General features: G+C 68.0%; 60 protein-coding genes, 1 tRNA gene and 3 pseudogenes (2 of these 64 cut by a window edge). 42 read left to right on the top strand and 22 right to left on the bottom strand.

Features of this window, described 5'->3' with window-relative positions; genetic code table 11:
• On the top strand, positions 1–1,154 hold the 3' portion of the coding sequence (locus DFJ65_RS11625; protein WP_115923160.1) for a RelA/SpoT family protein. Its footprint begins 1,135 nt before the window's first position; 1,154 of the gene's 2,289 nt are visible here — the last part of the coding sequence; its start codon lies beyond the left edge, outside the window; its stop codon occupies positions 1,152–1,154.
• Between the two features lie 58 nt (positions 1,155–1,212).
• Here DFJ65_RS11625 and DFJ65_RS11620 read toward each other — a convergent pair whose 3' ends face one another.
• From DFJ65_RS11620 to DFJ65_RS11610, 3 genes are read right to left on the bottom strand one after another with little or no spacing between them, the layout of a single operon-like run.
• Positions 1,213–2,520 (bottom strand): M18 family aminopeptidase, encoded by a 1,308-nt coding sequence (locus DFJ65_RS11620; protein WP_115923159.1) that lies wholly within the window; start codon positions 2,518–2,520, stop codon positions 1,213–1,215.
• A complete protein-coding gene (locus DFJ65_RS11615) occupies positions 2,520–3,887 on the bottom strand; it encodes a DUF349 domain-containing protein (protein WP_245950190.1) in 1,368 nt (455 codons plus the stop codon). Before DFJ65_RS11615 ends, DFJ65_RS11620 begins: the two co-directional genes overlap by 1 nt.
• A gap of 20 nt (positions 3,888–3,907) precedes the next feature.
• Entirely contained in the window at positions 3,908–4,639 is a 732-nt protein-coding gene (locus DFJ65_RS11610) for a peptidylprolyl isomerase (RefSeq protein WP_115923158.1), read from the bottom strand.
• A gap of 148 nt (positions 4,640–4,787) precedes the next feature.
• On the opposite strand from DFJ65_RS11610, the gene DFJ65_RS11605 reads away from it, so the two are divergent.
• Both DFJ65_RS11605 and hisS read left to right on the top strand, forming a co-directional pair.
• A complete protein-coding gene (locus DFJ65_RS11605) occupies positions 4,788–5,483 on the top strand; it encodes an MBL fold metallo-hydrolase (protein ID WP_115923157.1) in 696 nt (231 codons plus the stop codon).
• 73 nt (positions 5,484–5,556) lie between these two features.
• Positions 5,557–6,912 (top strand): histidine--tRNA ligase, encoded by a 1,356-nt coding sequence (gene hisS, locus DFJ65_RS11600; RefSeq protein ID WP_115923156.1) that lies wholly within the window; start codon positions 5,557–5,559, stop codon positions 6,910–6,912.
• A 5-nt stretch (positions 6,913–6,917) separates the two neighbouring features.
• Here hisS and DFJ65_RS11595 read toward each other — a convergent pair whose 3' ends face one another.
• Positions 6,918–7,586, bottom strand: coding sequence for a hypothetical protein (locus DFJ65_RS11595; protein WP_115923155.1), 669 nt, complete (start codon positions 7,584–7,586; stop codon positions 6,918–6,920).
• A gap of 82 nt (positions 7,587–7,668) precedes the next feature.
• Here DFJ65_RS11595 and xerD point away from each other — a divergent pair, with 82 nt between their 5' ends.
• From xerD to der, 9 genes are all read left to right on the top strand, one after another.
• Entirely contained in the window at positions 7,669–8,595 is a 927-nt protein-coding gene (gene xerD, locus DFJ65_RS11590; protein ID WP_115923154.1) for a site-specific tyrosine recombinase XerD, read from the top strand.
• Between the two features lie 99 nt (positions 8,596–8,694).
• A complete protein-coding gene (locus DFJ65_RS11585) occupies positions 8,695–9,549 on the top strand; it encodes a ParA family protein (protein ID WP_281269871.1) in 855 nt (284 codons plus the stop codon).
• Entirely contained in the window at positions 9,518–10,501 is a 984-nt protein-coding gene (locus DFJ65_RS11580) for a segregation and condensation protein A (protein WP_115923152.1), read from the top strand. The genes DFJ65_RS11585 and DFJ65_RS11580 overlap by 32 nt, the downstream gene beginning before the upstream one ends.
• Positions 10,494–11,162 carry an SMC-Scp complex subunit ScpB gene (scpB, locus tag DFJ65_RS11575; protein ID WP_115924267.1) on the top strand — a complete coding sequence of 223 codons (669 nt, stop codon included), beginning with the start codon at positions 10,494–10,496 and terminating at the stop codon, positions 11,160–11,162. The genes DFJ65_RS11580 and scpB overlap by 8 nt, the downstream gene beginning before the upstream one ends.
• Positions 11,159–12,058 (top strand): pseudouridine synthase, encoded by a 900-nt coding sequence (locus DFJ65_RS11570; RefSeq protein WP_115923151.1) that lies wholly within the window; start codon positions 11,159–11,161, stop codon positions 12,056–12,058. Before scpB ends, DFJ65_RS11570 begins: the two co-directional genes overlap by 4 nt.
• 73 nt (positions 12,059–12,131) lie before the next feature.
• On the top strand, positions 12,132–13,229 hold the full coding sequence (locus tag DFJ65_RS11565) for a prephenate dehydrogenase (RefSeq protein ID WP_115923150.1): 1,098 nt from the start codon (positions 12,132–12,134) through the stop codon (positions 13,227–13,229).
• Positions 13,230–13,267: 38 nt separating this feature from the next.
• Complete coding sequence (gene cmk / locus DFJ65_RS11560; protein WP_170144073.1) at positions 13,268–13,951, top strand: (d)CMP kinase; 684 nt, start codon at positions 13,268–13,270, stop codon at positions 13,949–13,951.
• Positions 13,948–14,628, top strand: a complete 681-nt coding sequence (locus DFJ65_RS11555) for a lysophospholipid acyltransferase family protein (RefSeq protein ID WP_115923148.1) — start codon at positions 13,948–13,950, stop codon at positions 14,626–14,628. The genes cmk and DFJ65_RS11555 overlap by 4 nt, the downstream gene beginning before the upstream one ends.
• Positions 14,629–14,666: 38 nt before the next feature.
• On the top strand, positions 14,667–16,145 hold the full coding sequence (der, locus tag DFJ65_RS11550) for a ribosome biogenesis GTPase Der (protein ID WP_115923147.1): 1,479 nt from the start codon (positions 14,667–14,669) through the stop codon (positions 16,143–16,145).
• A 33-nt stretch (positions 16,146–16,178) separates the two neighbouring features.
• Here the strand turns inward: der and DFJ65_RS11545 are convergent, their stop codons facing one another.
• Positions 16,179–16,397, bottom strand: a complete 219-nt coding sequence (locus tag DFJ65_RS11545) for a helix-turn-helix domain-containing protein (RefSeq protein ID WP_115923146.1) — start codon at positions 16,395–16,397, stop codon at positions 16,179–16,181.
• 1 nt (position 16,398) lies between these two features.
• Complete coding sequence (locus tag DFJ65_RS11540) at positions 16,399–17,010, bottom strand: DUF2975 domain-containing protein (protein ID WP_115923145.1); 612 nt, start codon at positions 17,008–17,010, stop codon at positions 16,399–16,401.
• Between the two features lie 423 nt (positions 17,011–17,433).
• Here DFJ65_RS11540 and DFJ65_RS11535 point away from each other — a divergent pair, with 423 nt between their 5' ends.
• The 12 genes from DFJ65_RS11535 to DFJ65_RS18095 all read left to right on the top strand — a co-directional run bounded on the left by DFJ65_RS11535 (position 17,434) and on the right by DFJ65_RS18095 (position 28,962).
• Positions 17,434–18,507: an SGNH/GDSL hydrolase family protein gene (locus DFJ65_RS11535; protein ID WP_245950188.1), complete on the top strand. Its 1,074-nt coding sequence runs from the start codon at positions 17,434–17,436 to the stop codon at positions 18,505–18,507.
• Positions 18,508–18,658: 151 nt separating this feature from the next.
• Positions 18,659–19,246, top strand: coding sequence for a nucleotidyltransferase family protein (locus tag DFJ65_RS11530; RefSeq protein ID WP_115923144.1), 588 nt, complete (start codon positions 18,659–18,661; stop codon positions 19,244–19,246).
• Positions 19,247–19,278: 32 nt separating this feature from the next.
• Complete coding sequence (locus DFJ65_RS11525; RefSeq protein ID WP_115923143.1) at positions 19,279–20,172, top strand: AAA family ATPase; 894 nt, start codon at positions 19,279–19,281, stop codon at positions 20,170–20,172.
• A gap of 8 nt (positions 20,173–20,180) precedes the next feature.
• Positions 20,181–21,299 carry a vWA domain-containing protein gene (locus DFJ65_RS11520; protein ID WP_115923142.1) on the top strand — a complete coding sequence of 373 codons (1,119 nt, stop codon included), beginning with the start codon at positions 20,181–20,183 and terminating at the stop codon, positions 21,297–21,299.
• Positions 21,292–22,575, top strand: a complete 1,284-nt coding sequence (locus tag DFJ65_RS11515) for an XdhC family protein (RefSeq protein ID WP_115923141.1) — start codon at positions 21,292–21,294, stop codon at positions 22,573–22,575. Before DFJ65_RS11520 ends, DFJ65_RS11515 begins: the two co-directional genes overlap by 8 nt.
• Positions 22,576–22,584: 9 nt before the next feature.
• Positions 22,585–23,088, top strand: a complete 504-nt coding sequence (locus tag DFJ65_RS11510; RefSeq protein WP_115923140.1) for a (2Fe-2S)-binding protein — start codon at positions 22,585–22,587, stop codon at positions 23,086–23,088.
• The gene (locus DFJ65_RS11505) at positions 23,085–25,475 is read left to right on the top strand and encodes a xanthine dehydrogenase family protein molybdopterin-binding subunit (protein ID WP_115923139.1); all 2,391 of its coding nucleotides are present in this window, start codon (positions 23,085–23,087) and stop codon (positions 25,473–25,475) included. Before DFJ65_RS11510 ends, DFJ65_RS11505 begins: the two co-directional genes overlap by 4 nt.
• Positions 25,472–26,335, top strand: coding sequence for an FAD binding domain-containing protein (locus tag DFJ65_RS11500; protein WP_115923138.1), 864 nt, complete (start codon positions 25,472–25,474; stop codon positions 26,333–26,335). Before DFJ65_RS11505 ends, DFJ65_RS11500 begins: the two co-directional genes overlap by 4 nt.
• Positions 26,335–27,069 carry an SRPBCC family protein gene (locus tag DFJ65_RS11495; protein WP_115923137.1) on the top strand — a complete coding sequence of 245 codons (735 nt, stop codon included), beginning with the start codon at positions 26,335–26,337 and terminating at the stop codon, positions 27,067–27,069. The genes DFJ65_RS11500 and DFJ65_RS11495 overlap by 1 nt, the downstream gene beginning before the upstream one ends.
• A 37-nt stretch (positions 27,070–27,106) precedes the next feature.
• A complete protein-coding gene (locus DFJ65_RS11490; RefSeq protein WP_115923136.1) occupies positions 27,107–27,664 on the top strand; it encodes a HutD/Ves family protein in 558 nt (185 codons plus the stop codon).
• A gap of 342 nt (positions 27,665–28,006) precedes the next feature.
• Positions 28,007–28,753 carry an APC family permease gene (locus tag DFJ65_RS18100; RefSeq protein WP_245950186.1) on the top strand — a complete coding sequence of 249 codons (747 nt, stop codon included), beginning with the start codon at positions 28,007–28,009 and terminating at the stop codon, positions 28,751–28,753.
• A complete protein-coding gene (locus DFJ65_RS18095; protein WP_245950184.1) occupies positions 28,750–28,962 on the top strand; it encodes an amino acid permease C-terminal domain-containing protein in 213 nt (70 codons plus the stop codon). The genes DFJ65_RS18100 and DFJ65_RS18095 overlap by 4 nt, the downstream gene beginning before the upstream one ends.
• Here the strand turns inward: DFJ65_RS18095 and DFJ65_RS11480 are convergent.
• A pseudogene (locus DFJ65_RS11480) lies at positions 28,932–29,402 on the bottom strand (IS3 family transposase); the annotation flags it as partial. The gene DFJ65_RS18095 and the pseudogene DFJ65_RS11480 sit on opposite strands and share 31 nt — an antisense overlap.
• Before the next feature lie 209 nt (positions 29,403–29,611).
• On the opposite strand from DFJ65_RS11480, the gene DFJ65_RS11475 reads away from it, so the two are divergent.
• Positions 29,612–29,965, top strand: coding sequence for a hypothetical protein (locus tag DFJ65_RS11475; protein WP_115923135.1), 354 nt, complete (start codon positions 29,612–29,614; stop codon positions 29,963–29,965).
• A 7-nt stretch (positions 29,966–29,972) separates the two neighbouring features.
• Here DFJ65_RS11475 and DFJ65_RS11470 read toward each other — a convergent pair whose 3' ends face one another.
• Positions 29,973–30,458, bottom strand: coding sequence for a VOC family protein (locus DFJ65_RS11470; RefSeq protein WP_115923134.1), 486 nt, complete (start codon positions 30,456–30,458; stop codon positions 29,973–29,975).
• A gap of 333 nt (positions 30,459–30,791) precedes the next feature.
• On the opposite strand from DFJ65_RS11470, the gene DFJ65_RS11465 reads away from it, so the two are divergent.
• Both DFJ65_RS11465 and DFJ65_RS11460 read left to right on the top strand, forming a co-directional pair.
• A protein-coding gene (locus tag DFJ65_RS11465) for an IS3 family transposase (protein ID WP_425452986.1) occupies positions 30,792–32,074 on the top strand; the annotation gives its coding sequence in 2 pieces (ribosomal slippage) (positions 30,792–31,113 and positions 31,113–32,074; 1,284 coding nt in all).
• Between the two features lie 30 nt (positions 32,075–32,104).
• Positions 32,105–32,530, top strand: a pseudogene (locus DFJ65_RS11460) (FGGY-family carbohydrate kinase); the annotation flags it as partial.
• A 1-nt stretch (position 32,531) separates the two neighbouring features.
• Here the strand turns inward: DFJ65_RS11460 and DFJ65_RS11455 are convergent.
• The 3 genes from DFJ65_RS11455 to DFJ65_RS11445 all read right to left on the bottom strand — a co-directional run bounded on the left by DFJ65_RS11455 (position 32,532) and on the right by DFJ65_RS11445 (position 35,348).
• Positions 32,532–33,554 (bottom strand): serine hydrolase, encoded by a 1,023-nt coding sequence (locus DFJ65_RS11455; RefSeq protein ID WP_147301382.1) that lies wholly within the window; start codon positions 33,552–33,554, stop codon positions 32,532–32,534.
• On the bottom strand, positions 33,551–34,024 hold the full coding sequence (locus tag DFJ65_RS11450) for a DUF2332 family protein (RefSeq protein WP_170144072.1): 474 nt from the start codon (positions 34,022–34,024) through the stop codon (positions 33,551–33,553). The genes DFJ65_RS11455 and DFJ65_RS11450 overlap by 4 nt, the downstream gene beginning before the upstream one ends.
• Before the next feature lie 56 nt (positions 34,025–34,080).
• Positions 34,081–35,348 (bottom strand): IS3 family transposase gene (locus DFJ65_RS11445; protein WP_115923131.1). Its coding sequence is split into 2 segments (ribosomal slippage): positions 34,081–35,006 and positions 35,006–35,348, totalling 1,269 coding nucleotides; the frame shifts between segments, so codons are not numbered across the junction.
• 30 nt (positions 35,349–35,378) lie between these two features.
• On the opposite strand from DFJ65_RS11445, the pseudogene DFJ65_RS11440 reads away from it, so the two are divergent.
• From DFJ65_RS11440 to DFJ65_RS11415, 6 genes and pseudogenes are all read left to right on the top strand, one after another.
• Positions 35,379–37,879, top strand: a pseudogene (locus DFJ65_RS11440) (excinuclease ABC subunit UvrA).
• 81 nt (positions 37,880–37,960) lie between these two features.
• On the top strand, positions 37,961–38,401 hold the full coding sequence (locus DFJ65_RS11435) for an XRE family transcriptional regulator (RefSeq protein ID WP_115923130.1): 441 nt from the start codon (positions 37,961–37,963) through the stop codon (positions 38,399–38,401).
• The gene (locus tag DFJ65_RS17200; protein WP_147301381.1) at positions 38,398–38,763 is read left to right on the top strand and encodes a HepT-like ribonuclease domain-containing protein; all 366 of its coding nucleotides are present in this window, start codon (positions 38,398–38,400) and stop codon (positions 38,761–38,763) included. The genes DFJ65_RS11435 and DFJ65_RS17200 overlap by 4 nt, the downstream gene beginning before the upstream one ends.
• A 98-nt stretch (positions 38,764–38,861) precedes the next feature.
• A complete protein-coding gene (locus DFJ65_RS11425) occupies positions 38,862–39,029 on the top strand; it encodes a hypothetical protein (RefSeq protein ID WP_211308428.1) in 168 nt (55 codons plus the stop codon).
• An 18-nt stretch (positions 39,030–39,047) separates the two neighbouring features.
• Positions 39,048–39,203 carry a hypothetical protein gene (locus DFJ65_RS11420; protein ID WP_211308427.1) on the top strand — a complete coding sequence of 52 codons (156 nt, stop codon included), beginning with the start codon at positions 39,048–39,050 and terminating at the stop codon, positions 39,201–39,203.
• A 149-nt stretch (positions 39,204–39,352) separates the two neighbouring features.
• The gene (locus DFJ65_RS11415) at positions 39,353–39,778 is read left to right on the top strand and encodes a GrpB family protein (protein ID WP_342767536.1); all 426 of its coding nucleotides are present in this window, start codon (positions 39,353–39,355) and stop codon (positions 39,776–39,778) included.
• 195 nt (positions 39,779–39,973) lie between these two features.
• On the opposite strand, the gene DFJ65_RS11405 is transcribed toward DFJ65_RS11415, so the two are convergent.
• On the bottom strand, positions 39,974–40,384 hold the full coding sequence (locus DFJ65_RS11405) for a DoxX family protein (protein ID WP_115923128.1): 411 nt from the start codon (positions 40,382–40,384) through the stop codon (positions 39,974–39,976).
• Positions 40,385–40,563: 179 nt separating this feature from the next.
• Here DFJ65_RS11405 and DFJ65_RS11400 point away from each other — a divergent pair, with 179 nt between their 5' ends.
• From DFJ65_RS11400 to DFJ65_RS11390, 4 genes are read left to right on the top strand one after another with little or no spacing between them, the layout of a single operon-like run.
• On the top strand, positions 40,564–40,743 hold the full coding sequence (locus tag DFJ65_RS11400) for an SDR family NAD(P)-dependent oxidoreductase (protein WP_115923127.1): 180 nt from the start codon (positions 40,564–40,566) through the stop codon (positions 40,741–40,743).
• A gap of 52 nt (positions 40,744–40,795) precedes the next feature.
• Entirely contained in the window at positions 40,796–40,924 is a 129-nt protein-coding gene (locus DFJ65_RS18280; protein ID WP_255407434.1) for a hypothetical protein, read from the top strand.
• 13 nt (positions 40,925–40,937) lie between these two features.
• A complete protein-coding gene (locus DFJ65_RS11395; protein WP_245950182.1) occupies positions 40,938–41,501 on the top strand; it encodes a 4a-hydroxytetrahydrobiopterin dehydratase in 564 nt (187 codons plus the stop codon).
• A 58-nt stretch (positions 41,502–41,559) separates the two neighbouring features.
• Positions 41,560–41,844 (top strand): HepT-like ribonuclease domain-containing protein, encoded by a 285-nt coding sequence (locus DFJ65_RS11390; protein ID WP_115923126.1) that lies wholly within the window; start codon positions 41,560–41,562, stop codon positions 41,842–41,844.
• Here DFJ65_RS11390 and DFJ65_RS11385 read toward each other — a convergent pair.
• The 4 genes from DFJ65_RS11385 to DFJ65_RS11370 form a co-directional block, all read right to left on the bottom strand.
• Entirely contained in the window at positions 41,805–43,136 is a 1,332-nt protein-coding gene (locus DFJ65_RS11385) for a DUF2786 domain-containing protein (protein WP_115923125.1), read from the bottom strand. The genes DFJ65_RS11390 and DFJ65_RS11385 overlap by 40 nt on opposite strands.
• Before the next feature lie 266 nt (positions 43,137–43,402).
• Complete coding sequence (locus DFJ65_RS11380) at positions 43,403–44,644, bottom strand: RNA polymerase sigma factor (RefSeq protein WP_115923124.1); 1,242 nt, start codon at positions 44,642–44,644, stop codon at positions 43,403–43,405.
• Positions 44,641–45,027, bottom strand: coding sequence for a YciI family protein (locus DFJ65_RS11375; RefSeq protein WP_115923123.1), 387 nt, complete (start codon positions 45,025–45,027; stop codon positions 44,641–44,643). Before DFJ65_RS11375 ends, DFJ65_RS11380 begins: the two co-directional genes overlap by 4 nt.
• Positions 45,028–45,032: 5 nt before the next feature.
• On the bottom strand, positions 45,033–45,413 hold the full coding sequence (locus DFJ65_RS11370; RefSeq protein WP_115923122.1) for a YciI family protein: 381 nt from the start codon (positions 45,411–45,413) through the stop codon (positions 45,033–45,035).
• Positions 45,414–45,631: 218 nt separating this feature from the next.
• On the opposite strand from DFJ65_RS11370, the gene DFJ65_RS11365 reads away from it, so the two are divergent.
• Both DFJ65_RS11365 and DFJ65_RS17515 read left to right on the top strand, forming a co-directional pair.
• A complete protein-coding gene (locus tag DFJ65_RS11365; protein ID WP_115923121.1) occupies positions 45,632–46,693 on the top strand; it encodes a glycosyltransferase in 1,062 nt (353 codons plus the stop codon).
• 102 nt (positions 46,694–46,795) lie between these two features.
• A complete protein-coding gene (locus DFJ65_RS17515; RefSeq protein WP_170143936.1) occupies positions 46,796–46,951 on the top strand; it encodes a hypothetical protein in 156 nt (51 codons plus the stop codon).
• A 97-nt stretch (positions 46,952–47,048) separates the two neighbouring features.
• Here DFJ65_RS17515 and DFJ65_RS11355 read toward each other — a convergent pair whose 3' ends face one another.
• Entirely contained in the window at positions 47,049–48,113 is a 1,065-nt protein-coding gene (locus DFJ65_RS11355) for an NAD(P)H-binding protein (protein ID WP_115923120.1), read from the bottom strand.
• A complete protein-coding gene (locus DFJ65_RS11350) occupies positions 48,074–48,841 on the bottom strand; it encodes a CPBP family intramembrane glutamic endopeptidase (RefSeq protein ID WP_115923119.1) in 768 nt (255 codons plus the stop codon). Before DFJ65_RS11350 ends, DFJ65_RS11355 begins: the two co-directional genes overlap by 40 nt.
• A 71-nt stretch (positions 48,842–48,912) precedes the next feature.
• Here DFJ65_RS11350 and DFJ65_RS17510 point away from each other — a divergent pair, with 71 nt between their 5' ends.
• Positions 48,913–49,371, top strand: a complete 459-nt coding sequence (locus DFJ65_RS17510) for an SRPBCC family protein (protein ID WP_170144071.1) — start codon at positions 48,913–48,915, stop codon at positions 49,369–49,371.
• A gap of 200 nt (positions 49,372–49,571) precedes the next feature.
• Positions 49,572–50,594: an NAD(P)H-binding protein gene (locus DFJ65_RS11340; RefSeq protein ID WP_245950180.1), complete on the top strand. Its 1,023-nt coding sequence runs from the start codon at positions 49,572–49,574 to the stop codon at positions 50,592–50,594.
• Between the two features lie 170 nt (positions 50,595–50,764).
• On the opposite strand, the gene DFJ65_RS11335 is transcribed toward DFJ65_RS11340, so the two are convergent.
• Together DFJ65_RS11335 and DFJ65_RS11330 are read right to left on the bottom strand one after the other, a co-directional pair.
• Positions 50,765–51,466, bottom strand: coding sequence for a type 1 glutamine amidotransferase domain-containing protein (locus tag DFJ65_RS11335; protein ID WP_115924264.1), 702 nt, complete (start codon positions 51,464–51,466; stop codon positions 50,765–50,767).
• A 645-nt stretch (positions 51,467–52,111) separates the two neighbouring features.
• Positions 52,112–52,185, bottom strand: a tRNA-Pro gene (locus tag DFJ65_RS11330).
• Between the two features lie 134 nt (positions 52,186–52,319).
• On the opposite strand from DFJ65_RS11330, the gene DFJ65_RS17820 reads away from it, so the two are divergent.
• Positions 52,320–53,975, top strand: coding sequence for an HNH endonuclease signature motif containing protein (locus DFJ65_RS17820; RefSeq protein WP_245950179.1), 1,656 nt, complete (start codon positions 52,320–52,322; stop codon positions 53,973–53,975).
• On the opposite strand, the gene DFJ65_RS11320 is transcribed toward DFJ65_RS17820, so the two are convergent.
• Together DFJ65_RS11320 and DFJ65_RS11315 are read right to left on the bottom strand one after the other, a co-directional pair.
• Positions 53,967–55,115: a MalY/PatB family protein gene (locus DFJ65_RS11320; RefSeq protein WP_115923117.1), complete on the bottom strand. Its 1,149-nt coding sequence runs from the start codon at positions 55,113–55,115 to the stop codon at positions 53,967–53,969. The genes DFJ65_RS17820 and DFJ65_RS11320 overlap by 9 nt on opposite strands.
• Positions 55,116–55,124: 9 nt before the next feature.
• Positions 55,125–55,382 carry the end of a transaminase gene (locus DFJ65_RS11315; protein WP_115923116.1) on the bottom strand. It continues 1,107 nt past the right edge of the window, so only the last 258 of its 1,365 coding nucleotides appear in the window; its start codon lies off the right edge, out of view; the stop codon is at positions 55,125–55,127.

Below are 55,382 nucleotides of genomic sequence, written 5' to 3'. Positions count from 1 at the left end.
CCGACGGTGGCCAGGTCGACGAGATGGCGTGGTTCCGGCAGCTGCTCGAATGGCAGCGCGAGACCTCCGACCCCGACGAGTTCCTCGACAACCTGCGCTTCGACGTCGGCAGCCAGGAGGTCTACGTCTTCACCCCGAAGGGCGAGGTCGTCGGGCTCCCGGTCGGGTCGACCCCGGTCGACTTCGCCTACGCGGTGCACACCGAGGTCGGTCACCACACCATCGGTGCGCGCATCAACGGACGGCTCGCGCCGCTGGAGTCGCCGGTCGAGAACGGCGACGTCATCGAGATCCTGACCAGCAAGGCCGACGGTGCCGGCCCGAGCCGCGACTGGCTGAACTTCGTCAAGAGCCCCCGGGCCCGCAGCAAGATCAGGCAGTGGTTCTCCCGCGAGCGTCGCGAAGAAGCCATCGAGTCGGGCAAAGACCTGCTCGCCAAGGCGCTGCGCAAGCAGGGCCAGGGCATCCAGCGGCTGATGAACGCCGACCTGCTCGCGCAGGTGGCCCGCGACCTGCACTACCAAGACATCGACGCGCTCTACGCCGCGGTCGGCGACAACCACGTGTCGGCCGAACACGTCTCCAAGCTGCTGCGCGATGCTGTCGGCGGGGCCGACGAGACGGCCGCCGAGACCGAAGACCCGGAGCCGATCACCACCCGCGCCCAGACGCGGCGACGGGCCGGCGACCCGGGTGTCACCGTCGTCGGCACCGACGACGTGTGGGTGAAGCTGGCCCGCTGCTGCACTCCGATGCCGGGTGACGACATCATCGGGTTCGTCACCACCGGCCACGGGGTGTCGGTGCACCGCGACGACTGCACCAACGCCGACCAGTTGCGCGCACAACCCGACCGGCTCATCGAGGTCGCGTGGGCGCCGTCCGCCGCGAGCGTGTTCATGGTGCAGTTGCAGGTCGAGGCCCTCGACCGCAAGGGGCTGCTGTCGGACGTGACCCGCGTGCTCACCGAGCAGCACGTCAACATCCTGTCGGCGAACCTCTCGACCGCCCAGAACCGCGTCGCGATCTCCCGGTTCACCTTCGAGATGGGCGATGCCGGACACCTCGACCACGTGATCCGCGCCGTCCGCAAGGTCGACGGGGTGTTCGACGTCTACCGGCTCACCGGCTCCGGCCACCGGGTCGGCGCCTGAAACCACCCCCGCACCACCCGCAAAGGCTGCAGGCAACTGCAGCGTTTGCGTAGTCGCGTCAGGCGGGGGACAGGAACGCCGCGAGGGCGGCGGCGTACATGCCCTGGTCGGCGGCGCCGACGAGTTCGCGCACCGAGTGCATCGACAGCGTCGGTGCACCGAAGTCGACGGTCGTCGCACCGGTCAGCGCGGAGGTCATCGGGCCGACGGTCGAACCACACGGGAGGTCGGAGCGCATCACGAACGACTGCATCGGCACCCCGGCCTGCTCGCAGGCCAGCTTGAACGACGCCGCCCCGACGCTGTCGGTGGCGTAGCGACCGTTGGTGTTGACCTTGAGCACGGGCCCGCCGTTCAGGGCGATTTGGTGGTCGGGTTCGTGCCGGTCGGCGTAGTTGGGGTGGGTCGCGTGCGCCATGTCCCCGGACGCGATGACCGTGCCGGCCAGGGCCCGGTGGAACTCCTCGCGTCCGCCGCCGAGGCCGGTGACGATGCGCTCGAGCACCGTCGGCAGCAGCACCGAGAACGCGCCGCGTTCGGTCATGCTGCCGATCTCCTCGTGGTCGAACAGCACCAACACCTGGGTGGTGGGGGCGGACGGCGCGGCGTCGACCGCCGCGATCAGCGCGCGGGTGCCGGCGTACGACGTCGCCAGGTTGTCCATCCGGGCGCCGGCGACGAACTCGCCGTTCAACCCGGTGCGGGCCGCGGGCTGCACGTCGTGGGTCATGACGTCCCAGCCGAGCACGTCCTGCGGCTCGACCGCCAACCGTTCGGCGAGGAAGTGCGCGAACGACGGCACTTCGCCGAGGCCCCAGTGCGGTGCCAACTGGAACTGTCGGTTGAGCGACTCACCCTCGGCGGCGCTGCGGTCGAGGTGGATCGCGAGGCGGGAGATGCGCAGGAGCGGCTCGTCGATCTGCAGCAAACGGGTTGTCGCAGAGCCGTTCTCGCGCACGGCGACGCGTCCGGAGAGTCCCAGGTCGCGGTCGAGCCAGCTGTTGACGATCAGGCCGCCGTAGGGCTCGACCCCCAACTGAGCGAAGCCGAGCCGGCCGTGGTCGGGGTTCGGTTTGATGCGGAAGTTGGGGGAGTCGGTGTGGGCCCCGACGATCCGGAACGGCGTGGTGGCGTCCGCGGAATGCTCGGTCGACCAGGCGACCAGCGTGCCACCACGCACCAGGTAGTAGCGGCCGGACTCGGTCGGCCAGGCGTCGGTCTCGGCGACCTTCCGGAACCCGGCGGCCTCGAGCAGACCACCGGAGGTCGCGCAGGCGTGAAACGGCGACGGGCTGGCGTTGAGGTAGTCGACGAGCCCGTCGGCCGCGTCGTGACCCGAATCGATGGAGGACTGACCGGACGTCATCAGCCGCCGAACTCCTTCACGCCGCCCATCGCCTGGTCGAGCCAGGCCTGCTTCGCCTTGAGCTCCTCGCCGATCTTCGCGGCCTTCTTGGAATCGCCGGCGGCCTCGGCGGCGCTCAGGTCGGCCTGCAGGTCGTCGACGGCCTTCTGCAACTGGGCCGCGAACGACCCTGCGCGAGCAGCGAGCTCGGGATCGGACTTCTTCCACTGCGCGCCCTCGGCGTCGCGGATCGCCTGCTCGACCTTGCGCATGCCGCGCTCCATCCGGTCGATGTCCTTGCGTGGCACCTTGCCGGCGGCGTCCCACTTGTCCTGGATCGCGTGGAGGTCCTTCTTGGTCTGCTCGAGGTTCTTGATCGGCAGCAACGCCTGGGCCTGGGCGAGGAGTTCTTCCTTCACCTTCAGGTTGGCCTCGAACTCGACGTTCTCGGCGGCGACGACCTCGTCCTTGGCGTTGAAGAACGCGTCCTGTGCGGCCTTGAACTTCGCCCACAGCGCGTCGTCGTCGGAGCGCGACGCCCGGCCGGCGCGCTTCCAATCGGACATCAGACGCTTGAACGCTGACGCCGTCGGGCCCCACGCGGTGCTGGTCGACAGCTTCTCGGCCTCGGCGACGAGCTTCTGCTTGGCGGCCTTCGCCGACGCGTGCTCCTCGTCGAGCTTGGCGAAGTGGGAGCGGCGGGTCTTGTCGAAGCCGTTGCGGGCTGCGCTGAAGCGGGCCCAGAGCGCGTTCTCGGTCTCCTTGTCGAGGCGAACCTGGCTGCGCTGCAACGCCTTCCACTCATCCAGCAGCTCACGCATGCGGGAGGTCGACTGCTTCCACTGCACCTTCTCGACCGGCTGCCCGGCGATCTTCTCGGCCTCGGCCACGAGCGCCTCGCGCTGGCCGGCGGCTTCCTTCTTTGCCTCGGCGCGGGCCTGCGACTCGACCTCGGCCTTCGCAGACAGCGCGGTCGCGATCTGCTCGACGGTGTTGTCGAGCGCGGGCAGGTCGCCGACGACATTCGCCTCGGCCACCTGCTGGCGCAGGGTCTTCAGCGACGCCTGCCCGTCCTGGGTCGACAGATCGGTCTGCACGACGCGCTGCAGCAGCAGGTTGGCCGACGCGGCCAGTTCGTCGTACTTGCGCGCGAAGTAGGCGAGCGCCTCCTCGTGGGTGGCATCCGGGTAGGAGCCCACCTCCTTCTCGCCGTCGGGGGTGCGCACGAACACGGTGCCGTCTTCGGCGACCCGGCCGAAGGAGGTGGAGTTGCTCGCCGGTGCGGCGGGGGTGGCCGACGGCGCATCCGCGGCCGGCGGATGCGGCTTCATCGCGGCGGGCGTGGGCACTCCCGGGCGGGGGGTCGGCTTCGGTGCGTCGGTCGACATCGGTCAGGCCTTCTTCTCGGTCACTTCTTGCTGATGCTGATCTTCAGGACGGAGATCGGCTGGTTGGGTGCGGTGTTGCCATTGGCGTCCTCGGCCGCGGCGCCGGCCGCGGCGACATGGTCGACCACGTCCATTCCACCCACTACCTTGCCAAAGATCGTGTACCCACCGGCGGAGTCGGCGGGAATGGAGGTGTCGGCGACGGTGATGAAGAACTGTCCACCGTTGCTGTCGGCGTTGTTGGCCTGGCGGGCCATCGCCAGGGTGCCCTTGGGGTACTGGTTGTCGGACGGCGCGTTCTCGATGCCGAAGGTGTAGCCCGGACCGCCCTGACCGGTGCCGGTCGGGTCGCCGCACTGCAGCACGAACTCGGGCACGAACCGGTGGCACGGGGTGTCGTCGTAGTAGCCCTTGGCCAACTGCAGAAACGACGCCACGGTCTGCGGCGCCTTGTCGCCGTCCAGTTCCAGGGTGATCGTGCCGCAGTTGGTCTCGACCTTGGCGATGAACACCTGGCCCTGCGCGGTCTTCTTGTCCGGCAGCGTCAGCGCCTGATCCTTGGCACGCGGCGTCGGCGCGGTCGTGCAGGTGACCGGCGTCGACTTCTGCGACGAGGTGACGTTCTGCGGGCTGTCCGCGCCGTCGGCGCACGCCGACAGGCCGGCGGTAAGGCAGGCCGTCGCCAACACGGCGATCAGCGGACGCCGCAGCGACACCAAAAGGTGCTGACGGTGGTGCAGGGTGTGACGCACGGGTCTCCTCGTAGAAACGACCGGCCGGGGTGTTGCGCACGGCCGCCGGTCAGTCTAGGGACAGGGCCCGACGCCGTGGTGTGCGGCAGGTCACGAGCCGGATACACCTCGCGACCGACCCCCGCGTTGCGTGGATACGCTTGACCGTGTGTTGACCGTCTACTTCCCGGCCCAGGCCTTCGCCACCAACTGCTACGTGCTCGCCACCGGACGCGGCCAGGAATGCGTGGTGGTCGACCCGGGCATCGGTGTCGTCGACCAGTTGCGTGAGGTGCTCACCGAGTACGACCTCAAACCGACCGCGGTGCTGCTCACCCACGGTCACGTCGACCACGTCTACTCGGTCACCCCGGTCTGCGGCGGCGAACTGGGCGCCTACATCCACGGCGACGACCGCTACCGGCTGGAAGACCCGCTGAAGCTGCTTCAGCCCGGCATGCTCGCGATGTTCGAGCAGCAGTTCGGCGCGTCGGCCACCTGGAAGGAGCCGGAGAAGATCGTCGAGGTGAACGACCAGCAGCGCCTGAGCCTGGCCGGGCTCGACCTCACCGTGCATCACGCCCCGGGTCACACCGAGGGCTCGGTGATGTTCTCGCTCGACACCGTGCCCGACGGTCTGCCCGACGAGGTCGGCGTGACCTCGACGCTGCTGTCCGGAGACGTGCTGTTCTCCGGGTCGATCGGCCGCACCGACCTGCCGGGCGGCTCGCACGACGCGATGCAGCGCTCGCTGAAGAACGTGGTGCTGCCGATGCCCGACGACCGTCTGGTGCTGCCCGGGCACGGTCCGGGCACCACGGTGGCGGCCGAGCGCGCGGCAAACCCCTTCCTGCAGGGCCTGTGAGCCACTGCCCGTCCGACACCACCTCTTGTCTGAACAACCTTTTCTCAGAACAACCAAGGACTGAACCGAACACATGGCTTCCAAGGTCACCCCGATCAGTGGCTTCCAGGAATGGCTGCCGACCGACCGCATCGTCGAGCAGCACTTCCTCGACACCATCCGCGAGGTCTTCGAACTGCACGGGTTCGCCTCGATCAACACCCGCTCGGTCGAGCCGGTCGAGCGGCTGTCCAGCCAGGGTGAGGACGCCGACAAGGAGATCTACGCCGTCCGCCGGTTGGCCGCGCCGGCCGGTGACGACTCCGAGCCGTCGCTCGGCCTGCACTTCGACATGACGGTGCCCTTCGCGCGTTACGTTCTGGAGAACGCCGGCAAGCTCACCTTCCCGTTCCGTCGCTACCAGATCCAGCAGGCGTGGCGCGGGGAGCGGCCCCAGCGTGGCCGCTACCGCGAGTTCATCCAGGCAGACATCGACATCGTCGACGCCGACCAGTTGCCCTCGCACTACGAGGCCGAACTGCTGCTGGTGATCGCCGACGTCTTCTCCCGTCTCCCGGTCGGCGACTACACGATCCACGTCAACAACCGCAAGATCTGCGAAGGCTTCTACCGCGGGCTCGGCATCGACGACGTCATCGGCACCCTGCGCATCGTCGACAAGCTTGACAAGATCGGTGCCGAGAAGGTCGCCGAGTTGCTCGTCGCGAACGGCCTCACCGACGACCAGGCCAAGCAGTGCCTGGCGCTCGCCGAGATCAGTTCGCCCGACGGTTCGTTCGTCGAGCGGGTGCGTGCACTGGGTGTGGAGCACCCGACCCTGGACGAGGGCCTCGAACACCTGGCGTCGGTGATCGCCACCGCGTCCGAGCACGCGCCGGGTGTCGCCGTCGCCGACCTGCGCATCGCCCGCGGCCTCGACTACTACACCGGCACGGTCTACGAGACGATGCTCGAGCGCGACCCCGGCTACGGCTCGATCTGCTCCGGTGGGCGCTACGACTCGCTCGCCTCCGACGGCAAGCGCACCTTCCCCGGTGTCGGCATCTCGATCGGTGTATCCCGCCTGCTCGGGCTGCTCATCGGCGAGGAGGGTCTGACCGCGTCGCGCCAGACGCCGGTGGCGGTGCTCGTGGCCGTCAACGACGAGGACAGCCGGGCCGAGTCGACCCGCATCGCAACGGCGTTGCGCGCCAGGGGCATTCGCACCCTTGTCGCGCCGAAGGCGGCGAAGTTCGGCAAGCAGATCCAGTTCGCCGACCGGCGCGGCATCCCGTTCGTGTGGTTCCCGGGTGCGGGCGACGACGGTAGCGACCAGGTGAAGGACATCCGCTCGGGTGAGCAGGTGGGCGCCGATGCGGCCACCTGGGCACCGCCGTCCGCCGATCTGTTGCCGTCGTTGGTGTTGCCGCAGCAGCCGGCGAACTCCTAGGAGGCTCAGGCCTCGTCGGGCTGCGCGGCCGCGCCGCGTGCCGTCGCGGCACGGGAGACGATGGCCTCCGCCTTGCCCGGCTTGAGGCCGAGGCGCCGCAGGTGGAGCTCACCGAGGGCCTTGGTGGTGTCGGCGTCGCCGACCCGCCAGCCCGCGGCCGGGCCGGTGCTGATCGCGAACAGGTCTGCGGCACTGCGGTGTTGCAGCGCGCGCAGAGCCAGCACGTCCATGCCGGCCTCGGTGGCGCGCAGCTTCGCCGCCTGCGTGGCCCGCCTGACGTAGGGCAGTCGCACCGCGGCCCAGAGCGCCACCCCGAACAGGAACGGCGCGAGCATGGTCAGCAGGCCGAGCAGGTTGCCCAGGTTGTCGAGGCCGACACCGAGGTCGTGGCCGGCGACCGAGATCTGGTTGGCCGCACCGGCCGACTTGTCGAAGGGTTCCTGCAGCGTGTCGCCGACCAGCGGCACCTTGCGCAGCCGTTGACCGGCGTCGGTGAGGTTGCCACTCAGCGAGGAGGCGCTGGTCTGCAGCTTCTGCGCGCCGGTCATGCCTTTGTCGGCCTCGTCGTTGACTGCGTGCCCCAGGCGCCACCACAGGATCAACCAGCCGACCACGACGGCGTCGAAGACGATCTGTCGAACCAACCGGGCCGGTCGTTCGGCGTAAATCTTCATCGGGGTCCCCTCCTGCGATGCATGCGGCGAACCTACCCGTAGGCCCACCTGTGTCGGTGACAAGCAGGCACAATGCTCCTCCATGAGCTCCACACCGTTGGATCGAGCAGCAAGGGGCTGGCTCGATCACCTAAGGGTCGAACGCGGCTTGTCACCGCACACCCTCAAGGCGTACGGGCGTGACATCTCCCGCTACACCGCCTATCTCGCCGCGGCCGGCGTGCGTGAACCGAAGGACATCACCGAGACGATGGTGAGCGGTTTCCTCGCCCATCTGCGGCAGGGCGACGACGAGCACCGTCCGCTCGCCGCCTCGTCGGCGGCACGGTCGCTGGTGGCGGTGCGGATGTTCCACCGGTTCCTGGCGTTGGAGGGGGAGACCGCCGTCGATGCCGCCGAGGGTGTCGCGCCGCCCACGCCGGGACGACGGCTGCCGAAGGCGATCGGTCAGGACGAGATGGCCCGCCTGCTCGACGCGGCCGCTGTCGGCGACACCCCGAACTCGTTGCGGGACAGAGCTGTTCTGGAGTTGATGTACGGCATCGGCGCGCGGGTCAGCGAGGTGACCGGCCTCGACGTCGACGACGTCGATTTGCAGACCGACACCGTGCGGGTGTTCGGCAAGGGCGACAAGGAACGGCTGCTGCCGCTCGGCCGGTTCGCGAAGGAAGCGATCGAGGCGTATCTGGTGCGCGCCCGCCCGGTGTTCGCGGGGCAGGGCAGCGGCACCCCCGCGCTCTTCCTCAACCAGCGCGGCGGACGCCTGACCAGGCAGTCGGTCTGGAACCTCGTCCAGGCCTGTGGCGAGCGCGCGAACCTCGGCATGCACCTGTCGCCGCACACCCTGCGGCACTCGTTCGCGACCCATCTGCTCGACGGCGGCGCCGACGTGCGGGTCGTGCAGGAACTGCTCGGCCACGCCTCGGTGACCACCACGCAGATCTACACGATGGTCACCGTCCAGCAGTTGCGTGAGGTGTTCGCCGGCGCTCACCCGCGCGCGACCTGAGCGCAGGTGACGATCGGCACGCCCCGCACGGACGCGCCGACCCCGGCGACGTAATACCCTTGCGGTTGATCGGCGAGAGCCAGAGCACAAGGAGAGATGTTGAGCCAGCAGGACACGTTGGGTCCGACCGGACGACCGCTGCCGAACTTCCCGTCCCCACCCCGCCTCACCGCGCACGGCCCGGCGCGCATCATCGCGATGTGCAACCAGAAGGGCGGCGTCGGCAAGACGACCACGACGATCAACCTCGGTGCGGCGCTCGCGGAGTACGGCCGCAAGGTGCTCGTCGTCGACTTCGATCCGCAGGGTGCCCTGTCGGCGGGGCTCGGCGTGCGCAGCAACGAACTCGACGAGACGGTCTACAACCTGCTGGTCGAGCGCGGCCACGACATCCACAAGGTGATTCAGCCGTCGGGCGTCGACAATCTCGACGTGCTGCCGGCCAACATCGACCTGTCGGCGGCCGAGGTGCAACTGGTCGGTGAGGTCGCCCGCGAGATGATCCTGGCCCGGGTGCTGCGCCCGGTCGAGGACGAATACGACGTCATTCTCATCGACTGCCAGCCGAGCCTCGGCCTGCTCACCGTCAACGCGCTCACCGCGTCGCACGGCGTGATCATTCCGCTGGAGTGCGAGTTCTTCGCGATGCGCGGCGTCGCGTTGCTGGTCGAGACGATCGACAAGGTGACCGACCGGCTCAACCCGCGCCTGGAGATCGACGGCATCCTCGCCACGATGTACGACGGCCGCACCCTGCACAGCCGCGACGTCGTGCGCTCGGTGGTCGACCACTTCGGCGACAAGGTGTTCCACACCACCATCAACCGCACGGTGAAGTTCCCCGACGCCACGCTCGCCGCGGAGCCGATCACCAAGTACGCCTCGAGCCACGGCGCTGCCGAGGCCTACCGACAGTTGGCTCGTGAACTCATCGCTCGCGGCGACGCAGCCTGAGCCGGTAGGCGAGCCGAGCACCGACCCCGAGGTCGAGGCAGGCGCCGACCTCGACCCGTCGGTTCCCGGCGGTGTCATCACCAAACGCGCGTCGTCGGCGCCGTTCGAGGTGCACCTCGACGTCTTCTCCGGCCCGTTCGAACTGCTGCTCGGGCTGATCTCCAAGCACAAGCTCGACGTCACCGAGATCGCGCTGCACAAGGTCACCGACGAGTTCATCGCCCACATCCGTGCGGCGCAGAAGTCGCAGGCCGACTGGGACCTCGGGCAGGCCTCGGAGTTCCTGCTCATCGCGGCAACCCTGTTGGACCTCAAGGCTGCCCGGCTGCTGCCCAACTCCGGCCCGGAGGACGAGGAGGATCTCGCGCTCATCGAGGCACGCGACCTGCTGTTCGCCCGGCTGCTGCAGTACCGCGCGTTCAAACAGGTGGCGAGTGCCTTCGAGCAGCGGATGGCGACGGCCGGGCGCATCACCGCGCGCCAGGCCGGGCTGGAGGAACGGTTCGCCGGCCTGCTGCCCGAACTGGTGATGAACGTGACCCCGGAGCAGCTGGCGATGATCGCGGCGAACGCGATGATCCCCAAACCGCCGCCGCAGGTGGGGTTGGAGCACCTGCACCAGGCCGCGGTGAGCGTGCGCGAACAGGCCGGCATCGTCGCCGACAAGTTGCGCAGCGCGAAGGTTTCGTCGTTCCGCGACCTCGTCGAGGACGCCGACTCCACCCTGGTGATCGTCGCTCGCTTCCTGGCGGTGCTGGAGCTGTTCAAGGAGGCGGTGATCGTGTTCGAGCAGCCGGAGGCGCTGGGCGAACTCACCGTCCGGTGGACGGCGGACGAGGACGCGCAGGTGCAGGTGAGCGCGGAGTTCGACGAGGCCGATCAGACGACCGAAGAGACGACCGAAGAGACGACCGCAGATCGTGACGAAGCTGAAGGAGGCGCCGATGACTGACGCCGAGGACCGGCCCGGCGAGGCCCTGCCGATCGAGGTGCCCGACGCGCCGGTGGAGGCTCCGGTGGAAACGCCGGTCGAACCCGAGGGGTTCGACCTCGACGACTTCCCGGGCGGTGCGCGCAGCACGATCGAGGCGATCCTCATGGTGGTCGACCAGCCGCTCAGCGAACTCGAACTCGCCGACGCCCTCGAACTCGAGGAGTCGGAGGTGCACGATCACCTCGTCGCGCTCGAAGACGAATACGCCTCGCAGCAGCGCGGATTCACGCTGCGCCAGATCAACGGCGGGTGGCGCGTCTACAGCCGCGCCAATTACGCCCCGGCGGTCGAGAAGTTCCTCATGGGCGGTCAGCAGGCCAAACTGACCCAGGCATCGCTGGAGACCCTTGCGGTGATCGCCTACCGGCAGCCGATCTCGCGCGCCCGGGTCAGCGCCGTCCGCGGGGTGAACGTCGACGGTGTGATCCGCACGCTCACCACCCGTGGGCTCATCGCCGAGACCGGCACCGACGGTGACGGCGGTGCGATGCTTTACGGCACCACCCCCTACTTCCTGCAGCGCATGGGCCTGTCGTCGCTCGACGAACTGCCCGCGCTCGCCCCTTATCTGCCCGACACCGACGTCATCGACGAACTCATCGAACAGGGACACGCATGAGCACCCCCCGTAACAACCCGCGCAACTCCGGCAACTCCGGTGGTCGACCGGCCAAGAAGGCGACCCACCGCAAGGGCAAGGGCCCGGTCGCCCAGGGCCGACACGGCGCACCGGCCGGCACCCAGCGTCCGCCGAGCCGTCCGGCCCCGGAGCCGGTCGACGTGCACGACCCCGACGGCGTGCGCCTGCAGAAGCTGCTCGCGGCGGCCGGCGTCGGCAGCCGACGGGTATGCGAACAACTGATCGCCGACGGACGGGTCACCGTCGACGACCAGGTCGTCACCGAACTCGGCGTGCGCATCGACCCGCTCAAGCAGGTGGTGCACGTCGACGGCGAGCGCGTCGTGCTCGACGAGAACCGCGTCTACTTCGCGTTCAACAAGCCGCTCAACGTCGTTTCCACCATGGAGGACGATCTCGGCCGGGAGTCGGTCGGCGACTTCGTCGGCGACCGTAAGGAGCGGCTCTTCCACGTCGGCCGGCTCGATGCCGACACCGCCGGCCTGCTGTTGCTCACCAATGACGGCGAGCTCGCCAACCGCCTGCAGCACCCGCGGTACGGGGTGCAGAAGACGTACGTCGCGGTGGTGCGCGGTCCGCTCGAGCATGGCGTCGGCAGGGCGTTGCGCGAGGGCATCGAACTCGAGGACGGCCCGGTGAAGGTCGACTCGTTCAAGGTCATCGACTCCCAGCCGGGTTGGGTGATGCTCGAGGTCGTGCTCCACGAGGGGCGCAACCGCATCGTGCGGCGCATGCTCGAAGCCGTCGGCCACCCGGTCGAGTCGCTGGTGCGCACCGACGTCGGGCCGGTGCAGCTGGGCGACCTGCGCCCGGGCAAGATGCGTCCGTTGTCGTCGAGCGAGGTCAAGGCCCTCTACAAGGCCGCCGGCCTCTGAAACCCCACGAAGTTCTCCGCTCGTTCCTCGCTCCGATACTTCGCGGGGACCCCGAAAAGGCAGAAGGGAGCACGTGCACCACGTGAAGCACATACGCATCGTCGGCTGCGGCCTCATCGGCACCTCTGCCGGACTCTCGTTGTCCCGCAGTGGTTTCCGGGTGTCGCTGCACGACCCGTCGCCGACCGCGCAGGCCATCGCCCGTGACATGGGCGCGGGACAGACCGGCGTGACCGACGCGCCCGACCTGGTGCTGGTCGCGGCACCGCCCGACGTCGCCGCCCACGTGGTCGCCGACGAGTTGCGGCGGTGGCCGCAGGCGGTCGTCACCGACGTCGCGTCGGTGAAGGAACAGGTGCTGAACGGGGTGCGGGCGGCGGGCGGCGACCTGTCGCGCTACGTCGGGTCTCACCCGATGGCCGGACGCGAGCGGTCCGGGGCCGTCGCGGCACGCGCCGACCTGTTCGACGGCCGCACCTGGGTGATCTGTCCCGGCGACGACTCCGCCGCCGAGGCCGTCGCCGCGGTGAAAGCGGTCGCCGAGGCGACCGGTGCGGCGACCGTCACGATGGACCCGGTCGAGCACGACCACGCCGTGGCGGCCGTGTCGCACGTGCCGCAGCTGGCGTCGAGCCTGGTTGCAGCCCGGCTCCGTGAGCTCTCCGATGCGGCGATCCGGTTGTCGGGCCAGGGAATTCGTGACGTCACCCGCATCGCCGAGAGCGACCCGATGCTCTGGACGCAGATCCTGTCGGGCAACGCGGCCGCGGTCGCCCCGGTGCTCGACGCGCTGCTCGACGACCTCACGGCGGTGCGCACCGCGATCACCGACCTCGCGGGAACGGGCGCAGACACGGACACCGCGCCGGGCGCGCGCCAGGTGCTCGCGCGCACGATCGCCGAGGGCCAACTCGGGCACGCGCGCATCCCCGGCAAGCACGGCAGCGCGCCGACCGCGTACGCCACGGTCGTCGTCGTGGTGCCCGACGAACCCGGTCAGCTCGGCCGACTGTTCAACGACATGGGTGAGGCCGGCATCAACCTCGAAGACCTCCACCTGGAGCACGGCGAGGGCATCCCGGTCGGTCTGGCCGAGGTGTCGGTGTTGCCCTCGGTGGTCGACCGGTTGATCGACGAACTCGGGGCGAAGGGCTGGACGGTGCACCGGTGAGTGCGGGGCAAGCAATGACGGCAGTGAAGGGAAGCAGGATGAATCAGGTGCAGGTCGCGATCGACGGGCCGTCGGGCACGGGCAAGTCGTCGGTGTCGAAGCTGGCCGCGAAGGAGCACGGCTGGGGCTACCTCGACACCGGTGCGATGTACCGCGCGCTCACCTGGTGGTGCCTCGATCAGGGCATCGACCTCACCGACCAGCAGGCGGTGGCCGAGGCGGGCCGCACGTTCGATCTGCGGATGGGCACCGACCCGTCCGCGCCGTCCGTCGCGGTGGGAGAACGGCGCATCGACGCCGAGATCCGTGAGCCCGCGCTCACCGAGCAGGTTGCCGCAGTGGCCACCAATCTCGAGGTGCGCGCGAACATGCGCGACCGTCAACGGGCCCTGATGGAGCAACTTGCCCAGGAAACCGGGGGAGTCGTGGCCGAGGGCCGGGACATCACGACCGTCGTCGCCCCCGACGCGCAGGTGCGCATCCTGATGACGGCCAGCGAGCAGGCGCGGCTGGCCCGCCGCTCCAAGGAGCTGAGCTCGACGGTGGAGGCGACCCGGGCGCAGATCGTCGACCGCGACAAGGCCGATTCCACCGTGTCGCAGTTCATGACGGCGGCCGACGGTGTGCGCCTGGTCGACACCTCCGATCTCACCTTCGAGCAGTCGCTGGCGGCGGTGCTGCAGATCGTGCAGGAGGCCATCGACGCAGGGGAGCGAGAATGACCGAGCAGGTGCAGTTCGACCGGCACTGGGCCGATCGCGGACGCCGCATCGGCAACCGACTCGGCCGCGCGATCTACAAGGTGCAGGTGCTGCACCCCGACCGGCTGCCCGCGGACGGCCCGGTGGTGCTGGTGTCGAACCACACCGGCTTCCTCGACGGTCCGGTGGTGTTCTGCCTCGCGCCGCGCACCGTGCACTTCCTGGTGAAGCGCAGCTACTTCAAGTCGGTGTGGGGCCGCATCCTCACCGGCGTCGGGCAGATCCCGATCGAGCAGCGCACCGGTGACCGTGAGGCGCTGGCGATCGCGAAGTCGTTGCTGGCCGACGGTCACGTCGTCGGTATCTTCCCCGAGGGCACCCGCGGCGCCGGCACCGTCGAGTCGGCCCACCAGGGCGCCGCGTGGCTGGCCCTGCAGACCGGTGCGACGATCGTGCCGGCCGCGACCCTCGGCACCCGTGGCACCGGCAGCGGGCGTGAGTCGTGGCCCAAGCCGCGCTCGCCGATCGCGATCAGCTTCGGCGAAGCATTCGATCTGCCCGACTTCAAGGGTGTGCCCGGACGGCAGAAGCTGACGTTGGCGACCGAGGAGATCCGCACCCGCTTGGTCGAGCAGGTGCAGGCCGCGGTGGCCGAGACCGGTCTGCAACTGCCGACGGACGCGCCCCCGCCCGCCTGAGTTTCGGAATCACCCGGGGTGTCGGGGATGATGGGGGAATGACCGAAGAAACCCCCACCGCAAACCACGACGAGGAACAGGTCGAGCGTGCCCTGCGAGCGGGGTTGGAAGACTTCGACCTCAGTGACGAAGACCGCGCGCTGCTGTCCCGTGAGGGCGGTGACGACGACGAACTCTCCGAGGAGGAGACGCGTCCGGTCGTCGCGATCATCGGCCGCCCGAACGTCGGCAAGTCGACCCTGGTCAACCGAGTCATCGGACGCCGCGAGGCCGTTGTCGAGGACGTCCCGGGTGTCACCCGCGACCGCGTCGCCTACGACGGTGAGTGGAGCGGACGCCGCTTCACCCTGGTCGACACCGGTGGCTGGGAGATCGACGCTCAGGGCATCCACCTGCGCGTGGCCGAGCAGGCCGAGGTGGCCATCGACCTCGCCGACGCTGTGTTGTTCGTCGTCGACGCCACGGTCGGCGCCACCGACGCCGACGAAGCCGTCGTGAAGCTGCTGCGCCGCTCCAAGAAGCCGGTCGTGCTCGTGGCCAACAAGGTCGACGACCAGCGCACCGAGGCCGATGCCGCGATGCTGTGGTCGCTCGGTCTCGGCCAGCCGTGGCCGGTCTCCGCACTGCACGGACGCGGCACCGGCGACGCGCTCGACGCGCTGCTCGACGTGCTGCCCGCCAAGACCACCGTCGCCGGCGCCTATCAGCGCGGTGGCCCGCGCCGTGTCGCCCTCGTCGGCCGCCCGAACGTCGGCAAGTCGTCGCTGCTGAACAAGCTCGCCCGCGAAGACCGCGTGGTCGTCGACAATGTCGCCGGCACCACCCGCGACCCGGTCGACGAGTACATCGAACTCGGCGGCAAGACGTGGCGATTCGTCGACACCGCCGGTATCCGCCGTCGCGTGCACCAGACCCGCGGCGCCGACTTCTACGCCTCGCTGCGCACCCAGACCGCGATCGAGAAGGCCGAGGTGGCGGTCGTGCTGATCGACGCCGAGGAGTCGATCGCCGAGCAGGACATTCGGGTCGTGCAGCAGGTCATCGACGCCGGCCGCTCGCTGGTCGTCGCGTTCAACAAGTGGGACCTGCTCGACGAGGAGCGCCGCTACTACCTCGAGCGTGAGATCGAGCGTGAGTTGGTGCAGATGACTTGGGCGCCCCGGGTCAACATCTCCGCGCAGACCGGTCGCAACGTCGACAAGTTGGTGCCGGCGATCGAGACCGCGCTCGACTCGTGGGACACCCGCATCCCGACCGGTCGTCTCAACGCGTTCATCGGTGAGATCGTCGCCGGCCACCCGCACCCGGTGCGAGGTGGCAAGCAGCCGCGCATCCTGTTCGCGACCCAGGCGTCCACCCGTCCGCCGCGCTTCGTGATCTTCGCGTCGGGCTTCATCGAGCACGGTTACCGCCGGTTCGTCGAGCGTCGGCTGCGCGAGGAGTTCGGCTTCGAGGGCACCCCGATCGAGATCTCGGTGCGGGTGCGCGAGCGCCGCGGCAAGAACGCCGGCCGCTGACATTCGCCACCCACCACCTCCCGCGCTGCGAGTTCAGTCGCAGCTGAACAGATCGCCCACCTCGCACTGCAGCACGTCGCACAGTGCGGTGAGGGTGCTGAACCGGATCGCCTTGCCGCGGTTGTTCTTCAACACCGACAGGTTCACCACGGTCACCCCGACGGCGTCGGCGAGTGTCTGAAGGGTCATGCCACGGGCGGCGAGCAGCTCGTCGAGGTGGCAGGTGATGCGGTGCGGGTCGTCGACCGGCACCTCAGATCACGCCTTCGAGGTCGTCTCGCATCCGGTCGCCGGCGGCGAACGCTTCGGCGATCAACGCCACGACCAGTGCGGCGCCGATGGGCCAGAGCGGGAAGGTCACCGAAAAACCCTGCGGCTGTAGGGCATCGAGCGCAGTGCCGGCGACCACCATCGCCTGACCCATCGAAGTGAGCATCGGGACGACGATCGACCCGACCAGCGCGAGCGCGGCGATCGTGCGGATGCGGCGCACGTTCAGCGGCACGAACGGGTTGCCTCGTGAGATGTCTCGGGCCACCCCGAACACCAGCCAGAGGGCGGCCAGGACGAGCCCGCAGAGCGCGAGGTCGGGCAGCAACGACCAGATGCGCGGACCGACTTCGCCCACCGGCACCTGGACGGTGGTCGACACGTCGTCGTACTTCAGGCCGGCGCGATTGAGAGCGTCGATCGTTGCCTTGCCGGAGTAGTCAACCGGCACCGGATCGCCATTGATCCAGCGCGCGATCGGCCCGGCGACGAGCCCGATGATCGACCCGATTGCGATGACCGACAACACGATTTGCAGGAACCAGTGGTCTGTGCGGCCGAAGCTCCAGACACTTCGGCGGGCGGTTGAGTTCATCGGTAGTGCCCCCTGTCGTTGTGCCGGCGGCTGATCCACCAGCTATCGAAAAACGATATGCATATCGTTTTTCGATGTCAAGGGGCGACCCGGGGCCGCCCGCATCTCCGGTCGGGTGGCCGACCTCTCGGGCCCAGCCAAGTCGGTCAAGCGCAAGGGTGCCCGCTGACGCCGTGCGCCCGCACGGCGACCGCACCAACTCGCGTCGGACGCGAATTACTCGCGCGTACGCGCTGAAACCGCCAAGTAAGTCGCGCCTGACGCGACTTCGTGCGCACGGACGGTGCGGTGCGAGCGCCGGCCCAGTCGGGCCACCCGAGATTGACTGCCGGACAGGTCTTGTCGCGCGCCTGTGACCACTGTCACACTCCTGCGTCGGGGGCGTGCAACGGTGCACGCCCCCTTCGTTCCGAGAGGACTCCGATGGTCTTGCCTCGCTTCTCCCTGTTCCGCCGTTCTGTTGCCCCAGTCGCCGCACTCGCGCTTGCCGCGACCGGCCTCGTCGTGCAGGCCCCGCAGGCCCGCGCCGACGGCCCCGGCCAGGGCACGCCGTACGTCGCCACGCTGGGTGACTCGTACATCTCCGGGGAGGCCGGCCGCTGGGCCGGCAGCTCGAACAGCAGCTCCACCGCCGCCGATGCGCTCGGCAGAACCGCCTACTACGACAACGCAACTCACACCGCCGAGCAGATCAACCGATGCCACCGCAGCGCGTCGGCAGAGGCATACATCGGTGGGGGAGTGAACGGCGTCAACTTCGCCTGCTCCGGTGCGACCACGAGCACCACGACCGGCACCTACTTCAAGCCGGGCATCGACTTCTACTCCGGCTCGGCCGGGCAGGGTCAGGCCGCGATGCTGCAGTCGTTCGCCGGCGCGCACAACGTGAAGATGGTCGTCGTGTCGATCGGCGGCAACGACTTCAACTTCGCCTCGATCGTGCAGACCTGCGTCACCGACTTCCTCACGACGCCCTCGTGGCTGCCGAGCTACTGCAAGAACGACTCGAGTGTGAAGGCCAACTTCACCGCGGCCAACGTCGCCGCGGTGCGCGCCAAGATCACCGGTGCCCTGCAGAACGTGCGCACCGCGATGCGCAACGCCGGCTACGCCGACAACGGCTGGACGCTGGTGGTGCAGAACTACGCCTCGCCGATCCCGAGCAGCGCGGGCTTCCGGTACAGCCAGAGCGGCTACACCCGGCAGAGCACCGGCGGCTGTGGCTTCTGGAACGCGGACGCGGACTGGGCCAACAGCACCGCCCTCCCGACCATCAACTCGGCCGTGCAGGGCGCGGTCAGCGACTCCGGTATCGCCGGTGCGAAGGTGCTCAACCTGTCGGCTGCCTTCAACGGAAGGCGCCTGTGCGAGAAGGGAGTTGGCCTCTACGAGGAGGTCGGGCTCTCGTCGTGGCAGTCGGCCGGAGCGGTCGACAGGACGGAGTGGGTCAACCAGATCCGCACGGTGAGCACGGCCACGTCGAACTACTACATCTAGGAGAGTCTGCACCCGAACTACTGGGCGCAGCTGGCCACCCGCAACTGTGTGCGCCAGGTCTGGAACGGCGGCACCCCGCGCGGCGGCAGCTGCACGATCTCCGGCACCGGCCTTGTCGGCGGCGAGCCGCGAATGGTGCTGAACTGATCGCATGACGACGATGAGCGGTTCGGCCGCCGGTCTGCTGCTCGCGGCCGGCGCCGGACGCCGGATCGGCGGGCCGAAGGCGTTGCGACACGACGCCGACGGCACCTCCTGGTTGCTGCGTGCAGTGGGAGTGCTGCGCGACGGCGGGTGCGACCCGATCGTGGTCGTGCTCGGCGCCGCCGCCGACGAAGCGGCCGAACTGCTCACCGGCGACACCGTGCGGACGGTGGTCGCCGCCGACTGGGACGAGGGCATGGGCGCCTCGCTGCGCGCCGGGCTGCGCGCACTGGGTGAAACGGATTCCGCGGTCGCGGTCATCCACCTCGTCGATCTGCCCGACGTCGGCCCGGCCGTGCTGACGCGCCTTCGGGAAGGGGCGGGTGGCGACGAATCCGCACTGGTGCGAGCCGAATACGGTGGACGACCCGGTCACCCGGTGGTGATCGGCCGAGCCCACTGGGCCGACCTGGCCGCCGAACTCGAGGGCGACGAGGGCGCCCGGCGCTACCTGAAGAAGCACGGCGCGCAGGTCGTCGAATGCGGCGATCTCGCCACGGGAGAAGACGTCGACGAATTACCGGACAATACGTGATCCACGCCACATCACGACCTAGGGTGTGAGGGATGGATCTTCACGTCGAGTCGGCAGCTGAAGTCGCCGAACACCTCCGCGGCACCGGATACGTGTGCGACGACGCCCTCGCGACGGTCACCTTCCTGTCGCTGCGCCTACAGCGCCCGCTGCTGCTCGAGGGCGAACCCGGCACCGGCAAGACCGCACTGGCCGAGTCGCTCGCCGAAGCGTTCGACATCCCGCTCATCCGGCTGCAGTGTTACGAGGGCATCGACGCCTCCCAAGCGCTCTACGACTGGGATTTCCCGCGGCAGATTCTGCACCTGCGGGCGGTCGAAGCGGTCGCCGCCGACCGCGATGCGCAGCGGGCCGAGGAGGTCGAGGCGTCACTGTTCGACGAGCGCTACCTGCTGGCGCGACCGGTGCTGCGCGCACTGCGCGAGACCCCCGCGGTGCTGCTCATCGACGAGATCGACCGTGCTGACGACGAATTCGAGGCATTCCTGCTGGAGGTGCTGTCGAGTTGGCAGGTGACCATCCCCGAGGTCGGCACGATCAAGGCCGACCCGCCGCCGATCGTGGTGCTCACCTCCAACCGCACCCGCGAACTGCACGACGCGCTGAAGCGCCGTTGCCTCTACCACTGGATCGACCACCCGAGCATCGAGCGTGAACTCGAGATCGTGCGCAGCCGGGCACCGGAAGTGGGCGAGAAGCTGGCCGACCAGGTCGTGCGGGCCAGCCAGTCGCTGCGCGGGCGCGACGACCTGCGCAAGCCGCCCGGAGTGGCCGAGACGCTCGACTGGGTGCGCGCCCTCAACGAACTCGGCCGCTGCGACCTCGACCTCGAGACCGCGTCGGCGACCCTCGGTGTTGCGGTGAAGTACCGCGAAGACCTCGCCCGAGTGCGCGACAGCCTCGACCGGATCCTGGCCGGGCAATGACACAGGCAATGACACGCCCCGTCGCCGAGGGAACACCCCCGGACGCGATCCTGCTCGGCTTCGCGCGGGTGCTGCGCAAGGCCGGCGTGGCGGTCACCCCCGATCGCGAGGCGACCTACCTGCGTGCCGTCGCGACGCTCGACCTGGGTGATCGAGCAGCCACCTACTGGGCCGGCCGGGCCACGCTCTGCTCATCGCCCGACGACTTCTCGCGCTACGACCGGGCCTTCGAGGCGTGGTTCAAGCCACCGGAGGAGCAACGCCCCGGCGAGGTGGCGAACGTGCGCGCCGAACCGTCGCGCAACCTGCTCGGCACCGGTCAGGGTGCCCCCGACGAGACCGAGGAGGGCGAGGTGATCCGAGCCGGCGCGAGCGAGCAGGAGGTGCTGCGCCACCGCGACGTCGCAGAGCTCTCCCGCGCCGAAAAGAGTTTGCTCGCAACGATGTTCGGTTCGCTGCCGCGTCCTGAGCCGACGCGGCGCACCAACCGGACGGTGCCCGCGCGGCGGGGGAGTATCGACGCCCGCCGCACCATGCGCGCCCAACTCGCCCACCTCGGCGAACCTGTGGAGTTGCGTCGGCGCCACCGCACCGTGAAGCGGCGGCGCATCGTGGTGCTGATCGACGTCTCCGGGTCGATGCGTGACTACGCCGACGCGCTGCTGCGACTCGCGCACCACTGGGCCGGCAGCGGGCACCCCGTCGAGGTGTTCACCCTCGGCACGCGGCTCACCCGGGTGACGCGCGCCCTGCACCAGCGCGACGCCGAACTCGCTCTCGTCGACGCCGGCGACACCGTGCCCGACTGGTCGGGCGGCACCCGTCTGGGGGAGTCGCTCAAGGCGTTCCTCGACCGGTGGGGGCGGCGCGGAACGGCCCGCGGCGCCGTCGTGGTCGTGTGCAGTGACGGCTGGGAGCGGCACGACACGACGCTGCTCGCTGAACAGATGCAACAGCTCGCGGCCCTCGCGCACAAGGTCGTCTGGGTCAACCCGCACGCCGGCAAGGCCGGCTACCTACCGATCCAGGCCGGCATCGTCGCAGCCCTGCCGCATCTCGACGCGCTGGTCGCCGGGCACTCGCTGCACACCTTCGCAAAGGTGGCGGGGGTGGTCGATCTTGCGTGAGGTGTTGCCCGACCTGCTCGGCTGGTGGCGCGAGGGTCAGGACGTCGCGATGGCCACGGTCGTAGGCACGTGGCGGTCGGCACCGCGACAGCCGGGTGCGGCGATGCTCGTCGGTCCGGGCGGTGCCGCCGTCGGATCCGTCTCCGGCGGCTGCGTCGAGGGCGCGGTGTACGAACTCGGCCAAGAAGTGCTCGACACCGGCACCCCGGCGTTGCAGCGCTACGGCGTCAGCGACGACGACGCCTTTGCGGTCGGCCTCACCTGCGGCGGCATCCTCGACATCTACGTCGAGAAGGTCTCCCAGCAGACCTACCCCGAGTTCGGCGACGTCGCCGACGACATCGAGGCCGGCCGCCCGGTCGCGGTCGTGACGGTCGTGCAGCATCCCGACGCCGCGTTCGTCGGACGCCGGATGATCGTGCGACCGGCAGAGACACGTCCGTCGCGCAGCGGCTCGCTGGGCAGCGCCCGCATCGACGACGCCGTGGCCGACGACGTCGCGGGGCTCATCAGCAGCGGGCACAGCGCGGCGCTCACCTACGGCCCGGACGGCGAACGGCGCGGCGAGGGAATGCGTGTGTTCGCAGCGGTTTTCGCGCCGCGTCCGCGGATGATCGTGTTCGGCGCAATCGACTTCGCCGCCGCGTGCGCGCGGATGGGGCGCTTCCTCGGCTACCGAGTGACGGTCTGCGACGCCCGCGCGGTGTTCGCCACCAACACCCGGTTTCCCGACGCCGACGAGGTGGTCGTGCAGTGGCCGCACAAATATCTCGCCAAGGAGGCAGAGGCCGGACGCGTCGACGAACGCACGGTGCTGTGCGTGCTGACGCACGACCCGAAGTTCGATGTGCCGCTGTTGGAAGTGGCGTTACGCCTGCCGAAGGTGGCCTACATCGGAGCCATGGGCTCGCGCCGCACCCACGACGACCGCACCGAGCGCCTGCGGGAGGCGGGGCTGTCCGACGGCGAACTCGGCCGCTTGTCCAGCCCGATCGGCCTCGACCTCGGTGCCCGCACCCCGGAGGAGACGGCGGTCAGCATCGCCGCCGAGATCGTGGCGCTGCGCTGGGGCGGACGCGGTGACCGGCTCACGGCGACCGACGGGCCGATCCACCACCACGAGTTGCCTGATCGGCCCGATGATGTGAGTGAACTCACAGAATCCCTTGCGGATGCAAGCGGATCCGACCACGATCGGGAAGCAGCGGAACCGAACGACAGGGCGAGCACGACCCGCACGAAAGAAGCAGAGTCAAGCAGTACCGACCGGCACTAGGAGTCGAGGATGACCCGGATCAGCGTGAAGGTGGATGGCGACAGTTTCACCGACGAGGTGGAGCCGCGCATGTTGTTGGTGCATTACCTGCGAGAACGGTTGGGGAAGGTCGGCACGGTCGTCGGCTGCGACACCAGCAACTGTGGCGCCTGCACCGTGCACCTCGACGGGGTGAGCGTGAAGTCGTGCAACATGCTCGCCGTGCAGGCCGACGGTCACGATGTCACCACGATCGAGGGCATCGCGCGCAACGGCCAACTGCACCCGGTGCAGCAGGCGTTCCACGACAACCACGCCCTCCAATGCGGTTACTGCACACCGGGAATGGTGATGCAGTCGATCGACGTGCTGCGAGCCAACCCGAACCCTTCGGAGGAAGAGATCCGGGTCGGGCTGGAGGGCAACCTGTGTCGGTGCACCGGCTACCAGAACATCGTCAAGGCGGTTCGACAGGCCGCCGGCGGCACCAATCTGAGCCCCGTCGGGGCGAGCCAGGGGAGTGAGCAGGCATGACCACCGTCGACGACGCACCGGCAACCGCGACACCCGAGATCGGCAATGCACGCAAGCGCAAGGAGGATCAGCGGCTGCTGACCGGGCGCACCAAGTGGACCGACAACATCCAGTTGGCCGGCATGCTGCACCTCGCAATGGTGCGAAGCCCGTTGGCACACGCGAAGATTCGCTCGATCGACACCTCGGCCGCGCGGGAGGCGTCCGGCGTCATCGACGTCGTCACCGGCGCCGACATCGCGCAGACGCAGGGCGTCAACATCAACGCCTGGCCGATCAGCCCCGAACAGAAGACCCCCGATCACCTGCCGATGGTGCTCGAACACGTCGCGTGCGCCGGCGAGATCGTCGCGGCGGTCGTCGCCCGGTCGGCCGCCGAAGCGCGCGACGCCGCCGAACTGGTCGACGTCGACTACGAGGAACTCCCCGCGGTGCTCGACATGAAGGAGGCGCTCAAGGACGAGGTGCTGGCGCACCCCGACCTCGGCACCAACAAGTCGGCCTTCTGGCAATTGGACTCCGCCACAGAGGGATCCGGCGGCAACGTCGACGAAGCCATCGCCGAGGCACAGGCCAACGGCATCGTCATCGAGCGGGAGTTCCGGCAGCAGCGGTTGATCCCGGCGTTCATGGAGCCGCGGTCGACGGTCTGCGACCCCACCGGTGAGCAGTTGACGATCTGGTCGGCCACCCAGGTGCCGCACATCCTGCGGTTCGCGCTGGCCGCGACCACCGGCATCCCGGAGTCGAAGCTACGCGTCATCGCCCCCGACGTCGGTGGTGGCTTCGGCGGCAAGCTGCAGACCACCCCCGAGGAGTTCATCACCGTCGCGGTGGCCCGCCGGCTCGGCAAGCCGGTGAAGTACACCGAGACCCGCTCGGAGTCGCTGCTGTCGGCCCACCACGGCCGTGACCAGTGGCAGAAGCTCACCCTCGCCGCGACCAAGGAAGGCATCGTCACCGGCCTCAAGGTCGACCTGCTGGCCGACCTCGGCGCCTACGTCGCGATCGTCGGCGGCGGCGTGCCGGTGCTCGGCGCGTGGATGTTCAACTCCATCTACAAGTTCAAGGCTTACCAGTTCAACTGCCAGACGGTGCTGACCAACAAGACGTGGGTCGACGCCTATCGCGGTGCCGGCCGACCGGAGGCCACCTTCGGCATCGAGCGGATCATGGACGAACTCGCCGCCGAGCTGAACATGGACCCGCTGGAAGTGCGCGAGAAGAACTGGATCAAGCACGAGGAGTTCCCATTCACCACGGTCGCCGGCATGGAGTACGACTCCGGCAACTACGAGGCCGCCACCGCCCGCGCGAAAGAACTCTTCGGCTACGACGAGTTGCGTGCCGAGCAGCAGCGGCGTCGGGAGTCGAACGACGCGGTGCAACTCGGCATCGGCGTTTCCACCTTCACCGAGATGTGCGGCCTGGCGCCCTCGCGGGTGCTCGGTTCGCTCAGCTACGGAGCCGGCGGTTGGGAGCACGCGAGCATCCGGATGCTCGCCACCGGCAAGGTTGAGGTCGTCACCGGCACCTCCCCGCACGGTCAGGGACACGAGACGGCCTGGAGCCAGATCGTCGCCGACCGGTTGGGCGTGGCGTTCGAGGACGTCGAGGTCTTGCACGGCGACACCCAGATCGCGCACAAGGGTCTCGACACCTACGGTTCGCGCTCGTTGGTCGTCGGTGGCGAGGCGATCGTGCGGGCCGCCGACAAGGTGATCGAGAAGGCGCGGCCGATCGCGGCGCACATCCTCGAGGCCAACACCGACGACCTGGAGTTCGCGGCCGGCAAGTTCACGGTCAAGGGCACCGACAAGGGCGTCACGATGGCCGAGCTCGCCCTGGCTAGCTTCGCGGCCCACAACCTGCCGGACGGCGTGGAGCCGGGTCTCGACGCCGAGTCGACCTACGACCCGATCAACTTCTCCTTCCCGCACGGCACGCACCTGTGCGCGGTCGAGGTCGACACCGAGACCGGGGCGACCAAGCTGCACAAGTACGTCTGTGTCGACGACATCGGCGTGGTGATCAACCCGCTGATCGTCGAGGGACAGATCCACGGCGGCCTCGTGCAGGGAATCGCCCAAGCCCTGTGGGAGGGAGCCGAATACGACGAGTTCGGCACGCTGGTGACCGGTTCGTTCGTCGACTACACGCTGCCGACGGCGGCCGACACGATCAACTTCGTCACCGACAACACGGTTTCGCCGTCCACCACCAACACGCTCGGCACCAAGGGCGTGGGGGAGGCCGGCACCATCGCCTCGACCCCCGCGGTGGTCAACGCGGTCGTCGACGCGGTGCGGCCGCTCGGCATCAACGACATCGAAATGCCCTGCACCCCGCAACGGGTGTGGCGCGCGATCCAGGGAGGTGCCCGATGATCCCGGCACAGTTCGACTACGTCGCCCCCACCACCGTCGCCGAGGCGTTGACCGCCTTGGCCGAGGCCGGTGACGAGGGCAAGGTGTTGGCCGGCGGGCAGAGCCTGCTGCCGATCCTGCGGATGCGGCTCAACTCGCCGGAGAAGGTGATCGACCTCGGGCGCATCGCCGAGCTGCGCGAGATCACCGACGACGGCGACTCGATCGTGATCGGCGCGATGGCCACTCACGACACGGTGTTGCGTGACGCGTCGGTCGCTCAGCACGCGGCGCTGCTCACCCGAACCCTCGCGGAGGTCGCCGACCCGCAAGTGCGGCACCGCGGCACCGTCGGGGGCGCGCTGGTGCACGCCGACCCCGCCGGCGACATCGGCGCCGCGGCACTGGCGCTCGACGCGAGCTTCGTGATCGCCGGACAAGGCGGTGCCACCCGCACCGTGCCGGCGTCCGAGTTCTTCGTCGACCTCTTTGAGAGCGCGGTCGGTGAGGACGAACTGCTCACCCAGATCCGGGTGCCCAAGCACACCGGGTGGGGCGCGCACTACGAGAAGTTCGTGCGTGTCGTGCACCAGTGGGCGATCGTCGCGGTGGCCGCGACCGTGCGGGTCGAGGGCGGCACGATCGCCGAGGCGCGCGTCGGGCTGACCAACATGGGCTCCACCCCGTTGCGCGCGACCACGGTCGAGCAGGCACTGGTGGGCAAGCCCGCCACCGACGAGGCCGTGCGGGAGGCCGCCGTCGCCGCGGCGGAGGGCACCAACCCGCCGTCCGATCTCAACGGCGACGCCGACTACCGCAAGCACCTCGCCACAGTGCTCACCCGGCGCGCGGTGTTGGCCGCGGCAGGCGGGGCGGCCTGATGGATCTGAAGCACTCCTTCACCGTCCCCGCCGACGCCGAACGCACCTGGGCCACCCTCACCGACCTCGAGGGGGTGGCCGGGTGCTTCCCGGGCGCCACCATCACCTCGGCCGAGGGCGACCACTTCGAGGGCACCGTCAAGGTGAAGCTCGGACCCATCGCGCTGGTCTACGCCGGTAGCGGCGACTTCGTCGAACGTGACGACGCCGCACACACGGCGGTCATCGACGCGAAGGGCAAGGACAAGCGCGGCAACGGCACCGCGGGTGCCACCGTGCACCTTTCCCTTCAGCCGCAAGGCGATTCGACGAAGGTCGATGTCGTCACCGACCTGAAGGTCACCGGCAAACCCGCGCAGTTCGGGCGCGGGGTGATGCAGGACGTCTCTGACAAGCTGTTGCAGCAGTTCGTTGCCTGCCTGGAAAGCCGTCTGTCGCAACCCGCCGACGAACCGGTCAGCACCGCCGACACGACACCCGTCGAAGCGACACCCGAGGCGGCGTCCGCCGAAGCACCGGCGGCCGCCCCGGCTCCGGCGCCTTCGCCGCCCGCCGCTGCACCTGCGTCCAAGCCTGCGCCCGCGCTGCGCGTGGCCCAGCCGGTGGCCGACGACTCGATCGACCTCGGCGGACTGGTCGGTCCGACGCTGCTCAAGGCGTATCTGCCGCAGTTGCTGAGCGCGGCCGTCGGGGTGGCGCTCGGATACGTGATCGGACGCCGTTCGGGGTCATGACCGCGCGGCATGTCGCTGTGACAGGGCGCCGGGTGTGATGGAATCCGTTGCCGTGCAGATCATTCGGTTCGCGGACATCGACCCGTCGCCCTGGCGCAACGGCGGCGGCATCACCTGGGAGGTCGCCGCCCAGCCGGGTGAGGGCGGCCACTTCGACTGGCGGATCAGCATCGCCGAGGTCGCCCGGGCGGGGCCGTTCTCGGCCTACCCGGACGTCGACCGGGTGATCACGTTGATCACGGGTGCCGCCATGGACCTGATGGTGGCGGGAGAGCCGCTGCGGCTCGTCCCGCTCGAGCCCTATGCGTTCGCGGGTGAAGTCGAGGTCGACGCCACGCTGCCGAGCGGCACCACCCGCGACCTCAACGTCATGACCCGCCGCGGACGCGTGCACGCGACAGTGCGCGTGCATCGCGACGGCGAGGCGTGGACCACGGCCGACGACGGCGTGCAGCGGTTCCTCGTCTGCGTCGGCGAGCCGGCCGACGTCACCGCTGCGGGGGAGTCCGTGCGGCTGCAGCGGTACGACTCGCTGCGGGTGTCGCAGGCGGTGCAGATGGGTGCGGGCGACGTGGTCGAGATCGAAATCACCTGAGCCCGGCGACATTTCGTCGTGCCGCTTCGCCCAACCGGTACATCGGATACCAATACGGTTTCCGAATGGCCAGAAACGGGGTATTGCGCACCAAGGACGTCGACACCGTCCTGGAACAGAACAAGGACAAGGGGAGCGGCCACCACCATGCCCGGCTGAGCAAACGGCTCACCGCCTGGGACCTCATGGGGTTCGGCATCGGGATCGTCATCGGCACCGGCATCTTCACCCTCACCGGGGTCGAGGCGAAGAACCACGCGGGCCCGGCCATCGTCATCTCGTTCGCCGTCGCCGGTGTCGTCAGCTTGCTCGCGGCCCTTTGTTACGCCGAGCTCGCAGCTGGTGACGAACGCCCTCGTCGTGATCAAGGTGTCGATCTGCATCTTCGTCGTGGTGGCCGGCGTCTTCTTCGTGAAGGCGAGCAACCTCAAGCCCTTCGTGCCGCCATCGAAGCCGGTCGAGGAAGGCACCAGCGGACTCGGGCAGCCGCTGTGGCAAGCCGTCTCCGGGGTCACCCCGACCGCCTTCGGCTTCACCGGCATCCTCGTCGCCTCGGCGGTCGTCTTCTTCGCCTACAGCGGCTTCGAAGCCGTCGCGAATCTCGGTGAGGAGACCAAGGACCCCGCCAAGGACATGCCGCGCGGACTCATCGGCACCCTGGTCATCTGCACCGTGCTCTACCTCGCGGTGTGCCTCGTCATCACCGGCATGGTGAAGTACTCCAGCATCTCCGAGGGTGCCCCCATCGCCGACGCCTTCGACCAGGTCGGCCTCGGCTGGGCCAAGGTGCTCATCGGCATCGCGGCGATCGCAGGTCTGAGCTCGGTGATCCTCGTCGACATCGTCGCGATGGGACGCATCGGTTTCGCGCTGTGCCGCGACGGGCTGCTGCCGGCCGGCGTCGGCAAGGTGCACCCGAAGTTCCAGACCCCGTGGCGCATCACCCTCGCCACGACGGTGGTCGTCTGCGTGTTGGCCGGACTGGTGCCGCTCGGCGTGCTCGCCGAGATGGTGAGCATCGGCACGCTGTTAGCCTTCCTCGTGGTGTCGATCGCGGTAGCCGTCCTGCGGCGACGAAGCCCAGGATGAAGCGGCCGTTCCGCACGCCGGCAGTGCCACTGCTGCCGATCGTGTCGGCGCTGCGCTGTCTCGGCCTGATGGCGGCGCTGTCGGTGGAGACCTGGCTGCGTTTCCTGGTCTGGCTCGTGATCGGCCTGGTCATTTACCTCGGTGGGCCCTACCCCCGGATCGTGGACACGGGGTGTGATTACGCGGCAGGTCGCAGCGTAGCGGTGTAGCCGGCTTCGTAGGCGACCGGCGAGGTGTAGCGGCACCAGGAATGGCGGCGCTTGGTGTTGTAGCGGACGAGCCACTTGAAGACCTGCCGGCGACAGGCCAACTCGTCACTCCAGCAGGCGGCGTCTTGGAGGACCTCGCGCTTCATGGTGGCATTGAACGACTCCGCCAGCGCGTTGTCCGCGCTGGTGCCGACGGCGCCCATGGACTGGGTGACGCCGAGCTTGCGGCAGAGCTTGGCGTAGGCCTTCGAGCAGTAGACCGAGCCGTGGTCGCTGTGGAAAACGGCGCCCTTGAGGCTGCCGCGGGTTGCGGCGGCTGCCTTGAGCGCGTCCTCGACGAGCTCGGTGCGCATGTGGTCGGCGACCGCCCATCCGACGAGCCTGCGGGAGTAGCAGTCGATCACGGTCGCCAGGTACAGATTGGTGCCGTCGGCGGCCGGTTGCGTCCGCTTCCAACGTGAGTCGATCGGTGCTCACCAGATGATGGCGGGACTCACGGAGGTCGAACCGCAGGAGGTGGCGCGCGGTGGAGGACGCGCTCGGACAGTTCGAAGGTCCGAACGGGTTCATCGGCCAGTGCGAGATGTTGGTGGGTGCCGGAACGGTTCGTTGAGCCCAAGGACTGCGTGCTCGGTGGGAGAGTGGCGTCATGCCTGAGTACTCGGTCAACAAGATGGCCGTCACACATGCGCGCAAGCTCATCCGCGAGGGCAAGGTTGTGACGAAGTCGCAGTGGGGCGATGCGCAGCCCGACGCGAACCAGGAGAACGAGTTTCTGGACTCACACTCGTGGACCGAGTACGGCGCGTGGCATCTGGCGCTGGTTGATGGCGCGACCGAACAGACCAAGGGGCGCTACGGCTTCGGGTTCGGCGACTTCGACAAGGTGCACCGCTCAGGGCTGCTGGCATGCCAATATCGAGCAGCCGAGTGGAAGCACCGGGAGATCGAGGACGCTGCGACCAAGCTGCTGCGGTACCTGGACGACCAGACCGAAGACTGAGGCGGCGTCAGTTGTCGGCGATCGCTTGCTCGATCGTGGCGACGTCGATCTTCTGCATGGTCATCATGGCGGTGAACGCGCGTTCGCTGACTCCAGGATCAGTCGAGTTCATCGCCTCGCTGAGGACGCGGGGTGTGATCTGCCAGGACACGCCCCACTTGTCCTTGCACCAACCGCAGTCGCTTTCCTGTCCACCATTGCCGACGATCGCGTCCCAGTAGCGATCGGTCTCGGCTTGGTCATCGGTGGCGACCTGGAACGAGAACGCCTCGCTCTGCTTGAACGTGTCGCCGCCGTTGAGGCCGAGGCACGGGAGACCGAGAACGGTGAAGTGCACGGTGAGGACGTCGTCCTTCTTGCCGCCCGGAAAGTCGGTCGGTGCGCTGTGGACAGCCTCGATCTCGCTGTCGGGGAAGACGGACGCGTAGAAGTGCGCAGCTTCTTCCGCGTCCTTGTCGTACCACAGGCAGATGGTGTTCTTCGGGATGTTCATGGTTCGCTCCGCTCGATCGAAAGAAGTGGCAGGACGAGTCCAGCAGAGATCAGGCCCGCGTGCACTCAGCGCCACTACCGTGGCGGCATGGCTGTCGCTCATCCCAACCGTTAGTGTGTGGATCACGAACCCGGCAACCCGCTGACCAGCACAAACACCGCGTCAGGTGCCATCAATCGGCATCACCTGTGCAAGTCAGGTGGGATGTTCGTGCGGGTGCAATCCTTGACGTCTAGGGAACCTGATCAGGAGGACGAGTGATGAGTGCTCAGCCGCAGTGCGTGAATCGCCCCGGCATGTCCGGAGACTCCAGATGTTGGGAAGGTTGGAGTCATGGCAGGCACTGGTACGAAGAGGTATCCCGCGGAGCTCAAGGAGCGCGCGGTGCGGATGGTGACCGAGCGGCCCTCGGACGAGAGTGAGTGGCCGGCGATCCAGCGGGTCGCTCCTTTGTTGGGGATCGGGTCGGCCGAGACGCTTCGGAAGTGGGTGCGTCAGGCAGAGGCTGACGCCGGCGCTGCTGGCGGTGTCGGCGGGGTCGGGACGGCCGAGTCGGAGGAACTGCGCAGGCTGCGGCGCGAGGTCGCCGAGTTGAAGCGAGCGAACTCGATCCTGAAGGCAGCCTCGGCTTTCTTCGCAGCCGAGCTCGACCGGCCACGCGGCTGATCGTGGACTTCATCAGGGTGCACGCCGATCGGCGTGAACCTGGTGGTCTGCGGTGGGGTGTCGAGCCGATCTGTTCCGTGCTGACCGAGCACGGGATCACGATCGCCCCATCGACCTATTACGAACTCGTGGATCGCCCGATGACCACCTCGGACTGGCGAGAAGCGTTGCTGACCAGAGAGATTCACCGTGTCTACACCGAGAACTACAGCGTGTACGGGGCTCGGAAGGTGTGGTTGCAACTCAACCGCGAAGGCCACCGGGTTGCCCGGTGCACGGTGGAGCGGATCATGCGTGAACGCGGGTGGCGGGGCGCGATCCGCGGCACGGTCAAGCGGACCACGACGCCCGACGCGTCGGCCGCTGATCGGCGTCCGGATGATCTGGTGTGTCGCCGGTTCGCGCCGTTGGCGCCGGACCGGCTGTGGGTCGCCGACTTCACCTATGTCAGCACGTGGTCGGGGTGGGTGTACGTCGCGTTCGTCGTCGACGCCTACGCGCGGCGGATCTTGGGGTGGTCGGTGTCGACGTCGATGACGACGGACTTCGTGTTGCATGCGTTCGAGCAGGCTGTCTGGACCCGGAACCGTTACGGGACAGCTGATTTCAGCGCGTTGGTGCATCACCACGATCGGGGGTCTCAGTACACCTCGATCCGGTTCGGTCAAGCCCTGGCCGAGGCCGGTGTCGCGGATTCCATTGGTAGTACTGGGGATTCGTACGACAACGCGTTAGCGGAGTCGATCAACGGGTTGTACAAGACCGAGTTGATCAAGCGAGCCAAGCCCTGGAAGGGCGCCGATGACGTCGAGATCGCGACCACCGAATGGGTCGACTGGTTCAACCATCGGCGCCTGTACGAGTACTGCGGCGACATCCCACCCGTCGAGCTTGAGGAGGCGTACTACGCTCGCAAAACAGCCCAGCAAACCGCTGCGCTGACCGTTTGAGAAAGTCTCCGGACACTCCGGGGCGATTCAGCGCGCGGCGCCATCGTGGGCCTGTCACGGTTCAACACCAACGCCCACGTCGCAAGAGCCACCCTCGAGGCGATCTGCTACCAGTCACGCGACGTCGTCGACGCGATGGCCGCCGACTCCGGGGTCACCCTCACCACCCTCAAGGTCGACGGGGGCATCACCGCCAACACCCTGTGCATGCAGCTGCAGGCCAACATCCTCGGTGTGCCGGTGTCCAAGCCGGTCGTGCCGGAGACCACGGCCCTCGGTGCCGCCTACGCTGCGGGGCTCGCCACCGGGTTCTGGTCGGGCACCGACGAACTGCGTGCCAACTGGGCCCAGGCGCAGCGGTGGGAACCGCAGTGGACCGACGCGCAGCGGCGCGACGGCTACGCCGGGTGGCGCAAGGCGGTCGAGCGGACCCTGGGTTGGGTCGACGTCGAGTGACTCAGGCGAGGCCATCGACCATCGCCCGATGACAGATGTCGGCGACCTCGTTGATGGTGCGCCGACCGTGGCTGAACCCGGCAGTGCTTCGCGACAGGATGCTGAGCACGTACTGCCGGTCCGCTCCGCTCACCCACCCTGTCGAGTTCAGACGGTAGCCGTCGGGCAGGGGGCCCCAGCCGTTCTTGGCCGCCACGTGCACGCGGCGCGACTCCGGGGCGAAGACGCCCCACCGCTGCTGGGGCACCACATCGGCCATGAGCATTCGGGCGATCGTGCGACGGCCCCCGTCGAGCACCCGATCAGAGGACAACACGGCATCCACCATGAGCGACAGGTCACCGGGGACGGTTCGCCAGAAGCCCCACCATCCCGAGTCGATCTGGGTCTTCGTCATCCCGACGAGCCCGGCGACCCGCTCGACCTCATCGCGCCCCACCTGGGCGAGGAGGGTCTCGGTCGCCCCGTTGTCGCTGCGGGTGATCATCCGCCTCGCGAGGTCGCGCTCGCGCTCGGTGAGGTCTTCACCGGCCTCCTGCGCCTGGCGGAGCACCGTGGTGAGAACCAGCACCTTGATGGTGCTGTAGCAGAACCCCTCGCTCGCCTCGTGGCGAAAGCTCTGCCCGCGGCGCAGGTCCACGATCTCCAGGCCCAGTCGCCCGCTGCGCCCCGACAGGTACTCCTCGAGCCGGTTGGCGAGCTTCAGCGCCTCCACCGGCGAGGCCTGGCCCTCGGGAACGCCTGAGGCGCCCGCCGTCGGGCTGGGCGAGGGGGATGCCGTGGCACCGGTGGGTTCGCCGGTCGACCCTTCGCCGGTGGTCGGCCCAGCCGTGGTCGCCATCGCTGGGGAGGCGGTGGCGTCGTCGGTGACCAGTTCGCGCACCCCGAGGCCCAGCGCCCCCACCCCGAGGAGCGCGCCGCCCCCGACGACCAGCCGGCGACGGGCGATGACCTCGGGCGAGGGTCGCCGCGATCGCCGGAGGTCGGCCCGTCGCGGGTCGTGAGGCCTGTGCGGGGAAGTCATCGGGACAAGCGTAAGGGCGGGCCGTGGTGGTCCCCGACGCCCAGGACCTCCCCGTCGAGTTCCACCCGGGGAAGTCCGGGCGACCCGCTCCCCGCGGCCGCCGCCCAGTCGTGCTCGAACGCGACGTGGGCGAGCGGCATCCGCCCTCGCGCCACCCGGACCGCGTCCTGCACGGCGGCGGTCTCCTCGGCAGGCCAGTACATCCGGGTGACGGAGTGCCACACCACCGTGAGGACGCCGTCGGGCACCGGCTCGGCGAGCCGCTCGGCCACCCACTGCGAGGCCGGAGCCCGGTCAACCACGACAGGGTGCTCCCTCGCGACCGCGAGAGCCGCCGCGAGTCGTGCGTGGCGCTCACGCTGCCACGGCCACACGAAGGAGGTCAGGTAGACGCCCCCCTCGGCCGCCGCCGTGTCGACCGGGTCCAGATCGCACCCCCGGCGGTCGACGACCTCGAAGGCTTCAGGCAAAACCCCACCCCGGGCACACGCGGGCCCTACCCCCGGATCGTGGACACGGGGTGTGATTACGCGGCAGGTCGCAGCGTAGCGGTGTAGCCGGCTTCGTAGGCGACCGGCGAGGTGTAGCGGCACCAGGAATGGCGGCGCTTGGTGTTGTAGCGGACGAGCCACTTGAAGACCTGCCGGCGACAGGCCAACTCGTCACTCCAGCAGGCGGCGTCTTGGAGGACCTCGCGCTTCATGGTGGCATTGAACGACTCCGCCAGCGCGTTGTCCGCGCTGGTGCCGACGGCGCCCATGGACTGGGTGACGCCGAGCTTGCGGCAGAGCTTGGCGTAGGCCTTCGAGCAGTAGACCGAGCCGTGGTCGCTGTGGAAAACGGCGCCCTTGAGGCTGCCGCGGGTTGCGGCGGCTGCCTTGAGCGCGTCCTCGACGAGCTCGGTGCGCATGTGGTCGGCGACCGCCCATCCGACGAGCCTGCGGGAGTAGCAGTCGATCACGGTCGCCAGGTTCAGATTGGTGCCGTCGGCGATCGGCAGGTAGGTGATGTCGCCGACGTAGCGCTCGTTCGGGCGCTCGGCGGTGAAGTCACGCTTGAGCAGGTCGGGGTGCTTCTGCCCCGATGGCTCGGGAATCGTGGTGCGGACCTTGCGGCGCTTCATGTAGCCCCGGATGCCCTCGAGCCGCATCACCCTCGCGACACGCTTGTGGTTGACCCGCTCACCGGCAGCCGCGCTGTCACCGAGTTGAGCGTTGAGCTCGGCGGTGATCCGCGGCGCGCCCTGAGTGTTGTCCTCGGCATGGACCGCTCTGATCCGCTCAGCCAGCGCCGCGTCGTCAGCTGCTCTGGCTTCGCGGGCCGGCGCGGCGTTGAGCCAGGCGTAGTAGGACGAGCGCTCGATCTCGACGAGCTCGCACAGTCGCTTCACCTCGAAGGTGGCGGAGTTATCGGCGACGAACTGGAAGCGACTCACCAGCGCGTCTCCCCGGCGAAATATTTCGCCGCCTGCTGCAGGATCTCCCGCTCAGTCGTGAGCTTGGTCGTCTCTGCTCGCAGTGCCGCGTTCTCAGCTTCGAGCCGGGCGACCCGCTGCTCAAGCGGCTCGACTCTCACGGGCGAAGACGGTGTCGTTCTGGGCTTCAGCGGGCTCGCGGTCAGCGTTCCGTCAGCGGCGGTCTTCTTGCCGGTCCCGTAGACCTCGAGCCAGTGCCGCAGCGTGCCGCGGACGATGCCGAGGTCCTCGGCGATCTCGCGCACCGTCGCCCCCGGCGTGGTCTCGTACAAGTCGACGGCCTGACGACGGAACTCCTCGGAGTAGTTCTTCCTGGCCATAGTTCTTCGATCATCTCGCTTCCCCAGCAGATGCTGGATTCAGCGTGTCCAAGAACCGGGGTCAGGCCCCCCTCTCTTGCTTTCGGGACGCTTTACGCCGAGTCCCAGCGCCGGTACCTGGAATCGGTCGCACCCTGCGCGCGCCGCTTGATCGACCAGGCAGGCGTCCCCGATGTCGACTCGATCGAGGGACTGCCGCCGGCGGTCGCACTGCAGCAGCAACGCGGCGGCGGCAACGCCCGATCCACCGTCGCGAGCGTGACGACGCTGTCGAACCTCGTCCGCATGCTGTACTCGCGCGCCGGTTGGTATCCGCCGGGCCAACCGATGCTCTACGCCGAGGACTTCTCGTCCAACACCGCCCAGGGTGCGTGCCCGACCTGCCACGGGATCGGCCGGGTCTACGAGGTCACCGAAGAACAGATGGTGCCCGACCCGTCGCTGACGATCCGCGAGCGCGCCATCGCGTCCTGGCCGCCGGCGTGGCAGGGGCAGAACCAGCGCGACATCCTCGTCTCGATGGGCTACGAGAGGAGCGCCCGACCGTCCCGGTGTACGCCGGCCTGACTCCGGCCCAGACGAAGCGAGCGATCAAGAAGGACCTCGAACCGAGCTACCAAGGCACCTTCGTCGGCGCTCGCCGGTACGTGCTGGACACCTTCGCCTCCACCAAGAGCGCGATCGTGAAACGCCGCGTCTCGCAATTCGTCACCAGTGCTGTGTGCCCCACCTGTCACGGCAAGCAACTCAAGGTCGAATCGCTGTCGGTCACGTTCGAGGGCTTCGACATCGCCGAGTTCGCCGCGCTGCCGCTGGATCAGGTGGCCGACATCGCGCGGCGTGTGATCGCCGACGATCGGGTGCCGGTCGAGGGCACGGCAGGCGAAGCGTTGGACGACGCCTCCCGGGCGCGTGCCAGAAAGGCGCGGGTGGATGCCGGCGGTGCGTCCCATGACGCGGCACCCGACGTCCGTCGCACCTCGAACATCTCGGCGGAGAAGCAGGCCGCGGCCGGTCGCCTGTGCGCCGAACTGCTCGAACGACTGCAACCGATGATCGATCTCGGCCTCGGCTACCTCTCGCTGGGGCGGACGACACCAACCCTCTCCGGCGGTGAACTGCAGCGGCTACGGCTGGCAACTCAGTTGTCGTCCAAGCTTTTCGGTGTCGTGTACGTGCTGGACGAACCATCCGCCGGCCTCCACCCGCGTGACCTCGAAGCGCTGCTCGGCATCCTGCGCGGACTCAAGCAGCGCGGCAACAGCGTGTTCGTGGTGGAGCACTCGATACCGGTGGTCAAGGAGGCCGACTGGCTGGTCGACATCGGACCCGGCGCCGGCGAGCAGGGCGGACGCGTCCTGTTCAGCGGCGAACCCTCGGGCCTCGCGGACGTCAAGGAATCGGTCACCCGCCGCTACCTGTTCGCGCCTCCCACGCCGGTGTCCAGGCGGCCCCGCGAGCCGCATGGCTGGCTGCGATTCGCGGACGTCAGCCGCAACAACCTGCACGAGGTCAAGGTGCAGTTCCCGCTGGGATGTCTGACCGCGGTCACCGGCATCTCCGGGTCGGGCAAGTCGAGCCTGGTCAGTCAGGCCGTGCCCACGCTGGTCGAGGCCGCTCTCGGTCGGTCCACGACAGCGGAGCTCGAGGACGGGGACGACGACGTCGACCTGTTGCTCACCGGCGATCAGGGTTCGGTGCACGGGCACGTCGAAGGTGGCCGCGAAGGACTCGGAGGTCTGCGTCGAGTGGTTGCGATCGACCAGAAGCCGATCGGTCGCACCCCTCGGTCGAATGTCGCCACCTACACCGGACTGTTCGACCACGTCCGCAAGTTGTACGCGGCGACCCCGCAGGCCCGTCGGCGCCACTACAAGGCCGGCCGGTTCTCGTTCAACGTCGCCGCCGGACGATGCCCGACGTGTGAGGGAGAGGGCTCGGTCATGGTCGAGTTGCTGTTCCTGCCGAGCATCTACAGCCCGTGCCCCACGTGTCACGGCACACGGTTCAAGGAGAGCACGCTCGAGATCACCTGGCACGACCGGAACATCGCCGACGTCCTGGCGATGAGTGTGGACGAAGCCCACGAATTCTTCGCCGATGAGACCGAGATCGAGCGCTCGCTGCACGTACTGCGCGACGTCGGGTTGGGATATCTGCGCCTCGGCCAGCCCGCGCCCGAACTCTCCGGCGGCGAAGCGCAGCGGGTGAAGCTGGCCTCCGAACTGCAGCGTGCCCACCGGGGCGACGCCCTCTACGTCCTCGACGAACCCACTGCGGGTCTGCACAGTGCCGACAGCGACCGCCTGATGGCGCATCTGCAGGGCCTGGTCGACGCCGGCAACACCGTCGTCATGGTCGAGTTGGACATGCGCATGGTCGCCCAGGCCGACCACGTGATCGATCTGGGGCCCGGCGCCGGTGACGACGGCGGACGCATCGTCGCCACCGGCACCCCCGGCGAAGTCGCCGCCGACATCGACAGCCTCACGGCCGCGTACCTGAGGGACGTCCTGGCGGGCAGATCCTGAGAAGAGGAGCGCTGCAAGAATCGGTTAGCAACGAGGTCAATTCCAACGTCCACGATCCATATCACGAGATATCATTACCTGATGTCGACGGTTGCTGAATTGCGTGCCGCTGCGGGAATCAGTCAGGCTGAGCTGGCCCGCCGCAGCGGTGTTGCGCAACCGAACATCGCCGCCTACGAAACCGGTCGCCGACGTCCGTCGCCCCAGATGCTGGATCGCTTGCGGGATGCCCTCCGGCCGCGCCCGAGTGAACTGTTGAAGCATCACCGTGCCGAGGTGCTGGCGATCCTGTCCGGTCACGGCCTCACGTCTGCGCGGGTGTTCGGGTCGGTGGCTCGCGGCGATGACACTCCGGGCAGCGATATCGACCTCGTCGTCGAGATCGGCCGTGACGGCGACGTGCTCGACCTGATCGATGCCGCCGACGAGTTGGAACAGTTGCTCGGTTGCGCAGTGGATCTGGTGACGACTCGGGCACTTTGGTCGGGGCACGAGATCGATCGCACCTCGGTGCCGCTGTGAGTTTGCTGGACGAGAGGTACGGCCCCGGGACATCCGACAAGCTGTCCGACATCTCGCGACTGTGCCGGAGAGCTGAGCAGCTCGCGGCACGTGGACGAGAGTGGTACGACAGTGATCCCGACCTCCATGTGCCCAAGCTTTCTGCAGATTCTCTCGTGCTCAAGCTGGGCGAAGCGGTGCGGCGGCTTCCCGAGGCGTTCCTCGATGAGCATCGCCGAGACACGTCGTGGCGGCGGGCCATCGGCATGCGCAACCGCCTCGCTCACGAGTACGAAGCAGTCGACTACGAACTCGTCTGGGCCGTCGTGTCCCGTCACGCCGAACAACTACGGGCCGAGGTCGACGAACTGCAAGGCACGTAGGGCATGGCGCGCACCCCGAAATTCACCCGCACGGACGACTCCCGTGGGTCGGTGCTCCGTCGGTACGGTCGGAATCATCACGACCACCAGGAGGAGCCATGCCCACGGAGTGGAGCGACAAGGACGAGCGGCAGTACGAGCACGTGAAGGAGTCCGAAGAAGACCAGGGTCGCAGCGAGGACCGCGCCGAGGAGATCGCCGCGGCCACTGTGAACAAGCAGCGCAGCAAGGAAGGCCGGATTAAGGAGTCGAAGGACCACGAGTGAGGTCGCCGAGTCGGATGAGTGTCCTGGATCGATGCTTTCAGCCGCTTGGTCGACGTCTGCGCGGCGAGCATCAACGGGCTGGACAAGATGGTGCGCCACGGCGAGTTCGAGCAGTTCCTCGAGTACGAACGGGCGTTCGTACTGGGTCATGAGGCTGAGCGCACCGGACGTTAACCTCGCCGCATGACCGAGTCTCCGAATCCCGGCCGCCGCGGTCGCGACGTCACCTCCGTCGAACTCGTCGGCGGAGTGGAGAAGCGAGACCTCGTCATCGAGAACACGACCCGTCCTGGACCAGCGCTTTCACCGAGCACGAGCATCGCATCAGGGCGGCTCTGGGGGCGACCGCGAAGCAGGTCGAACACATCGGCTCCACCTCGGTGCCCGGACTCGCGGCCAAGCCGATCATCGACATCCTCGTGGTCGTCGACGACGTCACCGCCGAGGAGGACTACCTGCCGCAACTCCACACCGGTTACATGTTGCGGGCTCGCGAGCCCGGGCACCGGCTCGTACGCACCCCCGAACTCGACGTGCACGTGCACATCCTCGAGACCGGCGACGTGGCCGCGGACGATTACCTGTTGTTGCGCGACCGACTGCGCACCGACCAGGGCGATCGAGAACTGTACGAACGCACCAAGCGGGACCTCGTCGCTCAGGACTGGCCGGACATGAACGCGTACTCGGACGCCAAGGGTCAGGTGATCGCCGAGATCAAGCAGCGCGCCCGTGACAACCGGGGTTAATTCGCCCCCAGAACCTGGGTAAACCGGTTCGGATCGATCGGCCGCGTGGAGCTCGTCGGTGTCGTGAACCTTCTTCGGGTTGCGGCTGGACCAGGCGGATGTCGCGGGTGTGGTTGCGGTACAGCTCGCGGGCGAGTTCTTCGGCGATCTGCCCGATCGCACCGAGGACGGTCTGCATCGTGATTTCTGCCTGAATCAGCTCGACTTCTGGGAGGACTCAGTCTCCTCGTCACCCTGGTTCGTCGCCCAGAGGGCCCACGCCACCAGCAGCGGCTGGAACGCGAGCCGGACGGCGCGCTCGGTGTCGGTGTCCAGACCGAAACCGTCCTTCTGCTCCAGAAACTGGCTGATGTTGCCGGGGAACACGGCGACGAAGAACGCTGCGATGATCCTGCCGACCGTCTTTTGGTTCCAACCGGAGATCAGCGCCAGCCCCTGCACGATCTCCACTACGCCGGACGCGAGGACGACGGCGTCCTTGTCGGCGGGGAACCAGTCGGGCACCTGAGCCTGGAACTCCTGCCGGGCAAAAGTGAGGTGACCGGTGCCGGCGAAGGTCAGGAACGAGCCGAGTGCGACGCGGGCGAGAGTACGGCCTGTGGACATGGTGTCTCCATTGCTGAGGCGGTGGCGGGCCCTTCGAATCTAACGCGGCCGGAACGATTCGACGGTTGCGGGAAGCAAGTTTGTCCAGGGTTGGGGAATCGGTGCCGGCGTCGTGCTGTTTGCGCTGTCGGCACGCCTGGTTCGGGTGAGCCGTCCGCGAAGCACGAGGAGATGGATCGATGAGCGACACGAACGTTTGGCTGGTGACCGGAGCGGGACGTGGTCTCGGCGTCGACATCGCACGAGCCGCCCCGGACGCCGGTCACCGTGTGGTCGCGACTGCCCGCAAGACCGAAGCCGTCACCGCCGCGCTCGGCGAGCACGAGAACCTGCTTGCCGTCGCACACGACGAGACCTGAGCCACCCGCTCGCTGAGCACTTCCGCGGTGCTCCCTGTGCGAGGGTTGCCGGATGACCGAACCTGGACCCCGATTCCGCGTCCGCCCGCTCGGCGGCACCGCCGGCTGCGTGGGCATGATCCTGTTCTCAATCGTCGCCTCGATCATCCTCACGGTGATCCTCAACCTGCTTGCTCGCTGACGGGAGACCCGAGGTGAGCGATTCGCTGCAGGTGCTGACCGCGGAGCAGGTGCTCGAGTCGGATCTCCCGGACTGGCGTCAGTTGTACGCGTCGCTCCACACCCGTTACCTGACAACCGAATTCGCCAACGGCCTTCGTCTCGTTGCGGCCATCGGCGCGGTGGTGGAGGCCGCCGGTCATCACCCGGAGATCACCCTCACCCAGGACTTCGTCGACGTGTCGCTGACCAGTCACGACGCCGGTGGCGTGACCGCGCGCGATGTCGAACTCGCCCGCGCCATCTCCGCCATTGCAGCCGAGCAGGGGGTCGACGTCGACGGGGACGAGGTCCACGGCCAGGCCGGCATCGGACCCACGCTGTGGTTCCAGCACCGGGAGCCTGACGACGAGCAGCGCTTCCACCTCGACGTCCGGGTGCCGCATGACATCGCTGCACAGCGCATCCAGCAGGTCGTGGATGCCGGTGGCACCGTCGTCCGTGACGGATCGCCGGCGTACGTCGTCCTGCAGGATGTGGACGGCAACAAGGCGTGCATCTGCACAAACCTCGGGCGTGAAGGTTGGTCCGCACCCTGATCGTCCTTACCACGCGGCTATATCGCTCGCGATAACCCTCGCGGCTAGAACCATCGCCATGTGTGACGTGCTCGCCGAACTGGTTGCCATGGACGAGACCGAGTTCGTGGGGGACGTCCGGACCCAATGGGCAGTGGAGATGGGACTGATCAGGATCGGCGAGACCATCAACCGCATCCCCGACGACGTCCTCGCCCGATTCCCAGACCTCGATGACCTCGAGTGCGCCGAGATCATGCAATGCGTCGAAGTCATCGTCCTGAGTGACCACCGCAAGCCCATTGGCGAATCATGCGCACACCCTCACCCGCGTAATTCGGCGCGGGAGCGCATGTCGGCCTGATCCGCGGCCTGTCGGCCGTGGTGCCAGCCCTCCCGGTCGAACCTCGCCCGCGACCTGGCCTGTACGACCTGAGGGAAAAGCCGTTCATACGCGTCGGTGACGTGCTGATCACGTTCAATCAGTGCGGGCAGGCGTTCTCCGCGGGCTGCTCCGCCGAACTCCGCTGTCGCAGAACGCTCCTCGACATCGGTGGCTTCCTGCAGCCGCTCCCCGATCCGGAACGCGAACGCGCTGAGGAAAGAGGCACGGAACGACCGCGATCGACGATGGGCACCCTGGACCGATCGCTGCCCGGCTGCCGTCATCGTGTTGGTCGCCTGCAGCAGCAGCGAGGTGTAGAGCAGCTCGACACCCGACAGGTCGGACGGGAAGCCGACCACTGTGGCAAACCCGAGTTCCTTGCTCCACACGACCTTGCAGGAGTTCGCCTCGGCCACCGCGTTGAGCAGTTGCACCTTGGGTTGCTCGTACGGGTTCTCGACGCCGATGCGGGTCGCACTCGCACCGTCCTTGGGTTGGTCGGTGCGGGACGCCGCGAGCATCGCCTCACTGATGCGGTGCCGTGCGATGAGTGAGGCGGCTCCGGCGGTGAACGTCTCGGCCTCGGCCTCGTACGGCGTCGACTCCGCCTTCGCCAACAGCATCCGGACGCGAGTGAGGATCCGATCGTCCACCTCGGTCTCGTCCGGATCGGTCGGCTTCACCCACTCGCCGGGACGCGGGCCGATGATCTGCACCGGCGGCAGGATCAGGAGCACGTGCAGGCAACGAGCCGCAGCGTCCATGATCGCCAGCCAACTCATGCCGTCCTGGCGACAGGACATGATCGGATCCTGCGGCGACTCCGCGCCCTCACGCAGTTCGGCGATCTGAGCTCGCCAGCCCGGATGGATCGTGTCTCGCGCGTAGCTGCGCAACTGATGCTCGATCACCCGAAGCGTGAAGTCGGCAACCGGTTTGGTCGAGCGCCGAAGCACCATCCGATGGATGTCGGCGGGCTGCCAGCCACTGTCCCACGCCGCCTGCAGGCGATCCTCCAGCGCTTGTCGCACCTGGCTGTGCACCGTCGCGCGCATCGCCGGTTGGTCGCATCGGGCAGCCAGCATCACCACGTTGTCGTCGAACCGGGTCATGTCATCGGCCTGCACCGCCACGGCCGCGTCGTGCAGCAGCAGGCGGACATCGTCCTGCGGGTTGTCGTCCGAGCGCGGTAGATCGTCGCCGCGTCCGAAAGCGGCTCCCGTGTGGGGCCGCCGCCTTCGGGGCTTGTGCTCGTGGCGCTTCGTGCTCACGTGGTCGTCCTCTCGTCGGCACGATTCTTACCGCGGTCACCGACAACGGATCGAGGTTCTCCACACGACGCGAGATTCGGCCGCTGGGTGAGGTCAGCCTAGGCAGTCGGCAAGGCTGCATGAACTCGAGGGCATGCCTGCGACAACTCCTGAAGAGCGGTCTGCGCACTGCGCTCGAGTTGGCAGCCGTGGGTGAACAGATGGTGCGAGACCTGCGCTCGCCGGCGCGGGCGTACCTGGCGTCAGCCAGAGCATCTTGTCTCGGGTCAGCGTCGAAGTTCGTCGCGTCTGCGAGCCAGGTAGCGCTGTTCGGCGGGATTGCCCGCAAGCCTGATCGCGGTGTCGTAGGCCGCCACAGCCTCGTCCGTACGTCCGAGGAGTCGCAGCAGGTGTGCGCGGGCGGCGTGGAACGCGTGATAGTCGGCCAGAGCGTCGGTCAGTCGGTCGACCTCAGCGAGTCCGACTGCAGGACCGTCGTATTCGCTGAGCGCGACGGCTCTGTTGAGCCGGACGACGGGGGAGGGTTCGATCTCGACCAACCGGTCGTACAGCGTCACGATCTGTGACCAGTCGGTCCGGTTCGCCGACGGAGCGTAGGTGTGCACGGAATTGACCGCAGCGAGCAACTGGTAGCGGCCGGGTGGTGCAGCTCCCGCGTCCACCGCGGCCAGCCTTTCGCGCACAAGCGCCCACCCCTCGACGAGCTGATCACGGTCCCAGCTGCTGCGGTCCTGATCGCCGAGTGTGACGAGTTCGCCATCCGGCGGCACCCGGGCCGCGTGTCGGGCCCCGGTGAGCAGCATGAGCGCCAGCAGCCCGGTGACCTCACCGTCGGAGGGCAGAAGCTCGCGCAGCAACCGGCCGAGGCGGATGGCCTCGCCGCTCAGATCGGTGCGCAAGTTCTCGTCACCGCCGCTGGGCAGGTAGCCCTCGTTGAAGATCAGGTACACCACCGCGAGCACGCCGGTCAGCCGCCGCTGAACCTCGGTTGCCGACGGCACTAGATACGGAATGTGCGCCGCCTTGATCTTCCTCTTCGCGCGGGTGATTCGTTGTGCCAGAGTCGTTTCCGGAACGAGGAAGGCGCTTGCGATCTCACCGACGGTCAGGCCGCCGACCAGCCGGAGCGTCAAGGCCACCCGCGCCTCCATCGACAACGCGGGATGGCAGCAGGTGAACACGAGCCGTAGCCTGTCGTCCTCGATCGGACCGTCCGCGACGGCGGGAGAATTGTCGATCAGCATGGACGCCGCCTGGTACTTGGCGTCGCGATGCGACTCGCGACGCAACCGGTCAATGGCGCGTCGGGTCGCGGTGATGATGAGCCAGCCACCCGGGTTCGGGGGGACACCGTTTCTTCGCCAGTGCTCGACGGCAGCAGCAAAAGCCTCGGCGGTGGCGTCCTCGGCGACGTCGAGATCGCCGAAGCGACGTGCGAGACCGGCGACCACCCGCGCCCATTCGTCGTGATGGACGCGGGCGATCGCCTCGTCGATCGGGGCCGTCACGAACCGAGCATCTCCTGGATGTCCTGTTCCGTGTGGAACGGCCGCACCTCGACCCTTCCTCGGCAAGCCTTCGAACCTTCGGCAGCGAGGGCGAGCGCAACATCGAGGTCGGGGGCTTCGATGACCCAGAACCCACCGACATGTTCCTTGGTCTCCAGGTACGGTCCATCGGTGAACACGGGCTGGGCACCCCGGCCGTCGACGGTCGTTGCGTTGGTAGCGGCGGAGAGTCCGTCGGCGAAGACGAAGTAGCCCTCGCGCTCGAGCTTCTCGTTGAAGGCACCGGTGTCGGCGAACGCCTGCAGCATCGCCTCCTTGGAGTCGTAATCGCCGAAGTCGGTGCGTTCGGTGGGACCGAAGACGGACAGCATGTAACGAGCCATGGTGATCAGTTTCCCTCTGTCGTGGTGGGATCGGTGAACGGTGAAGCAGGGAAGCGGTGGAGCTCCTGCGGCCAGTCCAGGCCTACGGCGAGGCGCCCGGCCCAGTCGCGGGCCGTGTCGTCGTCCGGCACGTCGATGACGCAGAAGCCGCCGAGGTGTTCCTTGGTCTCGACGAACGGCCCGTCGGTGAAGATCGGCTCGCCGTCCTGCGACTCGACGCTGCAGACCACGGTGGACGCGTCCAGGGCGCCGTTGCTATAGACGAACACGCCCGCCTCGCGCATCTGGTCGACGACGGCGGTGGCGGCACGACTCTTGGCGCGGATCTCCTCGGCGGAGTGTTCGGGCACCCACTCGTCGTTGAACTTGATCAGGTATTGAGGCACTGTCGGTCTCCTCTCGGATCGGCAGCCCGGTCGGCCGCCGTACACACACTCCACGAACGACATCATCCGAATACGACACCTTCGCGGGAAGGAATTTCAGGATTCGTGACCGGGGCGTCGATGAAGTGCTCGATGGCCGTAGCGTTGTCCCTCGGCTCACCGATCTCCATCCGCCCGACCGGTGCTGCGACGCAGGGCGGGACGGACGATCGGATGCCATGCACATCGCGGTTCTTGCCACGACACGCAACCCATTGCGTGAACCGTTCGCCGGTGGCCAGGAAGCACAGACGGCGTCGCTCACCGCGGGCCTGCGCGCTCGCGGACACACGGTTCGGCTGTACGCACAGGCCGGCACCGATCCTCGTCTTGCGGACGAGCTGGCCACGTACGCACAGGTTCCCACCATCCGCACACCCGAGGATGAACCGTTGGCCGGGCTCTGGCGGGACGATGCCGCGATGTCCTGGGCGATGGCCGACCTCGTGCGACGACCGGTCGATCTGGTGCACAACCAGAGCCTGCATCACTTCCCGCTGGCGATGAGCCGGGCCATGCCCAGCACGATGGTCACGACGTTGCACTGCCCGCCGTACCCGCTGGCCGAGATCGGTGTCTCGCTCGCCGCGGACGATGCCGTGTACGTCGGTGTCAGTGAGGCGGTTGCGAGCATGTGGCGTCTGCTCCCGATCGAACCGCTGGTGATTCACAACGGTGTGCGGTCGGGTTTGTTCGAATTCGGTTCAGGTGGAAAGGAACTCGTCTGGGTCGGGCGAATCACCCCCGAGAAGGGCGCCGACCTCGCGATCCGAGCGGCCCGCACTGCCGGGCTGCCGCTCACGATCGTGGGTCCGATCGCGGATGCGGCCTTTTACCGAGACCACGTCGAGCCGTTGCTGGGCGACGGCGTTCGTCATGCCGGTCACCTGGATCAACGAGCGATCGCCCGGATCGTCGGCTCGAGCCTTGCGATTCTCGTGACTCCACGCTGGGACGAGCCGTTCGGCATGGTCGCCGCCGAGGCGATGATGTCTGGCACCCCGGTGATCGCCATCGGACGAGGCGGTCTGCGCGAAGTCGTCTCAGAGCGGTCGGGGGTGCTGGTAGGTGAGGCAGGAACCGCCACGGCCGATCTCGTCGTGGGACTCGCGGACGCCGTGTCCCGCGTGCGCGATCTCGACCGCGCCGACGTCCGAGCGGACGCGGTCGCCCGATTCGATGAGCAGCGCATGGTCGAGCAGTACTGCGCGTTGTTCGAGTCACTGGCCGCCCGTCGCTGACGCGGTCCACATCTGGTGGTGCGGCTCGCATCTGGCCATCCAGGTCACAACTACTGCTCCAGGGTGTTGCGCGGGCGCGTCGAGCGCAGCAGAGTTGTGCCCATGAGCGAACAAGACCCGAAGGTTCAGCCCGATACCGTCTCCGACCCCGCCAACGACGACGAGGTGGGAAGCGACTGGAGCGGCGAAGGCGGCGCCACCCCGGAAGGCCCTGCCACCGATGAGGACGCGGACGATTCGTCGTCCGACAAGGACTGACGCCCTCGTTCGGGCAACCACATGAAACTGCTGCCGACCTCCGGTGGTGTCACCAACGACAGCATCCGCGAGGCGCTGGTCGATCTGCTCTCGGCGGTCAGCGCCTCGTCAGGCGAATCAGACCTCGAGTCAACCCTCGGACCATCCCGTCCGAAGACGCCGTCCATGCTGCGTCGTGGGGCATCCGCTCCATCGGATCTCGCCGGTCACAATCCGAATCGGAGTCGACGATCGCCCTCTGGAGTGACTCCCGTAGGGGCATGAGTTGCCATCCGGGGGGCAGTAGGTCGGTCACGAAGTCGTCATCGGCGCAGACCATGTCGTGGGAGAGGCTGTCGATGAGCGCTTCGACCGTCGAGCCCGGCGCGCCGACGAGCGCGCCTGCGAGGTCGGCGACGAGCGGCTCGGGCAGGAACGGCACGAACACGCGCGGACGTCGACGCAGGCCGGCGGCTCGGCCGAACTCCCAGAGCAACATGCCGTATCCGATCGCGGTGGGTCCGCCGATGTCGTACCAGCGGGAGGGCACGCGCGGATCCAGTGCGCCGACCAGGGCTTCGAGCGCGTCGACAACAGAGATCGGCTGGAGGCGAGAGTTCATCCACGTCGGAAGTGGTTGTGCTGGAAGGCGATTGCTCAACTGGCGCATGATCTCCAGTGAGGTGGATCCACCGCCGATCACCATTGCTGCGCGCAGCGTCACCGTCGAGGGTGCACGAGTGGTGAGCACCTGCTCGACCTCGAGTCGCGACCGAAGGTGGGGCGACAGTTCGGACGCCGGGAGCATGGGCACCAGACCCGACAGATAGATCACTCGCTCCACACCCGCGCGGGTTGCTGCTTGCGCGAGTGTTTCCGCAGCCAGGCGATCGAGCCGTTCGAAATCAGGATCAGCCAGTCCGTGGATCAAGTAGTACGCCGTCGCCACACCCTCCACTGCTGCGTCGACGGAAGCCGCGTCGAAAACGTCCATCTGCACGGTCTCGACCTGCGGATCCTCGTGCCACCACAGCGAATTCGCGCGCGAGACGCTGGTGAAGGTGGCGCGGACCCGATGTCCGTCGGCCAGCAGCCGTGGTACCAGACGACTGCCGATGTAGCCGCCTGCTCCGGTGACCAGGATCATCGGCTCGACCGGCGGCTCAGCAGCAGTTCGCCCCATGCGGCCGCCCGCTCGGTCAGCTTCGGCAGGATCACCAGCATCCCGGTCGACCAGGTGCCGTGGACGATGATCGGGGATAGCACGCCACCGGTCACGCGCCGTGAAACACCGGTGAGTCCACCCAGCAGCGCGGACGCGAACACCAGCATCGGGTTGCCCGTCGCCAGGGTGGTCGTGCCGTACACGACGGTCGTCACCGCGACCTGATGCGGTTGCGGGGTGGCTGCGTACAACGCGCCTCGGAAGAAGAGTTCTTCGGCGGCGCCCGTTGCGATGGTCAGCGGCACCACGATGCGTAGGTCGCCGACCCGCGCGTGCTGCACGACGCTCTCGATCTCCCTGCGCAGCAAGGGGATCTGCACGACGGCCATGCCACCGATAGTGAAGACCGCCACCGCTGCCGACCCGATCGCCAATGGTCGCACGATCGGCCGCACCGGCCCGCGCGAGGAGTTGGAGTGCCCAACATGCAGCGGTCCGGACGCCAACGCGCCGGCGGTCCAGACGCCGGCCAGCGCCACGGTCCACAGCTGGAAGGAACGGCTGCCGGGTGGCTGGCGCAGCGCCGTCCGCAACACCGGCGCGCCGACGACGAGCGTGCCGAGCGAGACGAGCTGGCGGCGGCGGAATTCGGCGGGTGTCTGCCAGTGATCGCGGTCCACCGGGCGTAGCCACGGCAGCTGTTTCAAGCGCCCCGCGATCTCGGTCAGGCGTGACGAATGACGCATCTGTTGCAAACTCCTCGGGGTGGTCGGTAGCTCCTAGTGTGGAACACCCACCGTCCCGAAGGGCTTCCGCCGTGAACTCATTCTCCGCACGCAATGTCTCCGAGGAGACCGTGCCGTACGACGTCGACGCTCTGTGGGAGGTGCTGACCGATGCGAAGACCCTGCAGAAGCTCACCCCGCTGGTGCACCGGATCACCCCGGACGGCGACCGCTGGCTGTGGGAGATGACCTCCGTCCCGGTGTTGAACCAGAAGTTCAAGCCGGTCTTCACCGCGCTCATGGACTTCGATCCCAAGAAAGGGATCTCCTACTCCCACGACCCCGCGCGAAGCGACGAGCTCGTTGCGGTCGACGGCATCTACACCCTCACGCCCGTCGACGGCGGCACGCACCTGAGCATCGACATCGACATCACCGCGCGGTTGCCCTTCCCCAAGATCATGGGTCCGGCGGTCCGCGCCGCGATGACCGTCGTGATGACCCAGATGGGCAATGGTTTCGCACGCAACTTGGACAAGCACCTGCGCTGACCCTTGCCTGCTGCCGGCGTCCCCTACGGTGACGGATGGGTGCCGCGCGGCACTCTCGGACGGCATCCGGTAACAGCGGTGCCGCTCGATCGGCCGGTGACAGGCCGAGCAGCGTCCTCCCCGCCCGGACGCGGCGCCGCGTCGCGATGCGTCGTGCCCGGACGTCGTGGCACGACCCCGAACCGAGAGGAAGACGAACGATGAAGATTCTTGTGACCGGCGCGACCGGATACGTGGGTGGACGACTGGTGCCCGAACTGCTGAAGGCGGGCCACGATGTCCGCACCACCAAGACGGCGGACGAGGACGTCTACCCGTGGTGGAGCGATCAGGTCGAGACCGTCGAGATGGATGTGCTCGACCAGAGCGACGTGGAGAACGCGATCGTCGGCGTCGACGCCATCTACTACCTGATCCACGGGATGGGTGGCGACGACTTCGCCGACAACGACCGCAAGGCTGCCGAACTCGTCCGCGGCGCAATCGAATTGCACGGTGTGCAGCGGGTCGTCTACCTGTCCGGGATCGTCCCCGACGTTCCCGAGAGTGAACTGTCCGAGCACATCACCTCGCGCCTCGAGGTGGAACGAATCCTGACCGCCAGTTCGGCGACCGTGATCACGTTGCGGGCTGCCGTGCTGCTGGGCAGCGCGTCGACGTCGTTCGAGATCATCCGTCAGGTCAGCGAACGGATGCCGCTGCAGACGGTTCCGGACTGGATGAACTCCGACGTGCAGCCGATTGCGGTCGTCGACGCGATCCAGGCGTTGGTGGGTGCGCTCACGATCGATGGCCCCTCGCGACACTTCGACGTCGGCGGGCCCGAGTCGATGCCGTACGCCGATCTGCTCGACCTGTACGCCGACGTCGCCGATCTCAAGCGACCGCAGGTCAACGTGCCGCTCCTGCCGACCGGACTGGTGGGGTCACTGGTTGCCACATTGATCGACGTGCCGAAACCCACCGTCGAAGCGCTGGTCGAGAGCCTGCACCACGACATGGTTTGTGGCGACGGCGGGCCGGGGGTCCGCGAACTGCTGCCGGACGGGCACCGATTGATACCGATGCGTGAGGCGATCCAGCGTTCGCTGGCCGAGCGCACGGCGGAGCCGAAGGACGCCGACCCGATGGGTCCGCTTCCGCACGACCCGCCGTGGGCACAGGGCGGCGAGGACAAGTCGTTGCTCGATCGGGTGAAGGACGTTCTTCCCGGCGGCCACTGAGGTTGCAGCCTCGTCACGCCCGAATGCGTTGACCGCAACCCGGGACGAACAGCCCATGTGGTCACGATTCGCGCCTGAAGGACGTCACTGCGCCATGGTTGAACACCCGGCCCGTACGGCAGGGCGGCCACGTGGATGTTCCACGCGGCCGCCCCGATACTCGAACGCGATCAGCTCACGTCGGCGATGATGCGGTCGGCGAGGTCCTCGGACGACTGCGGGTTCTGGCCGGTGTAGACGTTCCGGTCGACGACGACGTGCGGACGCATCGGCAGCTTGGCCTTCTCGTACTCCACGCCGGCTTCCTCCAGCTTGTCCTGCAACAGCCACTTCGCCTTCTTGGCGAGACCGTTGAGCGTCTCCTCGGCGTTCGACAGGCCGGTCATCTTGTAACCGGCGAACGGCGAGGTGCCGTCGGCGTTCTGAGCGGCGAGGATCGCGGCCGGCGCGTGGCACAACAGGGCCAGCGGACGGCCTGACTCCATACGCTTCCGGATGATCGCGCCGGACACCTCGTCGTACGCGAGGTCCTCCATCGGGGCGTGGCCACCGGGGTAGAAGACCACGTCGAACGCGTCAGGGTCAACATTCGAGAGGTTCTCCGGCGCGTCGAGAACCGTTGCGAGACGGGCGAGTTCGTCCTTCAGCGTGGCGATCTTGTTGGGCAGGAGACCGCCCTTGACGCTGAGGCTGGTCTGGTCGACCGTCGGCTTCTGCCCGCCGGGCGTCGCGACGACGACGTCCCAGCCGGCCTCCTTGAACTTGTTGTAAGGCGCCAGGAACTCCTCGGCCCAGAAGCCGGTCGGGTGCTTGCTGCCGTCCTTGAGCGTCCAGTGGTCGGCGGCGGACAGAATCATCAGTACGGAGGTCATCGAGATTCCCTTCAGGTAATTGAACAACCCACTAAGTATCCCCTCGTTCGTCCGGCAGGACGGCCTGCGGGCGCAGCTAATGTTCCTGCGAAGGCCCGGCCCGGTGCGCTGGACGACGCCCAACGGCTCACGGGCGTGGTAGCCACGAAGGTGCGGTGGGATTGGTCGGCGAGGTAGCTGACACCTAACCCGCAAGTCGCGGCGGTGGCCAGCACCAGAGTTGCTGCGGGTCGGCGTGCGCCGATCGAGGGGTCGGACTCCATGAGCCAGAATGAACCTCCACCAGCGACGCCTCGCCGACGGTGTACGCGCGAACTGCGCTGAGGGTCTGACCGTGGTGAGGGTCGTTGTCTCTGGCGACTGTTTCACCAAGAGCGCGCGCCTGTTCCATGAGGCTGTGGGCGGCTGTTTCCATCTGCGTTGCTTGGAGGCTGAGCAGGGTGCGTGTTCCGGTATCCACGCCGTGCTGGTGCGACGGGCGGTCGGCTCGACCCCGTCCAGACCAAGCTGAACGTTGCCCCTGCGTGACTGTTCCAGCCATCCTCAGACCTCGTTTCCCTGTCACGAATCCTGTCGCGGATTCGGAGACTTCATGAAAAACGCCTTCTGAAACGCGAAAACCCGCGGAAATCCGCGGGTTTTCAGTCGGGCTGACAGGATTTGAACCTGCGACCCCTTGACCCCCAGTCAAGTGCGCTACCAAACTGCGCCACAGCCCGTCGGCTCGTTGCCGAACCTCGGAAATGGTAGCCGACACGGTGGCGGGCCGACGAATCGGTTCCCACCCGCTGGCTGTGCACAGGCCGAATGCTTGCCTGCGGAGGTTGTCGGTGGTGGGTGGCAGACTTTGTTCATGGAGCTGGACGAGGGGTTCGCAGGAGCGGGATCGGTTGAGACACAATCCGATCCGCCGTTCGGTTGCACCCAGCCGGGCTTGTCCCAGGGTGACGCGGCGTGCGCGGCGCGGTACGACCTGGAAGCCGCCTCGGGTGTCCTGACCGCCGCCTACCGGCACCTGGTCCACCTCACCCGCATCAGCCTGGACGAACAGCATTGGGCCGGGTCGGGCATCCGTTCACCCGAACACTGGCTCACCTGCTTCGCGGGTGTCTCCCGGGCCGCCGCGAAAGACATCGTGCAGGTCGCCTCCCGCGCCCACGAACTCCCACACGCGATGACGGCGTTCGACACCACCGCGATGACCTTCCACCAACTGGTCATCATCGCCCGACACGTCCCCGCCCCGTACGAAGAAGCAGTCACCCGCCTGGCACCCCACACCGACGTCGGCCAACTCGGCCGCGCCGTCCGCACATTCCCCTTCCACACCGACGACACCGACGCCGCCGACGATCCCTGTGACGAGGACGCGATTCCTGACCCGGACCCGGCGACCAAGCCCGCCAGCATGGAGTCCTGGTTCGCCGACCAGCGCTACCACCTGCGGTTCGAAGGCAGCATCGAACAAGGCGAACTCATCGAACAAGCCCTCCGCGAGGTCAAAGACTTCCTCTTCGCCGCAACCCGCCACAACACCCACGACGTCGACACCGGCGACGATGACAACGACCGCGAGCACCACACCACCAACCACGCCGACACCGATCACGCCGACACCGAGTTCACGGACGCGTTCATCGACGATGAGTTCACGGACGAGGCCACCGACGTCGAGGTCATCGACAAAGACGTCGACGAAGAATCGGGCGATGACGACTCCGACGACGTGCCCGACGGCGAGCCCGAAAGCAGCACGGCCGACGTGGCCGACGTGGCCGACGTGGCCGACGTGGCCGACGTGGCCGATCCGGCGGGTGCGCTCGACCCGGAGTTGCTCGGGTTGTTGTTCGGCACCGGACTCGACGCTGCCGGCAAACCCCGCATCACCCTCGCCGACGCCCTTGTCGCCGCGATGGACCGCGCCCTGCACGCCGGCACCGCTGGTGTGGCCGGACGCGCCGACACCTACCGGGTGCTGTTCCACCTCGACACCGACCACCACGCCTGGACCACCCGCGCCGGAGCGATCCCACCCTCGATGGCCGCGAAACTCACCTGCGACGGACTCCTCGTCCCGATCTGGGAAAAGGACGGGTCACCCGTCAACGTCGGCCGCACCCAACGCATCGTCCCGTTACGCACCCGACGCCTCGTCGATGACCGCGACGGCGGCTGCCGCTTCCCCGGCTGCCCCACCCACCGCTACATCGAGATCCATCACATCATCCACTGGGCCGACGGCGGCACCACCGACCTGCACAACCTCATCAGCCTCTGCCCACACCACCACGACCGACTCCACGCCGGCGACTTCACCATCACCCCCGGCCAGGGCGACGACCGAAACGGTGGCCTACCAGTCTTCCGCGACCAACGCGGCAGACCCCTCCACCGCAGACCAGCCCCACCCGGCACACCACCACCACAAGCACCCCACGCACCACCCTACGAGCGCCGATCCTGGGACGACCTCGACTACAACTGGATCGACTTCGAACGATCAGGGTGACGGTGCCACAGCTCCCATCCGAGTGATCGCCTCGGTGAGGATCTCGGGGGAGGTCGCGAAGTTCAGTCGTGCGAAGCCACGCCCGGCGTCGGGTGCGTAGTTGATGCCGGGGGAGAGCGCGACCTTCGCCTCGGTGCGCCATCGTGTGGCTGGGTCGTCGCCCAATCCTGTTGCGCGACAGTCCAACCAGGCGAGGTAGGTCGAGTCGGGCGGGGTGTAACGCACCATCGGGAGGTGCTCGGCGAGCAGCGTCGACACCAGCCGGCGGTTCTCGTCCAGTTCCCGCTTCAGTTGGGCGAGCCACGGGCGTCCTTCGGTGAAGGCCGCCACATGGGCCATGATCCCGAAGTGGCTGGCGCCGTGGGTGTGCACGTCGTGCATCGTGGCGAACGGTGCATCTGCGCCGGTCACGACCGCGGCCGCCTTCAACGCGGCGAGGTTCCACGCCTTCGACGCCGCGATCACCGTGATGCCGGTCGATCCGCCCGGCACGGTGAGGAACGGGGTGTACGAACCCTCGTGCACAAGCGGAGCGTGGATCTCGTCCGAGACGACCGTGATGCCGAACTGGTTCGCCAACTGTGCAAGTCGCGTCAACTCGACGACGGTGTGTACGGCGCCGGTCGGGTTCTGCGGGTTCGACAACAAGTACGCGCAGCGCCGACCGGTCGCCGCCACCTGCTCGAACGCCGAGCCGATCGCGTCGAGGTCGAGGCGTCCCTGCGCGGTGAGGGGCGCGTCGACCGGGGCGCGGTGCAGCATGTCGACGAAGCCGTGGAACGAGTCGTAACAAGGCGACGACACCACGATCGCGCCGTCGGCGTCGGTGACCTCGCGCAACACCTCGGCCACGCCGATCATCACGTCGGCGACGATTGTCGTGCGACCGGGCGGCACGTCCCATCCCCACGTTTCAGAGGCGAATTCGCGCAGCGCGTCGGCGTACCGCGGCCCCCACCCATAGCCGGTGTCGCCGCGCTGCACCGCCTGCGAGATCGCCCGCACCACGGGCTCGCACGGTCGGGCGTCCATCTCGGCGACCCACAAGGGGATGACCTCGGGACCGAACGCCGTCCACTTCACACTGGTGTGCGTCGCACGTGCCTCGGCGAGCGACAGGTTGAGAATCTCGTGCGCCATGCTCCGACCTTACGAAGCAGGCCCGACCAACAGATCGACGGCCTCGGCGAACAACTCGGTGTGCCGAGCGACATCGGCCTCGGTGGTCACCGGACACATCAAGGCCATGTTGTGGAAGGGCGTCATCAGCACACCCCGGTTCGCCAGGAACACGTGCAGGAAGTCTTCGAGGTCGGCGTCGTAGGCGTCGACCGACTCGCTGCCGTTGCGCGGTGCGGGGGAGGCGAATCGGTACTCGGCGCGGGCACCGAGTTGCGCGATCGACCA

The organism is Calidifontibacter indicus, from assembly GCF_003386865.1.
In the GTDB taxonomy this organism is placed as follows: Bacteria; Actinomycetota; Actinomycetes; order Actinomycetales; family Dermatophilaceae; genus Yimella; species Yimella indica.
The sequence above is the reverse complement of the archived record's forward strand: the minus strand, read 5'-3'. Positions and strand labels throughout refer to the sequence as shown.

Bases quoted from the DNA above. Each gene is read 5' to 3' on its own strand.
- DFJ65_RS11620 (WP_115923159.1), bottom strand. From the start codon at position 2,520: ATGACGTCCGGTCAGTCCTCCATCGATTCGGGTCACGACGCGGCCGAC.
- DFJ65_RS11615 (WP_245950190.1), bottom strand. From the start codon at position 3,887: ATGTCGACCGACGCACCGAAGCCGACCCCCCGCCCGGGAGTGCCCACG.
- hisS (WP_115923156.1), top strand. From the start codon at position 5,557: ATGGCTTCCAAGGTCACCCCGATCAGTGGCTTCCAGGAATGGCTGCCG.
- DFJ65_RS11595 (WP_115923155.1), bottom strand. From the start codon at position 7,586: ATGAAGATTTACGCCGAACGACCGGCCCGGTTGGTTCGACAGATCGTC.
- xerD (WP_115923154.1), top strand. From the start codon at position 7,669: ATGAGCTCCACACCGTTGGATCGAGCAGCAAGGGGCTGGCTCGATCAC.
- scpB (WP_115924267.1), top strand. From the start codon at position 10,494: ATGACTGACGCCGAGGACCGGCCCGGCGAGGCCCTGCCGATCGAGGTG.
- DFJ65_RS11570 (WP_115923151.1), top strand. From the start codon at position 11,159: ATGAGCACCCCCCGTAACAACCCGCGCAACTCCGGCAACTCCGGTGGT.
- cmk (WP_170144073.1), top strand. From the start codon at position 13,268: ATGAATCAGGTGCAGGTCGCGATCGACGGGCCGTCGGGCACGGGCAAG.
- DFJ65_RS11555 (WP_115923148.1), top strand. From the start codon at position 13,948: ATGACCGAGCAGGTGCAGTTCGACCGGCACTGGGCCGATCGCGGACGC.
- der (WP_115923147.1), top strand. From the start codon at position 14,667: ATGACCGAAGAAACCCCCACCGCAAACCACGACGAGGAACAGGTCGAG.
- DFJ65_RS11540 (WP_115923145.1), bottom strand. From the start codon at position 17,010: ATGAACTCAACCGCCCGCCGAAGTGTCTGGAGCTTCGGCCGCACAGAC.
- DFJ65_RS11535 (WP_245950188.1), top strand. From the start codon at position 17,434: ATGGTCTTGCCTCGCTTCTCCCTGTTCCGCCGTTCTGTTGCCCCAGTC.
- DFJ65_RS11530 (WP_115923144.1), top strand. From the start codon at position 18,659: ATGACGACGATGAGCGGTTCGGCCGCCGGTCTGCTGCTCGCGGCCGGC.
- DFJ65_RS11525 (WP_115923143.1), top strand. From the start codon at position 19,279: ATGGATCTTCACGTCGAGTCGGCAGCTGAAGTCGCCGAACACCTCCGC.
- DFJ65_RS11520 (WP_115923142.1), top strand. From the start codon at position 20,181: ATGACACGCCCCGTCGCCGAGGGAACACCCCCGGACGCGATCCTGCTC.
- DFJ65_RS11510 (WP_115923140.1), top strand. From the start codon at position 22,585: ATGACCCGGATCAGCGTGAAGGTGGATGGCGACAGTTTCACCGACGAG.
- DFJ65_RS11505 (WP_115923139.1), top strand. From the start codon at position 23,085: ATGACCACCGTCGACGACGCACCGGCAACCGCGACACCCGAGATCGGC.
- DFJ65_RS11500 (WP_115923138.1), top strand. From the start codon at position 25,472: ATGATCCCGGCACAGTTCGACTACGTCGCCCCCACCACCGTCGCCGAG.
- DFJ65_RS11495 (WP_115923137.1), top strand. From the start codon at position 26,335: ATGGATCTGAAGCACTCCTTCACCGTCCCCGCCGACGCCGAACGCACC.
- DFJ65_RS11490 (WP_115923136.1), top strand. From the start codon at position 27,107: ATGGAATCCGTTGCCGTGCAGATCATTCGGTTCGCGGACATCGACCCG.
- DFJ65_RS18095 (WP_245950184.1), top strand. From the start codon at position 28,750: ATGAAGCGGCCGTTCCGCACGCCGGCAGTGCCACTGCTGCCGATCGTG.
- DFJ65_RS11475 (WP_115923135.1), top strand. From the start codon at position 29,612: ATGCCTGAGTACTCGGTCAACAAGATGGCCGTCACACATGCGCGCAAG.
- DFJ65_RS11470 (WP_115923134.1), bottom strand. From the start codon at position 30,458: ATGAACATCCCGAAGAACACCATCTGCCTGTGGTACGACAAGGACGCG.
- DFJ65_RS11455 (WP_147301382.1), bottom strand. From the start codon at position 33,554: ATGACTTCCCCGCACAGGCCTCACGACCCGCGACGGGCCGACCTCCGG.
- DFJ65_RS11435 (WP_115923130.1), top strand. From the start codon at position 37,961: ATGTCGACGGTTGCTGAATTGCGTGCCGCTGCGGGAATCAGTCAGGCT.
- DFJ65_RS11425 (WP_211308428.1), top strand. From the start codon at position 38,862: ATGCCCACGGAGTGGAGCGACAAGGACGAGCGGCAGTACGAGCACGTG.
- DFJ65_RS11405 (WP_115923128.1), bottom strand. From the start codon at position 40,384: ATGTCCACAGGCCGTACTCTCGCCCGCGTCGCACTCGGCTCGTTCCTG.
- DFJ65_RS11400 (WP_115923127.1), top strand. From the start codon at position 40,564: ATGAGCGACACGAACGTTTGGCTGGTGACCGGAGCGGGACGTGGTCTC.
- DFJ65_RS18280 (WP_255407434.1), top strand. From the start codon at position 40,796: ATGACCGAACCTGGACCCCGATTCCGCGTCCGCCCGCTCGGCGGCACC.
- DFJ65_RS11390 (WP_115923126.1), top strand. From the start codon at position 41,560: ATGTGTGACGTGCTCGCCGAACTGGTTGCCATGGACGAGACCGAGTTC.
- DFJ65_RS11375 (WP_115923123.1), bottom strand. From the start codon at position 45,027: ATGGCTCGTTACATGCTGTCCGTCTTCGGTCCCACCGAACGCACCGAC.
- DFJ65_RS11365 (WP_115923121.1), top strand. From the start codon at position 45,632: ATGCACATCGCGGTTCTTGCCACGACACGCAACCCATTGCGTGAACCG.
- DFJ65_RS17515 (WP_170143936.1), top strand. From the start codon at position 46,796: ATGAGCGAACAAGACCCGAAGGTTCAGCCCGATACCGTCTCCGACCCC.
- DFJ65_RS11355 (WP_115923120.1), bottom strand. From the start codon at position 48,113: ATGGGGCGAACTGCTGCTGAGCCGCCGGTCGAGCCGATGATCCTGGTC.
- DFJ65_RS11350 (WP_115923119.1), bottom strand. From the start codon at position 48,841: ATGCGTCATTCGTCACGCCTGACCGAGATCGCGGGGCGCTTGAAACAG.
- DFJ65_RS11340 (WP_245950180.1), top strand. From the start codon at position 49,572: ATGAAGATTCTTGTGACCGGCGCGACCGGATACGTGGGTGGACGACTG.
- DFJ65_RS11335 (WP_115924264.1), bottom strand. From the start codon at position 51,466: ATGACCTCCGTACTGATGATTCTGTCCGCCGCCGACCACTGGACGCTC.
- DFJ65_RS17820 (WP_245950179.1), top strand. From the start codon at position 52,320: ATGGAGCTGGACGAGGGGTTCGCAGGAGCGGGATCGGTTGAGACACAA.
- DFJ65_RS11320 (WP_115923117.1), bottom strand. From the start codon at position 55,115: ATGGCGCACGAGATTCTCAACCTGTCGCTCGCCGAGGCACGTGCGACG.